The organism is Gilliamella sp. B3367, from assembly GCF_026536825.1.
In the GTDB taxonomy this organism is placed as follows: domain Bacteria; phylum Pseudomonadota; class Gammaproteobacteria; order Enterobacterales; family Orbaceae; genus Gilliamella; species Gilliamella apicola_E.
This window is the reverse complement of sequence record NZ_JAFNNJ010000002.1, coordinates 57,672-115,342: the sequence shown is the minus strand read 5'-3', so window position 1 is coordinate 115,342 and position 57,671 is coordinate 57,672. Positions and strand designations below refer to the sequence as shown.

General features: G+C 34.2%; 49 protein-coding genes, 2 tRNA genes, 1 pseudogene and 1 riboswitch (1 of these 53 only partly in view). Of the genes and pseudogenes, 26 read left to right on the top strand and 26 right to left on the bottom strand.

Features of this window, described 5'->3' with window-relative positions; translation table 11 throughout:
* A protein-coding gene (gene ssb / locus J3U23_RS03400; protein WP_267338451.1) for a single-stranded DNA-binding protein crosses the window boundary here: on the top strand, positions 1-420 show its 3' portion. The gene continues 33 nt to the left of window position 1, outside the view; only the last 420 of its 453 coding nucleotides appear in the window; its start codon lies beyond the left edge, outside the window; its stop codon occupies positions 418-420.
* A gap of 242 nt (positions 421-662) precedes the next feature.
* Positions 663-878 carry a helix-turn-helix transcriptional regulator gene (locus J3U23_RS03395; RefSeq protein WP_267338450.1) on the top strand — a complete coding sequence of 72 codons (216 nt, stop codon included), beginning with the start codon at positions 663-665 and terminating at the stop codon, positions 876-878.
* On the opposite strand, the gene J3U23_RS03390 is transcribed toward J3U23_RS03395, so the two are convergent.
* The 4 genes from J3U23_RS03390 to dusA all read right to left on the bottom strand — a co-directional run bounded on the left by J3U23_RS03390 (position 867) and on the right by dusA (position 5,624).
* Entirely contained in the window at positions 867-2,042 is a 1,176-nt protein-coding gene (locus J3U23_RS03390) for a tyrosine-type recombinase/integrase (RefSeq protein WP_416380094.1), read from the bottom strand. The genes J3U23_RS03395 and J3U23_RS03390 overlap by 12 nt on opposite strands.
* A 162-nt stretch (positions 2,043-2,204) precedes the next feature.
* A tRNA-Arg gene (locus tag J3U23_RS03385) sits at positions 2,205-2,281 on the bottom strand.
* A gap of 268 nt (positions 2,282-2,549) precedes the next feature.
* Positions 2,550-4,565 (bottom strand): DNA helicase Rep, encoded by a 2,016-nt coding sequence (gene rep, locus J3U23_RS03380; RefSeq protein WP_065734450.1) that lies wholly within the window; start codon positions 4,563-4,565, stop codon positions 2,550-2,552.
* 96 nt (positions 4,566-4,661) lie between these two features.
* Positions 4,662-5,624, bottom strand: coding sequence for a tRNA dihydrouridine(20/20a) synthase DusA (gene dusA, locus J3U23_RS03375; protein ID WP_267338447.1), 963 nt, complete (start codon positions 5,622-5,624; stop codon positions 4,662-4,664).
* A gap of 382 nt (positions 5,625-6,006) precedes the next feature.
* On the opposite strand from dusA, the gene J3U23_RS03370 reads away from it, so the two are divergent.
* On the top strand, positions 6,007-6,378 hold the full coding sequence (locus tag J3U23_RS03370) for a DUF5362 family protein (protein WP_065734453.1): 372 nt from the start codon (positions 6,007-6,009) through the stop codon (positions 6,376-6,378).
* An 86-nt stretch (positions 6,379-6,464) separates the two neighbouring features.
* Here the strand turns inward: J3U23_RS03370 and bamE are convergent, their stop codons facing one another.
* Positions 6,465-6,908: an outer membrane protein assembly factor BamE gene (bamE, locus tag J3U23_RS03365; RefSeq protein ID WP_065563231.1), complete on the bottom strand. Its 444-nt coding sequence runs from the start codon at positions 6,906-6,908 to the stop codon at positions 6,465-6,467.
* A gap of 208 nt (positions 6,909-7,116) precedes the next feature.
* Between bamE and J3U23_RS03360 the strand changes: the two genes are divergently transcribed.
* The 6 genes from J3U23_RS03360 (at position 7,117) to J3U23_RS03335 (ending at position 15,629) form a co-directional block, all read left to right on the top strand.
* Positions 7,117-7,728, top strand: a complete 612-nt coding sequence (locus tag J3U23_RS03360) for an FKBP-type peptidyl-prolyl cis-trans isomerase (protein WP_220224823.1) — start codon at positions 7,117-7,119, stop codon at positions 7,726-7,728.
* Between the two features lie 363 nt (positions 7,729-8,091).
* Positions 8,092-8,913 (top strand): 4-hydroxy-tetrahydrodipicolinate reductase, encoded by an 822-nt coding sequence (gene dapB, locus J3U23_RS03355; RefSeq protein WP_065563229.1) that lies wholly within the window; start codon positions 8,092-8,094, stop codon positions 8,911-8,913.
* 8 nt (positions 8,914-8,921) lie between these two features.
* On the top strand, positions 8,922-9,419 hold the full coding sequence (tadA, locus tag J3U23_RS03350; protein WP_065563228.1) for a tRNA adenosine(34) deaminase TadA: 498 nt from the start codon (positions 8,922-8,924) through the stop codon (positions 9,417-9,419).
* A gap of 132 nt (positions 9,420-9,551) precedes the next feature.
* Complete coding sequence (gene hpt, locus J3U23_RS03345; RefSeq protein ID WP_065563227.1) at positions 9,552-10,091, top strand: hypoxanthine phosphoribosyltransferase; 540 nt, start codon at positions 9,552-9,554, stop codon at positions 10,089-10,091.
* A gap of 17 nt (positions 10,092-10,108) precedes the next feature.
* The gene (locus tag J3U23_RS03340; RefSeq protein ID WP_324123763.1) at positions 10,109-11,827 is read left to right on the top strand and encodes an autotransporter assembly complex family protein; all 1,719 of its coding nucleotides are present in this window, start codon (positions 10,109-10,111) and stop codon (positions 11,825-11,827) included.
* Position 11,828: 1 nt separating this feature from the next.
* Complete coding sequence (locus J3U23_RS03335; RefSeq protein ID WP_267338446.1) at positions 11,829-15,629, top strand: translocation/assembly module TamB domain-containing protein; 3,801 nt, start codon at positions 11,829-11,831, stop codon at positions 15,627-15,629.
* Positions 15,630-15,671: 42 nt separating this feature from the next.
* Here J3U23_RS03335 and mnmD read toward each other — a convergent pair whose 3' ends face one another.
* Positions 15,672-16,385, bottom strand: a complete 714-nt coding sequence (gene mnmD, locus J3U23_RS03330; RefSeq protein ID WP_267338445.1) for a tRNA (5-methylaminomethyl-2-thiouridine)(34)-methyltransferase MnmD — start codon at positions 16,383-16,385, stop codon at positions 15,672-15,674.
* An 86-nt stretch (positions 16,386-16,471) separates the two neighbouring features.
* On the opposite strand from mnmD, the gene J3U23_RS03325 reads away from it, so the two are divergent.
* Both J3U23_RS03325 and cmoM read left to right on the top strand, forming a co-directional pair.
* Positions 16,472-17,209: a 1-acylglycerol-3-phosphate O-acyltransferase gene (locus J3U23_RS03325; RefSeq protein ID WP_065734458.1), complete on the top strand. Its 738-nt coding sequence runs from the start codon at positions 16,472-16,474 to the stop codon at positions 17,207-17,209.
* Positions 17,199-17,966, top strand: coding sequence for a tRNA uridine 5-oxyacetic acid(34) methyltransferase CmoM (gene cmoM, locus J3U23_RS03320; RefSeq protein ID WP_267338444.1), 768 nt, complete (start codon positions 17,199-17,201; stop codon positions 17,964-17,966). The genes J3U23_RS03325 and cmoM overlap by 11 nt, the downstream gene beginning before the upstream one ends.
* Before the next feature lie 54 nt (positions 17,967-18,020).
* Here the strand turns inward: cmoM and J3U23_RS03315 are convergent, their stop codons facing one another.
* The 4 genes from J3U23_RS03315 to J3U23_RS03300 form a co-directional block, all read right to left on the bottom strand.
* Positions 18,021-19,361: a GntP family permease gene (locus J3U23_RS03315; protein WP_065563268.1), complete on the bottom strand. Its 1,341-nt coding sequence runs from the start codon at positions 19,359-19,361 to the stop codon at positions 18,021-18,023.
* 199 nt (positions 19,362-19,560) lie between these two features.
* Positions 19,561-20,562 (bottom strand): 4-hydroxythreonine-4-phosphate dehydrogenase PdxA, encoded by a 1,002-nt coding sequence (pdxA, locus tag J3U23_RS03310; protein WP_267338443.1) that lies wholly within the window; start codon positions 20,560-20,562, stop codon positions 19,561-19,563.
* A 74-nt stretch (positions 20,563-20,636) separates the two neighbouring features.
* The gene (locus J3U23_RS03305; protein WP_267330234.1) at positions 20,637-21,935 is read right to left on the bottom strand and encodes a four-carbon acid sugar kinase family protein; all 1,299 of its coding nucleotides are present in this window, start codon (positions 21,933-21,935) and stop codon (positions 20,637-20,639) included.
* 69 nt (positions 21,936-22,004) lie between these two features.
* Positions 22,005-22,769, bottom strand: coding sequence for a DeoR/GlpR family DNA-binding transcription regulator (locus J3U23_RS03300; RefSeq protein ID WP_141673957.1), 765 nt, complete (start codon positions 22,767-22,769; stop codon positions 22,005-22,007).
* A gap of 249 nt (positions 22,770-23,018) precedes the next feature.
* Between J3U23_RS03300 and J3U23_RS03295 the strand changes: the two genes are divergently transcribed.
* The 5 genes from J3U23_RS03295 to J3U23_RS03275 all read left to right on the top strand — a co-directional run bounded on the left by J3U23_RS03295 (position 23,019) and on the right by J3U23_RS03275 (position 27,314).
* Positions 23,019-24,014, top strand: a complete 996-nt coding sequence (locus tag J3U23_RS03295) for a KpsF/GutQ family sugar-phosphate isomerase (RefSeq protein WP_267338442.1) — start codon at positions 23,019-23,021, stop codon at positions 24,012-24,014.
* Between the two features lie 118 nt (positions 24,015-24,132).
* Complete coding sequence (gene rfaD / locus J3U23_RS03290; RefSeq protein WP_267338441.1) at positions 24,133-25,059, top strand: ADP-glyceromanno-heptose 6-epimerase; 927 nt, start codon at positions 24,133-24,135, stop codon at positions 25,057-25,059.
* Between the two features lie 11 nt (positions 25,060-25,070).
* The gene (gene rfaF / locus J3U23_RS03285) at positions 25,071-26,111 is read left to right on the top strand and encodes an ADP-heptose--LPS heptosyltransferase RfaF (RefSeq protein WP_267338440.1); all 1,041 of its coding nucleotides are present in this window, start codon (positions 25,071-25,073) and stop codon (positions 26,109-26,111) included.
* A gap of 2 nt (positions 26,112-26,113) precedes the next feature.
* A complete protein-coding gene (rfaC, locus tag J3U23_RS03280) occupies positions 26,114-27,076 on the top strand; it encodes a lipopolysaccharide heptosyltransferase RfaC (RefSeq protein WP_267338438.1) in 963 nt (320 codons plus the stop codon).
* A 37-nt stretch (positions 27,077-27,113) separates the two neighbouring features.
* Positions 27,114-27,314 carry a YaeP family protein gene (locus J3U23_RS03275; protein ID WP_267338437.1) on the top strand — a complete coding sequence of 67 codons (201 nt, stop codon included), beginning with the start codon at positions 27,114-27,116 and terminating at the stop codon, positions 27,312-27,314.
* Here the strand turns inward: J3U23_RS03275 and J3U23_RS03270 are convergent.
* The 3 genes from J3U23_RS03270 to trmA all read right to left on the bottom strand — a co-directional run bounded on the left by J3U23_RS03270 (position 27,307) and on the right by trmA (position 30,835).
* Positions 27,307-28,719: a heavy metal sensor histidine kinase gene (locus tag J3U23_RS03270; protein WP_081299540.1), complete on the bottom strand. Its 1,413-nt coding sequence runs from the start codon at positions 28,717-28,719 to the stop codon at positions 27,307-27,309. The two genes, J3U23_RS03275 and J3U23_RS03270, sit on opposite strands and share 8 nt — an antisense overlap.
* Complete coding sequence (locus tag J3U23_RS03265; RefSeq protein WP_065563213.1) at positions 28,697-29,383, bottom strand: heavy metal response regulator transcription factor; 687 nt, start codon at positions 29,381-29,383, stop codon at positions 28,697-28,699. Before J3U23_RS03265 ends, J3U23_RS03270 begins: the two co-directional genes overlap by 23 nt.
* Positions 29,384-29,734: 351 nt before the next feature.
* The gene (gene trmA, locus J3U23_RS03260; RefSeq protein ID WP_267336941.1) at positions 29,735-30,835 is read right to left on the bottom strand and encodes a tRNA (uridine(54)-C5)-methyltransferase TrmA; all 1,101 of its coding nucleotides are present in this window, start codon (positions 30,833-30,835) and stop codon (positions 29,735-29,737) included.
* A gap of 243 nt (positions 30,836-31,078) precedes the next feature.
* Between trmA and srmB the strand changes: the two genes are divergently transcribed.
* Both srmB and J3U23_RS03250 read left to right on the top strand, forming a co-directional pair.
* The gene (srmB, locus tag J3U23_RS03255; RefSeq protein ID WP_267338435.1) at positions 31,079-32,389 is read left to right on the top strand and encodes an ATP-dependent RNA helicase SrmB; all 1,311 of its coding nucleotides are present in this window, start codon (positions 31,079-31,081) and stop codon (positions 32,387-32,389) included.
* Between the two features lie 125 nt (positions 32,390-32,514).
* On the top strand, positions 32,515-33,117 hold the full coding sequence (locus J3U23_RS03250) for a peroxiredoxin C (RefSeq protein WP_065563210.1): 603 nt from the start codon (positions 32,515-32,517) through the stop codon (positions 33,115-33,117).
* Between the two features lie 149 nt (positions 33,118-33,266).
* Here the strand turns inward: J3U23_RS03250 and J3U23_RS03245 are convergent, their stop codons facing one another.
* The 4 genes from J3U23_RS03245 to J3U23_RS03230 form a co-directional block, all read right to left on the bottom strand.
* On the bottom strand, positions 33,267-33,599 hold the full coding sequence (locus tag J3U23_RS03245) for a DMT family transporter (protein WP_065563209.1): 333 nt from the start codon (positions 33,597-33,599) through the stop codon (positions 33,267-33,269).
* A 934-nt stretch (positions 33,600-34,533) separates the two neighbouring features.
* Positions 34,534-34,609: transfer RNA gene (locus J3U23_RS03240), tRNA-Lys, on the bottom strand.
* A gap of 97 nt (positions 34,610-34,706) precedes the next feature.
* Positions 34,707-35,021, bottom strand: coding sequence for a DMT family transporter (locus tag J3U23_RS03235; RefSeq protein ID WP_065563283.1), 315 nt, complete (start codon positions 35,019-35,021; stop codon positions 34,707-34,709).
* Between the two features lie 23 nt (positions 35,022-35,044).
* On the bottom strand, positions 35,045-35,368 hold the full coding sequence (locus J3U23_RS03230; protein WP_065734479.1) for a DMT family transporter: 324 nt from the start codon (positions 35,366-35,368) through the stop codon (positions 35,045-35,047).
* Positions 35,369-35,967: 599 nt separating this feature from the next.
* Here J3U23_RS03230 and J3U23_RS03225 point away from each other — a divergent pair.
* Genes J3U23_RS03225 through J3U23_RS03215 form a run of 3 tightly spaced genes read left to right on the top strand, consistent with a single transcriptional unit; the run spans position 35,968 to position 38,205 of the window.
* Entirely contained in the window at positions 35,968-36,624 is a 657-nt protein-coding gene (locus tag J3U23_RS03225; RefSeq protein WP_065734480.1) for a nucleoside recognition domain-containing protein, read from the top strand.
* Positions 36,617-37,090, top strand: a complete 474-nt coding sequence (locus J3U23_RS03220; RefSeq protein ID WP_065563280.1) for a YjiG family protein — start codon at positions 36,617-36,619, stop codon at positions 37,088-37,090. The genes J3U23_RS03225 and J3U23_RS03220 overlap by 8 nt, the downstream gene beginning before the upstream one ends.
* Before the next feature lie 14 nt (positions 37,091-37,104).
* Entirely contained in the window at positions 37,105-38,205 is a 1,101-nt protein-coding gene (locus J3U23_RS03215; protein WP_267338434.1) for a M20 peptidase aminoacylase family protein, read from the top strand.
* A 42-nt stretch (positions 38,206-38,247) separates the two neighbouring features.
* Here the strand turns inward: J3U23_RS03215 and ribB are convergent, their stop codons facing one another.
* The 6 genes and pseudogenes from ribB to eco all read right to left on the bottom strand — a co-directional run bounded on the left by ribB (position 38,248) and on the right by eco (position 44,619).
* Complete coding sequence (gene ribB, locus J3U23_RS03210; protein ID WP_065734483.1) at positions 38,248-38,886, bottom strand: 3,4-dihydroxy-2-butanone-4-phosphate synthase; 639 nt, start codon at positions 38,884-38,886, stop codon at positions 38,248-38,250.
* Positions 38,887-39,032: 146 nt separating this feature from the next.
* A riboswitch (FMN riboswitch) is annotated at positions 39,033-39,171 on the bottom strand.
* 109 nt (positions 39,172-39,280) lie between these two features.
* Entirely contained in the window at positions 39,281-40,039 is a 759-nt protein-coding gene (locus J3U23_RS03205; protein WP_370632617.1) for an ABC transporter permease subunit, read from the bottom strand.
* Between the two features lie 237 nt (positions 40,040-40,276).
* Positions 40,277-41,149 (bottom strand): annotated as a pseudogene (gene potH, locus J3U23_RS03200) (putrescine ABC transporter permease PotH); the annotation flags it as partial.
* 324 nt (positions 41,150-41,473) lie between these two features.
* Positions 41,474-42,610 carry a putrescine ABC transporter ATP-binding subunit PotG gene (gene potG / locus J3U23_RS03195; protein WP_081299544.1) on the bottom strand — a complete coding sequence of 379 codons (1,137 nt, stop codon included), beginning with the start codon at positions 42,608-42,610 and terminating at the stop codon, positions 41,474-41,476.
* Positions 42,611-42,710: 100 nt separating this feature from the next.
* Positions 42,711-43,820: an extracellular solute-binding protein gene (locus J3U23_RS03190; RefSeq protein WP_267337023.1), complete on the bottom strand. Its 1,110-nt coding sequence runs from the start codon at positions 43,818-43,820 to the stop codon at positions 42,711-42,713.
* A gap of 304 nt (positions 43,821-44,124) precedes the next feature.
* Entirely contained in the window at positions 44,125-44,619 is a 495-nt protein-coding gene (eco, locus tag J3U23_RS03185) for a serine protease inhibitor ecotin (RefSeq protein WP_065563276.1), read from the bottom strand.
* Positions 44,620-44,721: 102 nt separating this feature from the next.
* Between eco and ydiK the strand changes: the two genes are divergently transcribed.
* Both ydiK and pssA read left to right on the top strand, forming a co-directional pair.
* A complete protein-coding gene (ydiK, locus tag J3U23_RS03180; RefSeq protein WP_267338433.1) occupies positions 44,722-45,774 on the top strand; it encodes an AI-2E family transporter YdiK in 1,053 nt (350 codons plus the stop codon).
* A gap of 132 nt (positions 45,775-45,906) precedes the next feature.
* On the top strand, positions 45,907-47,262 hold the full coding sequence (pssA, locus tag J3U23_RS03175) for a CDP-diacylglycerol--serine O-phosphatidyltransferase (protein WP_267338432.1): 1,356 nt from the start codon (positions 45,907-45,909) through the stop codon (positions 47,260-47,262).
* A 52-nt stretch (positions 47,263-47,314) separates the two neighbouring features.
* On the opposite strand, the gene J3U23_RS03170 is transcribed toward pssA, so the two are convergent.
* The 3 genes from J3U23_RS03170 to J3U23_RS03160 form a co-directional block, all read right to left on the bottom strand.
* Positions 47,315-48,280 carry a sugar-binding transcriptional regulator gene (locus tag J3U23_RS03170; RefSeq protein WP_065563273.1) on the bottom strand — a complete coding sequence of 322 codons (966 nt, stop codon included), beginning with the start codon at positions 48,278-48,280 and terminating at the stop codon, positions 47,315-47,317.
* Positions 48,281-48,826: 546 nt separating this feature from the next.
* Positions 48,827-50,386 carry a hypothetical protein gene (locus J3U23_RS03165; RefSeq protein ID WP_267330224.1) on the bottom strand — a complete coding sequence of 520 codons (1,560 nt, stop codon included), beginning with the start codon at positions 50,384-50,386 and terminating at the stop codon, positions 48,827-48,829.
* 635 nt (positions 50,387-51,021) lie between these two features.
* Complete coding sequence (locus J3U23_RS03160) at positions 51,022-52,995, bottom strand: TonB-dependent receptor domain-containing protein (RefSeq protein ID WP_267338431.1); 1,974 nt, start codon at positions 52,993-52,995, stop codon at positions 51,022-51,024.
* 194 nt (positions 52,996-53,189) lie between these two features.
* Here J3U23_RS03160 and J3U23_RS03155 point away from each other — a divergent pair, with 194 nt between their 5' ends.
* The 3 genes from J3U23_RS03155 (at position 53,190) to J3U23_RS03145 (ending at position 56,999) form a co-directional block, all read left to right on the top strand.
* Entirely contained in the window at positions 53,190-54,089 is a 900-nt protein-coding gene (locus tag J3U23_RS03155; protein ID WP_267338429.1) for an ABC transporter substrate-binding protein, read from the top strand.
* A 195-nt stretch (positions 54,090-54,284) separates the two neighbouring features.
* Positions 54,285-55,601, top strand: coding sequence for a 30S ribosomal protein S12 methylthiotransferase RimO (gene rimO / locus J3U23_RS03150; protein ID WP_065561714.1), 1,317 nt, complete (start codon positions 54,285-54,287; stop codon positions 55,599-55,601).
* Between the two features lie 9 nt (positions 55,602-55,610).
* On the top strand, positions 55,611-56,999 hold the full coding sequence (locus J3U23_RS03145) for an MATE family efflux transporter (RefSeq protein WP_267330221.1): 1,389 nt from the start codon (positions 55,611-55,613) through the stop codon (positions 56,997-56,999).
* Positions 57,000-57,671: the final 672 nt, after the last annotated feature.

Genomic DNA, 57,671 nt, shown 5'->3' with positions numbered 1-57,671 from the left:
GTAGGTAATTTAGGACAAGACCCGGAAGTACGTATTATGCCTAATGGTAATGCTGTCGCAAATTTTAGTGTTGCAACTTCCGAATCATGGAAAGATAAACAAACAGGTGAGAATCGAGACAAAACAGAATGGCATCGAGTTGTTGTGTTTGGCAAATTAGCTGAGATTGCTGGTGAATATGTTAAAAAAGGAACACAGGTTTATTTGGAGGGGCAATTGCAAACGCGTAAATGGCAAGACCAATCAGGACAAGATCGTTACACTACAGAAGTTGTTATCAACCCTATTGGTGGAACATTGCAGATTTTAGGTCCACGCAGTGATGATGCAAATCAGCAACAATCACAACAACCAATTAATCGCCCCATTCAGCAAAATGAGCCATCAACAGATTTTGATGATCAAGAAATCCCATTTTAAAATCAATTAATTAAGCTAAATAATCAACATGCCCCCCAGGTCTCTTAATTGTATATTTGATTTCTACCCTATCCTATTAATTAAATTCAATTCTCATGCTGATTATTTAGTATTCGATTAACTATTCCCTAAAGGAAATGAACATGACTAAACAATTAAAACCCTTCCCGTTTTGTGATAGCGCAAATTTATTTATTGATGAAAGACGAAAGTATAAATGATATTGAGTTAGGAGATAAACAATGACAAAAGATTACACAATTGAAGACCCTAGATACAGTAAGGCTCAAGTTTGCGCGTATATGGGTGGGTTAGATCAAACTACGTTAGATAAATGGGTGGCAGCGGCAAAATTTCCAAAACCTGATTTATATCTCGGCAGACATCCTCGCTGGAAGCTATCCACTGTCAACGCATATCTATTTCAAAAAGAACAACAATATCAATCATGCAGTTAAACCATCTATATAATCCGCATACCACTGCATCATCTCACGCCTACCCTCCAAATATTGTGCGTGGTTATAAATACCTCGCACACTACCTTCCTCATGATTTAATTGTTTCTCTATCCAATCACGATTAAAGCCATGCTCATTTAAAACACTCGAAAATTGATGCCTAAAACCGTGTCCGCTTGCACGGTTAGCATAACCTAACCGCCGAATAACATGAAGAATTGCTCCGTTCGACATCGGCTTTGATGGGTGATTTCTATTCGGAAAAACAAATTCACCATGTCCAGTTATTGGCTGTAAAAATTTTAATATTTCTATCGCCTGAGTAGCTAAAGGTATCAAATGTACCCTATCTTTTTTAACAACTTCTTCATCAATCGTTGCCAATTTCTGCTTAAAGTTAATATTTGACCATTTTAATGTAAGAAGTTCTATTGTACGCGGGACGGTATATATCAAAAGCATAGTTGCATACCGTGTTAATATATTGCCAGAGTACCCTTTAAGCGACTTTAAAAATTCCGACATTTCGGCATCGGTAGCTAAAAAAGGAAAATTTTTTGACTGAGTTTTAGCCATTGCGCTTGATAGTTCAGCGGTTGGATTAACCTCCGCCCTGCCCGTAATAATTGCATATCGGAATACTTCACCACATCGCATTCGCGCTTTTTTTGCTATTTCTAAAGCACCACGACTTTCTATAGCCTTCAATACTGTTAACATTTCCAATGGTTTAATTTTACTAATTGGTTCATTACCAATATATGGGAAAATATCTCGCTCAAATATACTAATAATTTCATTTGCATATTTTTTTGACCATGTCGATTTTTTAGATGAATGCCATTCACTTGCAATTGATTTAAAAGTATTGTCACTTTCAACATTAGCTAATAAAGCACTTTTTTTGCGTTCAAAGCTTGGGTCTTTACCGTGAGCCAATAGTTGTCTAGCAAGTTCTTTTTCATTGCGAGCCTCGGACAAGCTAATATAAGGATATTTGCCAATCGTTAAGGTTTTCCTTTTACCGTTGAACTGATAATCGTACCGCCATGACTTAGTCCCTGATGGTGTAATATACAAATATAAGCTTTCAAAATCTGGCAACTTATAGGGCTTATCTTTGGGTTTTGCTGAATCAATGGCTTTTATAGTTAGCATAATTACGGTATTTTTTGTTGCGGTATTAAAATATACCGTAAATATACCGTTAATAGATTGTCGTTGTCAATCGTATAGAATCGTATCGGGTCGCATTGAAAACATTAAAACATCAGGCTAAATAAGGCTTTAATCGTATTGAGTCGTTTTGAATCGTTGATGAAATGGCGTCCCCTACAGGATTCGAACCTGTGACCTACGGCTTAGAAGGCCGTTGCTCTATCCAGCTGAGCTAAGGAGACATCGATTGGATTTAGTGATTAAACGCTGAGTATTATATAAAGCTATTTTGATCCGTCAATGCTTTTTAATTGATTATCAATCTATATAGACAAAATATCGTCAATTTTGACGTTATCAGCAATAAATTCAATACTAATAATCAGAAAAATGAAAAAATATACATTTATTCGATCTCAAAAACCCCGTTCCTCAACTTTTTTTCAGTTATGTCGATAAATTTGTTTAGTAATTTGAGCTGTAGTTAATTGTTTTTGATATATAAATAATTTATTTTGCGCTAGCTATTTGCGCTTTTAGCATCGCTAACCGGCTTTGGCCTTGTTGCATTTTCTTTTCTGGTGATAATTCATTACGCTGATCTTGCCAAGCTAAATCGTCTTGTGGAAGTTCGAGTAAAAAGCGACTTGGTTCAACATAAACTGTTTCACCAAATTGTTTTCTCTGTCGGCTGAATGAAAAGGTTAGCTCTTTTTGGGCTCGAGTTATGCCTACATAAGCAAGTCGCCTCTCTTCTTCGATATTGTCTTCATCAATACTTGTTTGATGAGGTAATACCCCTTCAGACATACCAACTAAATAAACATAAGGAAATTCGAGGCCTTTTGAGGCGTGTAATGTCATTAATTGTACTTGATCTAGCTCTTCTTCTGTTTCATTTCTTTCTAACATATCACGTAACGTAAATCTTGCTACTGCTTGTTCTAGCGTTAATGCTTCGTCTATTTCATCACCCTGTAACATTTCATTTAGCCAGCTAACTAATTGTTCAACATTACGCATTCGCATCTGCCCGGCTGTTGGTGAGGTAGACGTTTCATAGATCCAACTTTCGTAGTGAATCCCATGTAATAATTCATGAATCGCGGCCATTGGTTCGGAATGTGATTTTTCTATCAGAGAATCAAACCAATGGATAAAAGCATGTAGGGTTTCCATCCTTTTGCCTGATAATAATTCGGTTAGCCCCATATCATGACTTGCATGATATAAGCTTACACCACGTTGATTTGCCCACTCACCCAGTTTTTGGATAGTTGCTGGCCCTATTTCTCGTTTTGGTGTATTAATAATGCGGATAAAAGCATTATCATCATCAGGGTTGGTTAATAGGCGTAGGTATGCCATTAAGTCTTTAATTTCAATGCGAGCGAAGAAAGATGTCCCACCAGAAATTCGGTAAGGTATTCGATACTGCATTAGCATTTTTTCAATTAAGCGAGACTGGTGATTTCCGCGATATAAAATAGCATATTCACCGTATTGGCTATTATTAGCAAAACGATGACCAATTAAGTCATTAACAACTTTTTCCGCTTCGTGTTCTTCATTGTCGGCGGAGATCACTTTTAAATGTTCACCATAACTGAGTTCTGAAAATAATTTTTTTTCAAAGATATGCGGATTGTTTTCAATTAAGATGTTAGCAACTTTTAGAATTCTTCCTGATGATCGGTAATTTTGTTCTAATTTAATCACTTCTAACTTAGGAAAGTCTTGTTTTAGTAGAATTAAATTTTTAGGACGAGCCCCCCGCCATGAGTAAATCGACTGATCATCATCACCAACAACCGTAAATTTAGCTCGGCTACCTACTAATAATTTGATAAATTCATATTGGCTGGTATTAGTATCTTGATATTCATCAATAAGCAGGTAGCGGATACGATTTTGCCATTTTTCTCTAACTTCTTCATTTGTTTTTAGTAACAATGTAGGTAGTAAGATTAGATCATCGAAATCTAATATACTGCAAGACTTAAGTTGTTTTTCGTAAAGTTGATAGCAGTGAGCGAATAATTTTTCTTTGTTGGTTTGTGCTCTAGCCATTGCTACTGTCGAATCAACGATATCATTCTTCCAATTTGAGATGGTAGAGCGTAATTGGTTGATGAGATCTTTGTCTCCATCGAACCATTGTTGTGTTAGTTCTTTGAGTAGAGCAATTTGGTCGTGGTCGTCAAATAATGAAAAATTAGATTTTATACCAAGGTGTTTATGTTCTCTCCGAACAATATCTAAGCCTAAAGTATGAAAAGTTGAAATTTTCAGACCTCTTGCCTCTTGCTTACTTAGCGATTGAGCAATACGTTCTTTCATTTCTCGTGCAGCTTTATTAGTAAAAGTCACGGCAACGATATGACGAGGTAAATACTCTTTGACTCGAATTAGATAAGCTATTTTATTAATGATTACCCGAGTTTTGCCCGAACCCGCACCAGCCAATACAAGGCATGGCCCCGAAACATATTCCACAGCTTGTTGTTGACTTGGATTTAAACGCACAGAAGAAAAGCCCTAAGTAAAGTTGTTCGTTAGTATATACTGATTTATCAATCATGCGCAATCAGACGCATGACCAATTAAGCTAGACAAAATTCTTTATTGAATGAAAGTTAATGCGTGTTCAACAACTCCAATTCCCGCTCCTGGTTTATGCGCATTTTCGCTAAGGTAACGTCGCCACTGTTTTGCACCTTTTCTACCATTAAATATTCCTAAGGTGTGTCGCATAATATGATTGAGTTGTCCGCCTTGACTAAGTTGTGTTTCAATATATGGATAAAGAGTTTGTATTGCGACAATAGGATCGATAATTGGCTTATCATCTCCAAAAATTTGCTGATCAATCTGAGTTAATAATATTGGATTTTGGTAAGCTTCTCGCCCAACCATGACACCATCAACATAGTTTAGATGATGTTTGATTTCTTCAATGGTTTTAATCCCACCATTTATGGCGATAGTTAACTGCGGATAGTCACGCTTTAGCTGATAAACTCGCTCATAATCAAGTGGTGGTACTTCTCGATTCTCTTTTGGGCTTAGCCCCGAAAGCCATGCTTTGCGAGCATGAACAATAAATGTATCGGTATATGGCATCACTTTTTCAATAAATTCACATAAAAATGAATAACTATCTTGGTTATCAATACCTATGCGTGTTTTTACCGTGACAGGTATATTTACCTCTTTTTGCATGGCATCAATACAATTTGCGACTAAATCAGCTTTTCCCATTAAACAAGCACCAAACATACCATTTTGAACGCGATCTGATGGGCAACCTACATTAAGGTTAATCTCATTATATCCTCGTTCCTCTGCCAACTTAGCGCATTTAGCCAACGCTATGGGATCACTTCCACCTAATTGTAAACTTACTGGCTGTTCCTGTTCATTAAAAGCAAGATAGTCTCCTTTACCATATAAAATTGCGCCAGTGGTTACCATTTCGGTATAAAGTAATGTTTGTTTAGTTAATATTCGATGAAAATATCGACAATGTTTGTCAGTCCAATCGAGCATTGGAGCTATAGAAAATTTATTTAAGGTTGATTTCATTGATATACCGGTGATTAAAACTGTCTTTGTTGGTTATATTAAAATATTATTATACTTGGAACAACTTCATCTACACTCTTTAAACCTTCATTGTAAATACACTTTAGCCTCAATTAGGCATTAAGCAGCTAATTTTAAGATGTTTAAAGTCTTTTTCTAATATCATTCCCAGTGGTACTATTTTTTCATTTAATTGTCTTACTCAAATGCACGTTGGAGCTAGTCGTTTCGTTATTTCAGGGGTTTACCTTAGAATGATGTGATTAATATAAAAGTTAACAATGTACAATTCTTAAACAAATTTACCTCGACATAGGTAAATAACGTGTTATTCTGACTTGCATTTTTTTAAATATAATAATTGGTAGTGATAGGAATGGAAATGTTAACAGATAATACAGATACTATTTTAATTAAATCAACAGAATTGTTAAAAAGCCAATTGAGATTTATTGGGACTATGCAACAAATCTTTGGCGTAGTAAATATTGTTTTAGGTGCAATTAGCTGTTTAGGTATAATTACAGCTATTGTTGGTATTCCAGTAATAATCAACGGAGTTAAACTTTTTCAATCCGGTAGTGCATTTAGTCTAGCAGCAGCCCTCGGTAGAGGAGAAGACTTTACTGAAGCTATCAGAAATTTACATGGGTATTGGAAATATGTATTAATTGGAATTATATGTACAGTTATTCTTTTCTTTATCTACTTTTTAATCATCTTTTCAATCATTGCTTCTGTAGCTAATCACTAATAATTTCCACAGTAGTAATTTATCGAATTAAATAAATAAAAACCTCGCAGAATGACGAGGTTTTTTTGAAAATTATATTCCGATTGTTACTCTTCAGGGGCTTGTGGCGGACGTGAACTATTCGGTTGATCATCATCAGATTTTATATTAATTGGGTCTGAAATACCCTGTTGGTTCATCTCTTCTAAAGATAAAGAACCTTCTAAAGACGAAGTTTTAATATCAGTAACTATACCCATTTCATTAAAGTAAATAGCATAATTAATTTGGCTTAATTTTCCATGTTGAGGTTGTTGACGGAAAACATAGTACCAAACATTACCACCAAAAGCTGAAGTTAACATTGGCGAGCCCATAATAAATACGACCTGATCTTTGGATTGACCAACTTGTAATAATTCAATCGCTTCTGGAGAGATATAATTACCTTGATTGATATCAGGTCTATAAACTAAACGGTCAACAAGTGAACAACCAGTTATCGATATACTAGTCACAATTGCAAGCGGAATAAGTTTGAAAAACGACATCTAAATTAATCCATTCAAATATATAATGTCGCTTATTATCGCTGATATTTTGACTAAGCGCTAGATAAAATAAAAAAAACTTTAGGTAATAGGATATAAAATGTTTGCTTATATTGATGATAATTAACAACTGTTAATATTTTACTTTTTATCTCGAATGTTAATGCTCTATAATAAAAAACTATTCTCAACAAATGACAGGTAAAAAATGAAATTAGATACAATTGAGCAAAAAGCAAGTTATGCAATTGGACTTCAAATTGGCCAACAGCTAAAAGAATCTGGCTTACATAATTTAGAGTTAAATGCATTAAAACTTGCTATGGAAGATGTGCTAAGCGGTAATCAACCGGCTTTACCTTTACAAGAATTACATGATGCCCTTCGTCATGTTCATGAAGAAGCAGCTAAAGAAAAAGCTAAACAAGCAGAAAAAATTGCCCAAGCAGGTAAGGACTTTTTAGCTGAGAATCTAAAAAAAGATGGCATCAAATCGACTGAATCTGGTTTACAATACGAAATTATTAAACAAGGTGATGGTGCATTCCCTAAAGCAACAGACCGTGTTCGAGTCCATTATACTGGACAGTTAATTGATGGTACGGTATTCGATAGCTCAGTTGAAAGAGGACAGCCAGCTGAATTCCCTGTCAATGGTGTGATTCGCGGTTGGGTTGAAGCATTACAATTAATGCCAGAAGGTTCAAAATGGCGTTTATATATTCCTCAAGAGTTAGCCTATGGTTCGCAAGGGGCTGGCGCTTCAATTCCTCCTTATAGTGCATTAATTTTCGATGTAGAATTATTAAAAGTGCTATAAGTTTATATGGGCGCATTCGCGTCCATATTATCAAGTTCAATCGCAAATCAATTGCTTTATTTGATCTCTCAATATTTCGCAATAAAAAATGGATATACCAAGCAAGTATTATCTATAAAATAAGACAACGCTTTTTGACTAAAGTGTAAATTATCAGCAATAGGCAAAAATGCCCCCTTCAAATCAATCCTCTTAAAAATATGGTTAAAAGTGCCGTCTTATGGCATCCGTTATTGCTATTTAGTTTCGACTTAGTCACATAAAGCATGAAATGTATATCATTTTGTTTAAGTATATAACTTGAAAGTTTTCCGCTATAATAATTTGTTATAAATATCTGATAAAAAAGTTAAGGAAAGTTATATGGCTACAAGTATGATTCGTATCGCTATTGCTGGCGCTGGTGGAAAAATGGGGCGACAGCTTATTCAATCTGTGTCACAAATAGAAGGGGTTACATTAGGTGCAGCATTTGAACGAGAAGGATCATCATTGGTCGGTAGCGATGCTGGTGAACTTGCCGGAATTGGGGCCTGTGGAATTAAAGTGACTGATAATCTACAACAGGCAAAAGACCAATTTGATGTATTAATCGATTTTACTCGTCCTGAAGGCACACTGGCTCATTTAGCTTTTTGTACAGACAATAAGAAAATGATGATTATCGGTACAACAGGATTTGATGAAGCAGGCAAAAAAGCTATTGCAACAGCCGCTAAGCAAATTGCTATAGTATTTGCTGCAAATTTTAGCGTTGGCGTGAATTTAGTGCTCAAGTTACTTGAAAAAGCGACTAAAATTATGGGTAGTTATACTGATATCGAAATTATAGAAGCACATCATCGTCATAAAGTTGACGCACCTTCTGGCACCGCACTAGCCATGGGCGAAGCAATTGCTGATACTTTAGGCTGCGATTTAAACGACCGCGCAGTTTATTGCCGAGAAGGACATACCGGTGAAAGACCAAAAGGCGCTATTGGATTTGCAACTATTCGTGCTGGTGATATTGTTGGTGAACATACGGCTATTTTTGCCGATATAGGCGAAAGAGTCGAAATTAGCCATAAAGCCTCAAGCCGAATGACGTTCGCCAATGGTGCAGTCCGTGCTGCATTATGGCTTGCTGAGCAACCTGAAGGACTTTATGATATGCGCGATGTGCTTAATTTAAACAATCTATAATATTGAGTATGTTAGATGAAATTTGGATGCGACGAGCATTAGAATTAGCAAAACACGCAGAATCACTAGGCGAAATTCCTGTTGGAGCGGTTATTGTTGATGAACATAACCAAATCATTGGTGAAGGTTATAACCAATCAATAATTAATCATAATCCAACTGCTCATGCGGAAATTATGGCAATAGAACAAGCCGGTCAGTATAAAAAGAATTACCGATTAGTAAATACAACTTTATATGTCACCCTTGAACCTTGTATCATGTGTGCGGGGGCAATCATTCATAGTCGCATCAAGCGTGTGGTCTATGGAGCAAGTGATTTTAAAACTGGTGCGGCAGGTTCTTACATTGATATTCTTTCCCGAACAGGAATTAATCATTATGCTCAAATCATTGGTGGCGTATTGGCTGATGAGTGTAGTTCAATGTTAAGCGCTTTTTTTCAGAAGCGCCGCCAACAAAAAAAGCAAAATAAACAATCAATCCTCAAAACAATTGAAGATTAATTTAATATTTAAAAGAAAATTCTTTTAATCATTTCTTAATTATTTGATAAAAAATTAGTTTAGTTATTCTTTTTACCTATGAAAATTGTTAAAATCTGTTCTGATTTTTTAAAAGTACACTGAGCATTATTGATGAAAAAGCACACATTAGAAACGATGATATCGGCTGAAGATATCCAAACACGAGTAAGTAAATTAGGACAACAAATTAGCCAAGATTATGCTCAAAGTCAAAACGAGCTTATATTAGTTGGTTTGTTAAGAGGTTCGTTTATTTTTATGGCTGATTTAAGCCGTGCTATTACTGTCGGGCATGAAGTTGATTTTATGACGGCTTCGAGTTATGGCAATGCGGTGGTAAGTAATAGAGATGTTAAAATATTAAAAGATTTAGATGAAGATATTCGCGATAAAGATGTGTTAATTGTCGAAGATATTATTGATACAGGTAATACGCTTAGCAAAGTGATGGCAATACTTAAGTTGCGTCATCCGCGTAGTATTGAAATTTGTACATTACTAGACAAACCATCTCGGCGTGAAGTAGCAGTACCTGTTAAATATATTGGATTTTCCATCCCTGATGAGTTTGTGGTTGGTTATGGTATCGATTATGCACAACATTACCGCCACTTACCTTATATTGGACATGTGAAATTACTTGAATCTTAAACATTATCGAGGTGTATGTGTTACGATTTTCTCGCTCATTATGCTTACTTTTAATGGTTACGACAGCATCAACTTATGCAGATATGAAGTTATCCATTAAAGGATTGTCTGGAGAGCTTGAAGAAAATGTTGACGCACGCCTTTCTTTAATTACGCCCGATAAGATTAATAATACGCCAAATTTCAAACGTTATTTTGAGAGTGAAACGCAAAAAGCACTACGTGCTTTAGGTTATTATTCCCCTACTTTTGAATATGATGAAACCGATCCTAAAGTATTAGCAGTAAAAATAACTCCTGGACAGCCTGTCAGAATAAAACAATTAAATATCAATCTGAATGGTGAAGGGAAACAAGATAAAGATTTTCAAGAATTAATGGCGACACAATTACCTAAAATTGGTGATGTGTTGAACCATGGCACTTATGAGAATTTCAAGAAAGGATTACAAAGCATATCGTTAAAAAAAGGGTACTTTGACGCAGATATGCCTACTCATCAATTGGCGATAGCTCAATTTGATCATCAAGCTTTTTGGAATATAGACTTTAATACAGGTAAGCGTTACAAATTTAGTAAAGTCAATTTTCCTAATGCAAAAATCCGTCAGGATTATCTTCAAAATATTGTACCGTTTAAAGAAGGTGATGAATACTCTGCTGAAGATTTATCTTTATTAAATCGCCGTCTTAGTTCAACTAACTGGTTTAATTCTGTTGTGGTTACACCAGATTTTCCTCATCTTACAGCAGATAAAGCATTACCCATTGAAGTTGCAACAACACCTAGAAAAAGAAATGCAATGGACTTAGGTTTAGGCTTTTCAACCGATAATGGTGTGCATGGTAAAATTGGTTGGAATAAACCTTGGATTAATAGCCGAGGACAGAGTTTTCAAAGTAGCTTATCCCTCTCATCGCCTGAACAGATTATTACGATGAGCTATAAAATCCCATTGAAAAAAAATCCGATTGAACAATATTACACGATTCAAGGTGGTTATAAGAAAATCGATAATAACGATACTTATTCTCGATCTTATACATTTGGCGTGCTTCGTAATTGGGATAACTTTGATGGTTGGCAAACAGCATTAGGCTTAAATATGTTGCGGGACAACTTCACTCAAGGTGATGACAGTTACAAAACCAACTTATATTATCCATCAGTTAGTATTTCGCGTGTTCGTAATGATGGTAAGTTATTGCCTATGTGGGGGGATTCTCAACGTTTTTCAATTGAAGGCGGTGCTGATGCGTTAGGATCTGATATCAATTTAGTGCGTTTTCAAACGCAACAAACTTGGATTCGTTCAATAAATCAATCTCATCGATTCATTGCTAGAGGTAATTTCGGCATTATCCAAGCCAGTAACTTTGAACGGGTCCCGCCCTCTTTCAGATTTTTTGCTGGTGGTGACCGAAGCATTCGCGGGTATAGTTACCAATCCATATCACCTAAAGATAAAAAAGGTAAATTAAAAGGCGCGTCAAAACTGATAACCGGTTCTGCTGAATATCAGTACAATGTTACTGGTTCTTGGTGGGGAGCGGCATTTATTGACACTGGTGAAGCGATAGATAAAGTCGATAAAGCTAAGTTTTATACAGGTACAGGCTTAGGTGTTCGATGGGCTTCACCGGTAGGTCCAATTAAGTTCGATTTAGCAACACCTCTAAACAAAAAAGATAAAGGCTCAATACATCTATATATTGGTTTGGGAAGCGAATTATAAAATGGCAAAAAATCCAAATAGAGTAAAAAAAGCTGAAAAAATAAAGCGAATCCGAAAGTGGAAAAAACGCAGTATTGTCGTGTTATCCATTTTTGTTTTTCTCATCACCTTTATTATTTTGATGATCTATACCAGTTTAGGTGTAAAACTAACAACTTACGTACTTAATAAGTTTTTACCAGAATTAAAAATTGAACAAATAGATGGCACTTTTCATAATTTACACCTTCAAGGGCTGTCATTAGAACTTCCGGGCATTGATGTTAAAGTAAAAGATGCAAAATTCAAATTGAATGGTTCATGTTTGATTCAAACCAAAATTTGTGTCAAACAGTTTGATGCTGATGGTGTAAGCGTTATTATTGATACTGACAAAATCAATCGTTCACCAGATGAACCTATTCCCGAAAAACGAGAAACAATTAGTACACCACTACCAATTGATCTTAAGCTGACCCATATTACTAATGTCAATGTAAAAGTCAATGATATGCAATTTGGCATGTCAGACTTTACAGGTAAAGCTAGATGGGTGAATGAAAAAATTTATGTTTATCCATCAGTTGCTATGGATTTATCAGCTATCTTTGCCGATACTGATGATAATAAATCAATTACTACTTCAAATGATGATTTACCATTAAATCAAAAAATTAACCAAATATTTAATCAACCTCTAATTACGTCACTACCACAAGTTAATATTCCATTAGATTTTGATGTTACTAGTTTAACCGGTAACAATTGGTTGCTACATATTGGTGGTCAAGATTACCATTTCAACCAGGTTAGTATTAAAACGGATATGATTAATAATCATATTATTGTAAAACAAGTTGAAACTGATGCTATAACACCATATGCCAATGGACATGCTTTTGTATCAGGGCAGATTACCTTAGGCGATGATTGGCCTATTTTTGCTTTAGTGAAAGTGGATACTGAAAGTAATCATCTCAATGGACAGTTTTCAGGAAAATTATTAGGTCAATTGTCCACTTACACCAATATTAACGGATTGAATCAAATTACTATTGATGGGCAAATTAACTTTATTGAGAAATATTTACCATTAATGGCTAAAATCAATGGTAAACATATTCAATGGCCAATTGAAGGTAAGCCACAATATCAGTTAGATAATTTTGATATCGCATTAGATGGAAATACCGAAAAATATAATATGCTAGCCAAAGGCGATATTAAAGGTGAAGGTTTACCTGATACCAGTTTCGACGTTATTGGTAATGGAACAAATCAATCAGCTTCCTTTGATCATGCTAATATTAAATTACCTCAAGGTAGCATTAATATTACAGGTTATTTAGATTGGCAAAAAGCTTTAAAATGGGATACTAATATAAAATTAGATAATGTTGATCTTACTAAAGAATTACCTGCCTACCCTATTCGTTTAGCCGGACAATTAAAAACCACAGGGGCATTCGATAAGGATTCATGGCAATTAAATATACCGGATATGCAGTTAAAGGGTAATATAAAACAAGCAAACTTTTCAGCTAATGGTAATTTGTTTGCCGATTCTAACCACTCTATATCAGCCAATAACCTTGAAATGGTTTGGGGTAAAAACCAAATTAACATCAATGGTTCTACAGATAAGGGAAGTTTGACTGCGCAACTTAATTTAAGTGCTTTATCATTACTGGTTAATAATCTTAATGGTGCTGTTGTAGGAAATATTAAAATGACAGGAAATAGTGCTTCTCCTGTTATTAACACGAACTTAAATATTAACGCATTAAGTTATGAAACTATTTCGATAGCCAAGGCAAACCTAACTGGCAAAGTTCAATATACCAATCAATTTAGTGGTCAATTGAATCTAGTTGGTCAAAATATCGATATTGCAAATGAAAGTATCAAAAAAGCTAACATAGAACTTTCAGGTAATGAAGCTCATCACACTTTAACCATCAATCTTGATGGTAGCCCTCTTTCCATGACAACTTCTTTAACAGGTGAACTTGATAAAGAACATACTATATGGACTGGAAATATACCACGTAGTTTAATAACATTAGGTGATAAGAGCCGTTGGCAATTAACCAAGCCGATCAGTCTTTCTTATGATATCACTAAAGAAATTCCAACTATTGGCGCTCATTGTTGGCGTGATAATATTTCAAGTATCTGTTTAGATAAATCATTTTCCATTGCGCCAAATAATGAAACATCAATTACATTAAAAGATATTGATCTGGCTAAGTTACCTATTCCAAATGATGGTGAAACTAAAATTGATGGTTTCATAAATGGAAAGGCAAATATTAAATTTGATGACTCAAGCAAAATTCCAAGTATCAAAGCAAATATAACTAGTAATAAAGTTTATGTTAAACAAATGATCACCAATCAAGCTTTGCCGATTCCATTTGATTTATTCAATATCAATGCAGAATTTAATGAGCAACAAGCTAAGCTAGATTGGCGTTTTAGTTTAAATAAATTAGGAAAGATCACTGGCGATTTATTAATTAAAGATCCTACCGTCAAAAAAGAGTTAAGTGGCCAATTGAATATTGACAATTTGGCATTAGCGATTGTAAACCCGTTATTAAGTAAAGATGAATATGCCAAAGGCGCTATCAATGGTAATATCAAATTCTCTGGCTCATTAATGGACCCAATCTTAAATGGTGGCATCAATTTAAGACATAGTGATATTAAGACTTATCAATTACCAATTGATGTAAAATCCGCTATGGTTGATATTAAATTTAATGGTAAATCATCAACATTAAAAGGTGTATTAGTAACTAAATCTGGAAATATCAATATTAATGGCCAAGCTAGTTGGAATAACTTTGAAAAATGGCAAGCTAATATAACTGTAAATGGTGCCGCTATGGAGGTTACTGTACCGCCAATGATTGTTATGTCTGTCATTCCAGACATTAAGATCGAGGCAACGCAAGATGAACTAACGGTACTTGGTAAAGTTTCAATTCCAAAAGGTAAAATTACGGTTGATTCACTTCCGCCTTCAAGTATTGATGTTTCTCCTGATGAAGTAATGTTGGATAGGAACTATAAACAAATTCAACCACAAAACTTTGGTATGAAAATTAATAGTCATATCGAAATCAATATTGGTGATAACGTCACGGTCGATGCATTTGGATTAAAAGCATCATTAAAAGGGAAATTGATCGCTACACAGACTAATAAAGGGTTAGATTTACATGGTGAAATTCTTATTCCTAATGGTCGATTCCATGCCTATGGACAGGATTTAATTATCCACAAAGGCGTTGTCACTTTTTCAGGACCAACCGATCAAGCTATCTTAGACATAGAAGCAATAAGAAATCCTGACTCAATGGATAATAGCAATATTACAGCAGGGATTCGAGTTAAAGGATCTACAGAAGATCCTAAGATCGAAATATTTTCTGATCCAGCTATGTCACAACAAGAAGCACTTTCTTATTTAATTCGAGGTCAAGGTCTTGATAGCTCCGATCAGAGTGACAACGATATGATGACGGCATTTTTAGTCGGTGTTGGGACAGCAAAAACAGGTAAATTCATCGGTGATATAGGTAATGCTTTTGGAATTAAAAATCTTACTTTAGATACTCAAGGAGCAGGTAATAATTCAAAAGTGGTAGTAAGTGGCTATATTTTACCTAATCTACAATTAAAATATGGTGTAGGTATTTTTGACTCATTAGCAACGTTTACCTTACGATATAGACTTTTACCAAATTTATACGTGGAAGCTGCTTCTGGTCTAGCACAAACTTTAGATCTTATTTATCAATTTGAATTTAATTAATTTCAAACATCTAATTTAGTTTGCCAAAATTGGCAAACTAAATTAAGATTTACTACCAATAAGCATTTCTCGCTTAACCCCAAATCCCTTATGTTTTTTGACATTAAAACCTGCATTGATTAAATTACGTCGAACAAATCCTGCCGCAGTAAAAGTAGCAAAAGAACCTCCTTCATTCGTTAAGTCATAGCACTTTTTAAAAAGCGATTCCGACCACATTTCAGGATTCTTTGCAGGTGAGAAACCATCAAAAAACCAAACATCAATCAAACAATTTTGTTGTTTTAAAAACTTTGGATAGTGAGTGATATCGTCATAGCAAATAACTAAATGAGTATCATCTAAAACAATACTTTGAGACTCGTTTAAAGAATCTCTTAATTGTTTGGCTAGTAAACTCAAAGAATCATTACTGTTGATTATTTTACTATGAACTTTTGACATTTCTTTTTCAGATAAAGGATATTTTTCAACACTAAAAAAATCCAATCTTTTAAGAGGACTATTAGGTTTATTCTCTCTAAATTGTTTGAACATTTGCCAAGCAATTAAAAAACTTAGACCGGTACCAAAACCTGTTTCTGCTATAGTGAAGCTTTCGCGCTGATGTAGCAAAAAACGCTCATATAAACTATTTCTTTCAATGAACACATAACGAGTTTCATCGATTGCGCCGTTGGTATTAAAATAGATATCATCAAAATAACGAGAAATTGGGGTTTGATTTTCATCCCAAATGATTGTTGATTCGTGCATAAACATCCTTCAAAGCGATATTTAACAAACTGTATATTCTTATAGATTACGTATATAATACGCCAAGTTAACTTATGAGGTAAATTATGGTTTTTCTTTTTCGCTTAATCATCGTGTTATTTATTGGTATTTTAACTTGTGTACTAGGCGTTATTTTTTGCTTATTCAATCCTCGCAACCCCAAAAATGTGGCTCGATTTGCCCATCTTTTCAGCTTTTTCTTTAAACCAATATTAGGAGTAAAAGTCGATACTCGTAAATACCCCGAAATTGAAAATTTAGGTAGCTGTGTATTTATTGCTAATCATCAAAATAATTATGATATGGTTGTCGCTGCTGATATTGTACAACCTAAAACAGTTACGGTAGGCAAAAAAAGTCTTGCTTTGATTCCATTCTTTGGTCAACTTTATTACCTTACAGGAAATATTTTGATTGACCGTAACAATAAATCAAAAGCTCGTGATACGATTAATTTGGTCGTTAAAGAAATAAAAAAACGTGGTATATCAATTTGGATGTTTCCTGAAGGAACCCGTAGTAAAGGGCGAGGTTTGTTACCCTTTAAAACAGGCGCATTTAAAGCAGCTATTGCAGCTGGAGTCCCTATTGTGCCAATTTGTGTATCGGATACGAATAACATTAAGCTAAATCGCCTCAATAATGGTCATATGATTGTCGAAATGCTCTCGCCTATTGAGACAAAAAATTTACGTAAAGAAGATGCAAGAACTTTGATGGAACAATGTTATCAACAAATGTCAGAAAAAATTGCTCAGATTAATTTAGAAGTAACTAAATTAAATAATAAATATGACTGTTAACGATCGTAATTTTGATGATATTAGCCATAAATTTGCCAAAAATATTTATGGTACAACTAAAGGCAAAATCCGAGAAGCTATTGTTTGGCAAGAACTTGAAAACATATTAGCCAAATATCCTAAACCTATCAACATCCTTGACGCTGGTGGTGGTCAAGGACAAATAGCGTGTAGACTTGCCAAATTAGGACATAATATAACTGTTTGTGATATTTCCAAACAAATGCTGGATTTAGCTAGCCATCAAGCGCAGCAAGAAAATTTAACCTTAAACTTTATTCATTGTTCAATTCAAAATCTTGATCAGTTTATCGATCAACCTTTTGATCTTGTGATTTGCCATGCTGTATTAGAGTGGGTAGCTGATCCTGTACAGATAATCCAATCTTTAAAAAGACATCTAAAAAAAGAGGGTTATTTATCTTTAATGTTTTATAACTATCATGGGCTATTATTTAAAACGGTGACATTAGGTAATTTTGGATATACTCAATCAGGACTTGCTAAACGCAAAAAGAAAACCTTATCGCCTGATTATCCTCGTGATCCAAATCAAGTGTATCAATGGCTAATTGAACAAAGTTTTGAGATTACGAATAAAACAGGAATCCGAGTCTTTCATGACTATTTAACTAATAAGTCAAAAGCAGAAACTCATTTTGATCAGTTATTAGAAATTGAAAAACAATACTGCCAAAGCGAACCTTATATTAACTTAGCTAGATATATTTTAGTTACTGCAAAATTATTAAATTGAAATTTATAGAAGATATTAAGGATAGCATATTCCTTTACGCTATCCTTCTTTATTTTAAAAGAAAATTGCATTAACAACTAATAATGTAACCGTTCCTGCAGCCCAAAGAACGGTAGTTGTCATACTCCAAACTTTAATTTGTTCTTTAACTTCTGTAACCCCTAATGAACGATTAACCACCCAAAAGTATGCATCATTGAAGTGAGAGAACATAAATGATCCAATAGAGCACCCTAACCCTGCCATAATTGGATTTACACCTAGTGTCCCAATCATTGGGGCAGTAATACTTGCTGCTGTAATCATTGCAACCACACCTGATCCTTGTATTAATCGAATCAAAGTCGAGATTGTCAACGGTAACAAAATACCTGGGACTCCAATTTGAACAATATACTCTGCGATTATTTGCCCTGTCCCTGAATCACGCAACACCATTCCTAATGCGCCACCGCCACCAATGACAAGCAATATAATACCTGCTGATCGAATTGAATTTTCCATTTGATGTACAACATCTTTTCTTGGGAATGAATTGGTTAAGGCCATTATTGCGATTAATAACCCAATTCCAACAGCAACAATTGGGTGCCCGATAGTTTTTAACATAATAGCAATAGAGTTATCCCATTTCATTTCATTAACTAATGTCGCAGTTAATATCAGAATAATTGGAGTAACTATTGGTGCAAAAGATGCTAATGCGCTTGGTAATTGTTGGTCATCTTGTATATTTTGTGATGTAACAGTCAAGCGTTCCCGTGTGAAGTTTTCACCATCTTCAGTTGGAATTTGATAAATGCTACGACCCACATGACGAGTATAAATAAATCCAGCAATAGTAATAGGTATAGCTACAACCATTGCCCATAGCATATATTCACCTAGTCCAATACCAAACTGAGAAACAACACCAAATGGCCCAACTGCTGGCGGGATCATACTATGACTAATAACTAATCCCATTGCTAATGTTGAACCAAGTCCCACAACGGACTTACCTGTACTACGAGAAATTGCTTTTACAAGAGGTAATAGGACAATAAATGCTGAATCACAAAAAACAGCCAAACTAACTAATAATCCTATAATAACTAGGGCTAATTCTTCTCTTCCTTTCCCTAATAAATTAATAAAAACTTGAGCCATTTTTTGTGCAGCACCACTCATCTGCAAAACAGACCCCATCATAACACCAAAACCAATTACAATTCCGATGTTACCAAGTGTGTTACCAAAGCCTTTACTAATTGTTGCTATCATAAACTCACCAGGCATTCCCCCTAATGATCCAGTAATTACAGCAGATATAATTAATGCAGGAAATGCTTGAATTCTTGTTTTTAAAATCATAAAAAGTAATAAAGTTATTGCAACAAGCAAACCAGCTACCATTCGCCAGCTACTTTTTTCAATACTATGTAAACTTCCTAAATAAAAAACAATTAATCCTACAACCACTAGAATAATGCCATTTAATAAGACATAAGGATAAAGTGATTTTTTATTATTTTCTTTTTTAGACATATGCAAACCCTCCTTCGACAATGATAATCATTATCGAAAAATAAATAGTTATAAGTATAAATACTTACTAACGTTTGAAATTTGGTGCGTAAAGCGCAGCTAAACGAATTGCTTCAATCAAACTAACTGGATTGGCTATTCCTTTACCGGCAATGTCATTTGCTGTGCCATGATCAACTGAAGTACGGAGAATAGGCATACCATTGGTAATTGAAATAGTACGATGAAAATCAACCATTTTCGTTGCAATATGACCTTGATCATGGTACGGAGATAACACTGCATCATATCCCCCACCCATGGCAAAATGGAAAACACTATCTGCCGGTTTCGGACCATTAATATCAATCCCTTGTTGTTTAGCCATCTCAATACCAGGTAATAGGACATCATCATCTTCATGACCAAAAAGACCATGCTCACCACAGTGAGGATTTATTCCTGCAACGGTCATTTTAGGTTTATCAATACCTAATTTGATTAATGCTTCATTACAACGGATAGCATAATCACATACTCTTTCTGGTGTTAATGATTCGATGGCTTTGATGAGAGCCAAATGGCGTGTTAGGAAAAAGACTCGTAAATCTCTAACTTGAAACATGGTTAAAGGATCTTTACTGCCAGTAAGGTCTGCTAATATCTCGGTATGACCGATATAATTAACATTTCCTGCTTTTAACGACTCTTTATTGATTGGTGTAGTTGCTATAGCATCAAGTTTCTTTTGCATTGCAAGCTCGGTTATAACCTTAATATAATTAAATGCAGCTTGCCCACATTGGCCTTCAATTTGACCAATTTTGAAAGTGTCATAATTTAATTGGCCACATTGAATAAGATTCAAAACATTAGGTTCATCTTGTATTTGTGAAAGATCAGTTATTTGATTGATATGTAAATTTACTTTGGAGAATTTACAGGCATCTTCTAATACTTTTTTATCACCAGTTACCACTACACATCCATATTTATACGTTTCTGGTGCAGCGATACTTTTAACAACAATTTCAGGACCGATTCCTGCTGGATCGCCCATAGGCACGCCAATTAAGCTACGATGGTTCATGTCTTACTCCTTTAACTTTTTTCAGAATTTATTAAACTCTATTTTTATTTATTAACTAAATTAACTCAGGGTTATTAATGCTTTAAACTTTCATGTGATGAAATTTTTGTACTCAGATAATCGATACAATGAACTAAAGTATTATCATTACCAACAAAACCACCTTTAGTTACAATCGAATAACCATCGCATTGTCCTCCAACCAAATGCCCGTATACCGTTAATGGCTCTACTTCATCTTTTAGCAAGAACCCACTACTGCCTAAGCGATTAACAACATTTACGGTTACATCACCTCCACTGGTATAAATGCCACGTATGATAGATTCAGGATGGAGTAATACCTGTGCAGTAATTTCAGCAATGGCTTGATTTAACGTGTTGCTGATTTCGCTCTTATTCATATTATGTTTAGTAGCGAGTTTATTTAAGTCACAGACATGCTCAGGCATTTCAACTGTATCAATACCAATAACATCAAATTGTTCGACTTTTTCTAACAATTTATCGACGATAGGTTTAGCTTTCTTAGTGTCTTTTGCAATCTCAATTAATTCATCGACTAAAACTGTTTCTAACCAAACTTTCCGGTCATATCTCAACTTTTTAATTTGTCTTTGAGTAAGATCCGAAACACTTCCTATTGCAACAAAGACTTTGTTTGCCATTTTTTTTTCAGACGAATAACGAAGATCTGCAAATTGCGCAGTAAATGGTCCAGGATCTACACAAAAAACAGGCAAATTAATATTATTAGCTGCTTGAGCGATAACGCTTATATCCGTATCTGTTGTTGCGTCAAATATGACAATTCGTCCTCCCTGTTGATATATTTGTTTTAACCGTTGCTCAATTCTATCTTTGCCTTCTAAAACATCCTTTAGTGCAATATGAGAAACTGGATAACGGGATTGACATCGAAATAATTCAATAATTGAAGACTCAGTCATCGGATTTTTAGGATCGTTACGCATCGCTGTATTTTGTAATGGAACGCCATTAACTAATAAAGAACCACCTACACAGATACGATCACTCGATGGGTAAACTGGAACAACTAAAGCCATTAAATTAGGATCATTATCAATAACGGCATCAACTTCTGCTCCTAGATTTCCTCGTAATGTTGAATCAATTCGTTTACTAATTAAAGGTTGATATTTACTAAATTGATTTATGCAATCAACAACACGCGAATATGCCTCTTTATAAGGTATTGAACGAGAATCTGTTGCAAACGAAATAACATCAAATTTGCTAAGATCTTCATTAAATTTTTCCAAACAAGTGATCGCGTTAAACCCTTTTTTGCTTAATAAAGCACATGTGGCATTAGCACCTGTTAAATCATCAGCTACAACGGCTACTTTCATATTTTTGCTTCCTCTCAAAAATTAAGTTCAGTTAATGAACTTTTTATACATCTACCATTAGGTAGTTTGTTACACGACTTCAAACATATATTTAATATCCTGTTTTAATAATTGCTTTTCAAAATTACTCGGAAATTGCTTTTCAGTTATAAGGTAATTAAAGCGACTCAAATCACAGATTTTAAATCGACATCTAAGTCCTAATTTACTGCTGTCAACAAGCAAAACAGATTGAATAGATCGGGTTAAGGCCATCCATTTACAGTCAGCTTTAATTTGAGATGTCGTTAATGCGCCATCTTCAAGATTAAAACCATCAGCGCCAATAAATGCCAAATCGATAACCTGTTCAGATAGATACTTCATTGATTGTGAGTTATAAATGGCTGCACTAGACGCTTGTATTTCACCAGGGCAAATGATGGTATTCACTTCTGGATGAGAAGATAATTCAAGAGCAACGTGTAAATCTGGAGTAATAACTGTAATAGGAACATTGATGTTCAATGCAAATTCTCGCATTGTTGTGCCTGCATCAATAAAGATCACCATTCCTGGTTGCAATAATCCTGTTGCAATCTTACCTACCTTCTTTTTCCCTTCTGAAAATCGATTTTGCTTGATGTTATATAGAGGGGTACCATTTAAAAAACTCCTCTTTATTTCACCACCATAAGATACTTTTATTAGGCCTTTTTCTTGCAAAAGCTTTAAATCACGCCTAATACTCATATGCGAAACTGAAAATAGCTTAGATAATGAATTGATATTGGCAACATCATATTCATCTAAGTACTCTAAAATTCTTTTGTATCTCGGTAATTCTTGTTTCATAGTTAATTTCTCGATTAATTTGAGGGCATTGTAGTAATAAAATAATTCACAAAATGTTAATCTTTTAACACTTTCACAACCAAGTTTAACAATTGTGATCCCAATCAAACTTTCACTTTTTCATCGTAAGTATTTTGTGAATCATCAAAATTATTTTTCATTTTATTAGTACAATTTATAAACATGTTTAATTCGTTGTTGACAGAATTAATTCAATTAAATCAATTTATAAATAAGGATAATTGAGATATGACCACAAAATCTGCAAACCTTTTGACGCTTAAAAGTGAAACTTTAAAAATGGCGAAACAAGTTTTAAAACAAGAAGCAGCTGCAATAGAGGATATTGTTGATACCATCAACGAAAGTTTCTTTAATGCTGTTGAGTTAATTTTGAATACGTCAGGAAGAGTTATCATAACTGGAATGGGAAAGCCAGGATATATTGCTCGTAAGCTTTCAGCTACATTTATGAGTACTGGAACACCATCATTTTATTTACATCCAGCTGAAGCAATCCATGGTGACTTAGGTAGCCTTACTAAATTTGACACCATTATTGCGATATCAAATAGCGGAGAAACCGCCGAGATTCTTAATATTTTATCCACCATACAAAAAATCAACATTCCACTAATTTCAATTTGTGGTAATCCTTCATCGACGTTAGCCCGATTTGCAACATATAATTTAGATGCACATATAACTAATGAAGCATGCCCATTAAATTTAGCGCCAACTACAAGTACTACTGTCCAATTAGCATTAAGTGATGCTTTAGCAATTTCAGTTATGAACGCTAAAAAATTTACCAAAAATGATTTTGCTTTTTATCACCCAGGCGGAAGTTTAGGGCAAATTCGTTTAATGACTGTTAAGCAATTGGTTGAAAAACACAATAGACAGGTATCGATTACTGCAGAAAAATCTATTTCTGATGCCATTTTTGTGATGACTAATTCTGGAATAGGTGCAGTTGCAATAGTAAATAAGGAAAATGCATTACTTGGTATAATCACTGATGGCGATATTCGAAGACAGCTAAAGACTTATCCAGATTTATTAAATATCAATGTTACTCAGTTGATGATATCAACTCCTGTAACAGTTGAACAAAACCAAACAGTTTCAGATGCTTTAAATATAATGGAACAACACAAGCCAAGACCAATAACAGTTTTACCGGTACTTGATGTTAATGAAAAATTCATAGGTATGATTCACATAACTGATATATACCATTAAATCGTGTCATTTTTTATCATAAATTCATTAGCAACAAAACTAAGATGTAGAAATGAATACTCGAAAATTTGCCAATAAATCGTTATTATATTATTTTTACTAGTTAAAGGTTGTGATTATGATTGTTGTTACTGGCGGTGCTGGGTTTATTGGAAGTAATATCGTTAAAGGATTAAATGATCTAGGGCACAAAGATATTTTGGTGGTAGATGATTTAACTGATGGTACTAAATTTTCGAATTTAGCTGATTTAGATATTGCTGATTATAAGGATAAAGATGAATTTATAGCAGAAATAATATCTGGCGAAAATCTTGATATTGATGTTATTTTCCATCAAGGTGCTTGTTCATCCACAACAGAATGGGATGGCAAATTTATGATGGAAAATAATTATAATTATTCTAAGGATTTGCTCCATTATTGTTTAGATTTTGATATTCCTTTTTTATATGCATCCTCAGCTGCCACTTATGGTGGTCGGAGCGATAATTTTATTGAAGAGCGTTCCTATGAAAAACCATTAAATGTTTATGGTTATTCAAAATTCTTATTCGACCAATATGTCCGTGAAATATTACCACAAGCAAATTCACAAATTTGTGGATTTCGTTATTTTAATGTTTATGGTCCACGGGAAAACCATAAAGGTAGCATGGCTAGCGTCGCATTCCATTTAAATGAACAAATCAATAAAGGGGAAAAACCTAAATTATTTACTGGAAGTGATAATTTTAGACGTGATTTTATTTATGTTGGAGATGTCGTTGAGGTAAACTTATGGTTCTGGAAAAATAATGTTTCAGGCATCTTTAATTGTGGAACTGGACGAGCTGAATCTTTCCAATCAGTAGCTGATGCCGTTTTAAATTATCATCAAAAAGGTGAAATTGATTATATCCCTTTCCCAGATCACCTGAAAGGACGTTACCAAAGCTTTACTCAAGCTGATTTGACTAAATTTAGAAAAACAGGATGTCCAATTGAGTTTAAAACAGTTGCACAAGGTACAACTGAATATATGAAATGGTTAAACGAGCAATAAGAGGAACAACAATGAAAACCCTGATTATTGGTCCATCTTGGGTTGGTGACATGATGATGTCCCAAAGTTTATATCGCACTTTAAAGCATCTAGAGCCAACTATTGAAATTGATGTAATGGCACCTGCTTGGTGCCGTGCTTTATTGAATAAAATGCCTGAAGTCAATCAATCAATTGCTATGCCAATTAATCATGGGGAGTTTGCATTAACTAAACGTTACCAGCTAGGAAAAGAATTACGTCAATACGACCAAGCAATCATTTTACCTAACTCATTTAAATCAGCACTGATTCCTTTCTTTGCTAAAATTCCTAAACGCACTGGCTGGAAGGGTGAGATGCGTTATGGTTTATTAAATGATATGCGCATACTTGATAAAAAAGCTTTTCCATTAATGGTCGAACGTTATGTCGCCCTTGCCTACCCTAAACAAGATATCCATTCAGCAAAAGATATTCCTCAACCAATTTTATGGCCAAAACTGAGTGTTGAAAAGGATGAGGTTGAGCAAGCATTATTAAACTTTAATATTCCTACAGATGTTCCTTTAATTGGATTTTGTCCTGGCGCTGAATTTGGCCCTGCTAAACGTTGGCCTGATTATCACTATGCTGCATTGGCTGATTTGATAGTAAAACAACATGCTAAAATTATTATCTTTGGTTCAGAAAAAGATAAAGCTGTTGGTGAACAGATTATTGCCAAAATGGCGCATGGTGATCAGTGTATTAATCTTGCTGGCCAAACAGAATTAGAACAAGCGATCAACTTGATTGCGGCATGTAAAGCAATTGTCACTAATGATTCAGGCTTAATGCATGTTGCAGCTGCACTTGATAAGCCTTTAGTTGCACTTTATGGACCAAGTAGCCCTGATTTTACTCCCCCATTATCAAATAAAGCAGAAGTCATTAGACTCATTACTGGCTACCACCGAGTTCGTAAAGGTGATAGTGAGCAAGGTTATCATCAAAGTCTAATTGATATAAAACCCGATCATGTTTTTGAAACATTGATGAAACTTATCGTTCGCTGTGAAAAGAGTAATTAATTATGCGTGTATTGGTTATTAAAACTTCATCAATGGGTGATGTGTTGCATACTTTACCGGCTTTAACAGATGCCGCCAACAATCTACCAAATATTACTTTTGATTGGGTAGTTGAAGAAAACTTTTCACAGATTCCAAGTTGGCATTTTGCTGTAGATGAAGTTATCCCAGTTGCAATAAGGCGTTGGCGAAAAAACTGGTTTGCTAAAACGGTTCGTCAAGAACGCCACCAATTTATAGAACATTTAAGACGACAACAGTATGATTGCATCATTGATGCTCAAGGTTTAATAAAAAGCGCATTTTTAATTACTCGTAAAGCGCGAGGTATTAAGCATGGCTTAGATCGACAAAGCATCAAAGAACCCATCGCTAGTTGGTTTTATGATGTTAAACATCATGTCCCTAAACAGATGCATGCCATAGAGCGTGTTCGGATGCTGTTTGCTAAAAGTCTTAATTATTTGCAACCTGATTCAATCGGTGATTATGCTATTGCTCGTCATTTCTTATCTGCGTTACCTGATGATAACCAAAACTATTTAGTCTTCCTTCATGCTACTACTCGTGAAGAAAAGCATTGGACAGAAGAAGCATGGCGAGAATTAATTAAATTAATTCAACCAACAGGACTAAGGATTAAACTACCATGGGGAGCTCCTCATGAGCAAGAACGGGCTTTACGCTTAGCACAAGGATTTAATCACGTTGAAGTATTACCAAAGCTTTCTCTTAACGAAATCGCAACGATTATTGCGGGTTCAAAAGCTGTAGTGTCAGTAGATACAGGATTAAGCCATTTAACAGCGGCACTAGATCGTCCTAATATAACTTTATTTGGAAAAACCGATCCAAACCTAATTGGAGGATATGGCAAAAACCAACACAGCATCATTTCAAAAGATAAAACGATGCAATCAATCACATCCAATGAAGTTTATCAAATGTTAACTGCGTTTATTTAAATTGTATTTGAGTTTCAATAAATAGGAAGATAATAATATGAACAAATATCATGAGCTAATTCGTGAAAGATATGCTCAAATTGGCAGTAATGATTTAGGTTATATTGAAGATGCGTTAGGTGCGGTAATGATGGTACTTAATGAAGTAGTCGATAATCAAATAGTACCGCAAGATCTAAGAGAAAAAGCCGCATACGCTGCAGCTAATCTCTTAATAAGTGATTATGATGTTAAATAACGGTCGGAAGATTGATTATAAAACGTGTAGACAGATCATCTGATTCAACATAAATATGACCCTTATGTGTATCGATAATCGATTTTACAATAGCCAAACCAATTCCGGTACCTGAGCTATCTTTGTTATTTCGATGACGCGATTCATCAACTCGATAAAAGCGGTCAAAAAGATGAGGTAAATGACGACTTTCAATCTTTTTACCAGGGTTAGAGATGATAATTTGAATTCGTTTTTGCGTGAGTTGACCCAATTTAATCTTAATTGTTTGATTTTCAGGGGTATAACGAATCGCATTGGAGATGATATTACTTATCGCCCGCCCTAACATCATTTTATCGCCTTGAATATGAGAACAATTACCTTCAAGTTCAAAAGTAATATTTTTCTCATCAGTCAAAGGTTCAAAATATTCACACATTAAACTAATCATCGAATGTAAATCTATATCGATAAGATTAGGTACTAGCTGATGATTATCGGCTTGTGCTAAAAAAAGCATATCCGATATCATCTGAGACATTTTTTCATACTCTTCTAAATTAGAATATAAAATTTCTCGGTACTCTTCTGTAGAGCGCGCATTATTTAAAACAATTTGCGTTTGTGTCGTTAGATTTGTGATTGGTGTTCGCATTTCATGGGCAATATCTGCGGTAAAATTGCGTTGTCGTTCAAAGACATCTTCCATTCGATGAAGCATATTATTAAACGCCTTAACCAAACTCACATATTTTACAGGAACCGAAGCTGTTGAAATACGATAATTTAAGCTTTTCATATTAATTCGTTCAATTTTTTTAATTAAACGATTAATTGGTTTTTGTGTGTAATAAATGGAAATTAACGATCCAATCAATGCTAACACACAAGAAATAGCAATTAGTAAACCTAATCCATTTCTCAATCGATTTATAAATTCAAGCTGTAAATTGCGCGCTACTGCAACTATTGTCGTATATTGACGCCCTTCATCCAGTAGAACTCTGGAAGCACCGATACGATAAGATGATTTATCGATATTCCAAATCGCCGTACTATTTTCGGTAATCAATCGTTCAAAATCTTCTTGTGATAAAGCAATAGATAAATTAGGACCACGAGTGCGATACACAATTTTTCCTGAATCATCAATGATATAAACAAATAGATGATGATGACCGGTCAAGATGAGTAGTAGATTTTGAAAGAATTCATCTCGATTTTCATCGGGTGAATAATAGGTAAGTTCACGTTCAATTGAGGTAATAACTGAATTCAATTCCGAAACATTTTGCTGAATTGAAATTTTTTCAAACGTATGTTCAATAAGATAACTGAAACAATAAAGTAGCCCGCAGGTTAGCAGGCATACGATAAGTGGTATACGAAACGATATGAAGTTACTCTGCTTCATCCAAGACATCTAATTTATATCCCATTCCACGGACTGTATGAATTAATTTAGGTTCAAAATCGGCATCGATTTTGTTCCTCAATCGCCTAATTGCTACATCAATTACATTGGTATCGCTGTCAAAATTCATATCCCATACTTGTGAAGCAATAAGGGATCTTGGTAAAACTTCTCCGGGATAACGTAAAAAATATTCTAGTAATAAAAATTCTTTATTCGTTAAATCAATTCTTTTATCACCTCGGGTTACTGTTCGTTTAGGTAAGTCCATAATTAAATCAGCAATGCTTAATTGATAATTATTGACTTGTGGAACGTTTCGTCTTAATAAGGATTTAATTCTTGCTAACAATTCAGCGAAAGAAAAAGGTTTAACTAAATAGTCGTCTGCGCCTAAATTGAGTCCTTTCACTTTATCTTCAACACTTCCCATTGCAGTAAGTAAAATAATTTGAGTATCTTTCCCTGCTTCACGCAAAGACTGTACAATTTTCCAACCCACAATATCAGGCAGCATTACATCAAGAATAATCAGATCATAATCTTCAGTCATTGCTCGATGATAACCATCGAGTCCGTTATCAGTAAGATCTACAATAAATCCTGATTCAACTAAACCTTGACGAAGATATTCACCGGTTTTTTGTTCATCTTCAACAACTAACAATTTCATATTGAATATTCCTTAATGTTTTATCAGGTTATCGAAATTGCATAATGCAGTTATAGGATATATTAGGAAGTCAAATGACATCATGACATTTCAGTGACTATTTTGTAATTTTGCAGTCATTAAAACGTCTGTTTAGGTTTGCTATAGTAGCACCACAATGATTCATGAGGCTAGACAGTATTGTTTCATTGTTTTATTTCCTTTCATCCATTCCTTGCAATTTAATGCAGCCCTAGTTTATCTAGGGTTTTTTTTTGCTTTTTAAACCACTTAATATGAAATAATTGGAATAAAACAGTTAATTTGGCATAAAATTTATCTTATTTAAACCAGATTAACCGTTTTTGAACATTATTGATATTCCTTTTTACGTAATACAATACCTGTTTCAATATGATCAGTATAAGGAAATTGGTCAAACATAGCAAAATGTTCTATATAATGCGTTTGAGTAAGTTGTTGCAAATTATCTTTTAAAGTATAAGGATTACATGAAATATAGACAATTCGATCATAACTTTGAATGATATTAATCGTTTTATCGTCTAATCCCGCTCGAGGAGGATCTACCAACACAGTTTGACAATGATAATCATCTAAATTAATACCATTTAATCGATTAAAATCCCTCTCTTTCCTAATGGCAGAAGTAAACTCCTCAGCAGATAATCTCACAATAATTAAATTATCAATATTATTGATTTTGATATTATGTTGTGCTGAATAGACGGAAGCTTTTGCAATCTCAGTTGCTAAGACTTTATTAAAATTTTGAGCCAATGCAATAGAGAAATTACCGTTACCACAATAAAACTCTAGAAGATCACCTTTAGACTCTTTAGTTACCGAAACAGCCCATTCCAACATTTTTATATTGATAGCCGCATTAGGTTGAGTAAAACTGTTTTCAACTTGTCGATATTTAAAAGTCTTATCAAATATTGGTAAAACCTCATCAACATAATCGGCATCAATGGCAATTTTTTGATTACTTGCTCGACCAACCAGATTAGCATTAATCCCTAGTTCAGCTAATTGTTGTTTTAAACGCTCAGCAGCAATTATCCATTCGTCACCTAATTTTTTATGATACAAAAGTGTTATTAATAACTGCCCACTAAGTGTAGAGAAATAATCAATTTGAAAAAGCTTATGACGCAAATTATCGTTATATTGAATTAAAGGTAAAATCGACTGCATTGCCTTGTTAATCAGTTTTGAAGCAATAGGAAAACTATCTATTCTGACTCTTTTCTTCTTATCATACATTATATGATAAAGCTCATCACCATTATGCCAAATTCTAAATTCAGCACGCATTCGATAATGACTAATAGGTGAAGAATAAGTCACTAACTCGGGTAATTGAAAATCAGATAATATCGTTTTTAAATTGATTATTTTATTTTGTAACTGCTGGTTATATTTATCGTTCGAAAAAGATTCTGTCATATTTATAATTCGACCATCAATTTTGATAAAGAGTGAATAGTATTTTATAATTTCTAAAAATCATAATTCTATCATAATCCCCAGCTTATGATAAGCTCATACGCCAGTAGTTGCCTATCAAATAAAGCGTCTGCAATTAAAACAATTTTTACTTTCATATAATATGATTGGTTGCTGATAAAGATTGTAGTTATAGCGATTGCCGTTATAATGTGGGGCAAAATGATAGATTAGAAGAGCACTATGACAACGCAAACTTTCTCTGATTTACAGTTAGATGATATTTTAATTGAAAATCTGCAAGCGCAAAACATTAACGAACCCACAGCAATACAAGCACAAACTGTCCCTGTAGCCCTAGACGGTAAAGATGTTCTAGGATCAGCCCCGACAGGAACCGGTAAAACATTGGCATTTTTAATTCCAGCGGTACAACATCTGCTTGATTTTCCACGTCGAAAACCTGGACCTCCAAGAATATTAATCTTAACCCCCACTCGAGAATTAGCTATGCAAATAGCTGAACAGGCAAAACTACTAACCAAGTCAACACACTTGAGTATAGCCACGATTACAGGTGGAGTTGCTTATATGAATCATGCCGAAGTTTTCAGCAAAAATCAGGATATAGTCATTGCAACAACCGGACGTCTATTACAATACATTAAAGAAGAAAACTTTGATTGTCGTGCAGTTGAAATGCTAATTTTGGATGAAGCCGATCGCATGTTAGATATGGGGTTTGCTCAAGACGTTGAAACCATTTCAGCTGAAACGCGCTGGCGTAAACAAACATTATTATTTTCAGCAACGTTAGAAGGTGAAGGTTTACATAGTTTTGCTAATCGAATTCTTAACGAACCAGTTGAAATCAATGCTGATCCTTCCCGAAAAGAACGAAAGAAGATTTTACAATTTTATTATCGTGCTGATGATTTAACACATAAAGTCGCATTGTTAACTCACTTATTAAAGCAGAAAGAAGTTAAAAAAACTATCGTCTTTGTTCGTAAACGTGAACGTGTACATGAATTGGTTTCACTGCTGCATCAAGCTGGAATTCATAGTTGTTATTTAGAAGGAGAAATGGTTCAAGCCAAACGTAACGAAGCCATCAAACGGATGAATAACAACACGGTCAACGTACTGGTAGCAACTGATGTTGCTGCTAGAGGGATAGATATTAACGATATTACCCATGTTATAAATTTTGATGCACCTAAAACGGCTGATGTTTATCTACATCGAATTGGTCGAACCGCTAGAGCAGGGAAAAAAGGTACAGCAATTATGTTGATTGAGGCACACGATAATGAGTTATTACAAAAAATTGAACGTTATATTCGTGAGCCTATCAAATTAAGAACAATTGATGAACTACGCCCAAAAACCAAAGCACCTAAACCAGTAACAAAAAAGAAACCTTCGCAAAAAGCTAAACAGAAAAATGCGGCTAAAAAGCAAGAAGAGACTAAAAAGAAAAAGCTAAAACAACGTCACCGAGACATTAAAAATAAGGGAAAACCCAATAAAACGATAATTAAAACCGAATAATAATTTATTTACCATAGGTTAAACTTATGAAATCAATTGCTGATAACAACTTGGCGTATTGGCTAAGATTGATATAATAAAACGCATATTCAGTATATACATTTGCTACACAAGGAAAAAATTTTATGACATTAGTCACTCGTAAAGCACCAGATTTTACTTCAGCAGCAGTACTAGGTACTGGCGAAATTGTAAATAATTTTAATTTAGCTGAGCATATTAAAGGTAAATATGCCGTAGTATTTTTCTGGCCTATGGACTTCACTTTTGTATGCCCATCAGAAATTATTGCATTTGATCACCGTTTAGAAGAGTTCAAAAAACGTGGTGTCGAAGTAATTGGTGTCTCAATGGACTCAGAATATGTTCATAATGCATGGCGTAACACACCACAAGATAAAGGTGGTATTGGAGAAGTGAAATTCCCTATCGTTGCTGATATAAAGCATAGCATTATGCAATCTTATGGTGTTGAACATCCTGAAGCTGGTGTTGCTCTTCGTGCATCATTTTTTATTGATAAATCAGGCGTTGTTCGTCATGAAACAATTAATGATTTACCAATCGGTCGTAACATTGATGAAATGCTACGTATTGTTGATGCTTTCCAATTCCATGAAGAACATGGCGAAGTTTGCCCTGCACAATGGACAAAAGGAAAGCAAGGTATGCAAGCAAATCCAAATGGCGTTGCTAGCTACTTAAAACAACACGCTAATGAAATCTAAGTTGAGAAACAAGCTATTATAATTAGCTTAGAAATATTTTGAAAAACACAAACCGGAGTACAACTCCGGTTTTTTTATGTTCAAACGCGAACTACAGTCAGATAACGTTCATATAGTATTTAAGTTATTATCAACGCAATATGTTTATATTAATGCCCGCTAACATTTGAAAATAAGTTAATAATAACCACACCAAATATAATAAAACCCATACCAATTAATGCTGCTAGATCTAAAGATTGCTTCATAAAAATCCAAGCTATCAAACTGATAATAATAATCCCGATCCCCGACCAAATCGCATAAGCAATACCGACAGGAATAGTTTTTAAGGCCAATGAAAGAACATAAAATGACGCGCTATAACCAATAATAGTAATTATTGAATACATTAAATGCGTAAAACCGTTAGAAAGTTTTAATGAAGAAGTTGCAATCACTTCACAAATAATCGCAATAAAAAGTAATAGATATGAATTCATATTATGACTCATAAGTTAGTTGAAATAAAAATGAAGACTCGCCATAAATCTTAGTGTAAAAATGATCTATACAAACTCAATAAACACACAATTCAGGAAAAAATAGAATAAATGCTGGGGTATGAGGGATCAGAAAAGAGCTATTAAAAAAACACCCATTAAACATATAACGTTTATCATCCACTCAATACCTTGATGTAATATATCACTCCTCAATAATAAAGTAAAAAGTTAAAAGAAAACGGATTACTTTTTAGTATATTACTTTTTGAGTGATGAGTCCCTTAAAGTAATTATCAATTTTCATTGATTTATACACTTGATTCAGAACTTTTTATAATCAAACTAAAGTATTTAATAGGTTACTCAGCACGACAATTGCTCATTATTTTTTATGAAATACAAATACTTAACCAAAAGATTTTAGTAGTCTATTCAATCTCATACATTGAAAAAATTGTTCAAGTTCAATTAAATACCTGCACTTCAATTAGCATTCAATACTCTTATCTTATCAGCATCATCTCAAAAAAGATTCAGCTATTAAGTAAACACAAAATGCTTAATAATGAAATAATTAAGCTAACAATAATAAATCCAATTAAAAATTTACCAACTTTGTAATAAAATCTGTTTTTTTGATTTTCCCGCTTCTTTCTATTGAAACAAAGCAAAAAAATACCTATGAGAAGAATCGGTAAATAGATATACCAAAAATAAAACGGTGCAACTATTAACAGAATTAGAATTGCTTGGCCTGTAGTTAGTGAAAACATTTGAAATTTATATACTTAAATAATTATAACGTGTTATTAAGAATCATAACAAATTTATGATTCAACTTCATAAAAGAGAAATAGTATATGTAACGCCTTAATAAATCAATAATTATTTTCGAAGAAGAGTTATCATCTTATTGGATAAATCTGGTGAATGGTGGGTTGTGAGGGGATCGAACCCGCGACCAATTGATTAAGAGTCAACTGCTCTACCGACTGAGCTAACAACCCATTTAGTTAGTGGGGATATTCTATATAACTTTATATTCTAATGCAAATCCTCTATTCTCAAATTAATATAATTGTGAGAATGAAAACTCATTTACAACTAAACGGTAACATGTAAACCAACGATACCGATAATAATCACACTCAGACCAAATATTCGAGTGAAATTCTTCGGTTCATTGAAGATAAGCATATTAGCCAAAACCGCACCCGAAGTACCTAGCCCTACCCACACTGGATAAACTATACTTAAATCCAGATACTTGAGTGAAAAATAAAATAGTATAAATGAAACAAAAAAACCGCCCCAATAAAACATTAATCGCAACAAGCTTTTTTGTTGCGAGTATAGCTTAAGACCTATAGCGCCAATAACTTCGAAAATTGCAGCAGTTAAAATAAATAACCATCCCATATCTCAATCCAAATTTTAGTTAATTAGCTATCAGCTCGTTTTAATTGCACAACACCAATGATAATTAATGCTACAAAAAATATTTCAATCAGTTTAATTTGTTTGCCAAATACAACCATATCAATCAGTAATGAGCCAATCGCGCCAACACCAGAAAATATTGCATAGACAGTGCCTGTAGGAATAGTCTTACATGCATTAGTTAAAAACGTAAAATCAACAATAATGACTAATACAACAATCACCCAATGCCACCACTGGCTCGCAGTAGTAAAACCAAATACCCAACACAATTCAAAAAAGCAGGTGAGAACAACAAATACCCACTCTTTATTCCTGCTGTACATAATGACCTCATTATTTTTTTATTTTTTGTTTATATTGCTTAATTTTATTATTTCACTAATGTGCTTAATGAAAACAAAAGACGGTTCGCAAACTAAAACATTTGCCACCTAAAGATTATGATGTTTATGCAGAGAAACAGTTCAACCTTATATATAATATCGATAGTTTCTGAAACACTTTAATGCTATTTCTTACTATTTATTAACAATTCTATAATGACGGATGAAAAATGGCAAGCCTAGAATTATTGATAATTGTATGCTTTTAAATAACTTTCTCAAAAATTGAGAGAAAATCCGAAATAAAATTAATCCATTTAACTTAAATCAATTACCAAAAATGATAACTTAATATAGCTTAGATCCTATCCTTAAACCCAGCAAATGATCAATCTTACTCAACGCGTAATTGACGAATAAAATCTATCTAATTTTAAAAAAAAGTTGAGGAAAGGGGTTTTTTTTCAATTAAATCAATATAGAATACGTCGCTTAGTATTTTAATTCATTTTAAATCAAAATAATTCAAGTACTTTAAGTGTAACTTATTTAATATTTATATTAGAAAATAAGTCAGATAAATCAAAAAGGAATAGACAATGTCAAATAAATCGGACAATGAGTTTAAAGTCGGAATAAAGGCCTATGTGTCACTAGTTGTTGCCATACTGTTTTTTTCCGGGCTATTTTATAACGTGGATGGAAAAGCTTGGTTAGGTGCATTTGATTTTACCAGCTTAAGTGGTAAGTTTGGTACGATGCTTCACCCTGAAAAAAATACTTTTGTTGGTGAAGGTGGAAATAGCGCCAGAGCCGGCTTTATTTTTGCCTTATCACTAATACCGACAGTTATGCTTGCGTTAGGAGTTTTAGAAATTTTTACCCATTACGGTACAATTCGTGCAGCTCACAAACTATTAACTCCCCTTCTTAAACCTATTTTAGGGGTTCCTGGTAAAACGGGTCTTGCGTTAATTACTGATTTACAAAGTACTGACGCTGGAGCCGTATTAACTAAAGAGTTGTATGATGAAAAACAGATCAGTAAAAAAGATCTTATCATTATCAGCGCCTGGCAATATTCAGGAGCAGGCTTAATTAATAACTATTTTTCTATTGGTTCTGCGCTTTTCGCTTCAATGACTGTCGCAATATTTACACCATTGGTCATTATGATTGTATTGAAATTCGTTGGTGCGATTTTAGTACGCATGATTTTAAATTCAGTTTATAAAAAGGATTTTATCAATGAATAACTCAACCAATCAAAAACAGACTAACAATCCATTAGATATTTTCGTTATTGGTGCTCGCAAAGGCTTCAATATTGCAATAAACAATTTAATGCCTAACATTATTATGGCATTTGTTATCACGGAAATATTAAAAAGATTAGGTTTGATGCAATTAATCGGTGAAGTATTTGCTCCCGTTATGGGGCTATTTGGTTTGCCGGGTGAAGCTATAACTGTATTGTTGACCGCTTGGCTATCAGCTTCAGCAGGTACGGGTGTTGCTGTAAATTTAATTTCTGGCGGTATTTTAAGTGGTGTTGATATCACGATCTTAGCACCAGCTATCTTCTTAATGGGCTCACAATTACAATATATGGGACGTTTATTGGGTGTTGCTGATGTACCTAAAAAATATTGGCCACTATTAATGCTTAACAGTATAGTTAATGCTTTAATTGCGATGATCATCATGCGATTTATAGTGTGATAAAGGAGATATCTATGTCTAATGTACTTGAACATTACCACTATTTACATCAAATTCCTGAGTTGGGTTTTGAAGAATTTAAAACCTCAGCCTATATCGCGGATAAACTTGAAGCTGCTGGCTATAAAGTAACACGAAACATTAACAATACCACAGGCATTGTTGCTGAGTATGACAGTGGAAAACCCGGTCCAGTGTTAGCATTACGAGCTGATATGGATGCTCTAGGTCATATCATTGATGGTGAACACTGTGCGAGACACACTTGTGGACATGACGGTCACTCATCAATGTTATTAACTGCAGCCCAAGAACTCATTAAAGAAGGTAATCTAAAAAAAGGAAAATTAAAACTAATTTTTCAACCTGCTGAAGAGTTAGGTTCAGGTGCTTTAGCCATGATAGAAGGCGGTGCTATTGACGATGTTGATATGATCATTGGCTTACATGTACGTCCTAAAGATGAATGCCCAAAAGGTTTTGCATCAGCTGCCATGTTTTATTCAGCCTCAACGACAGTTGAAGTAAATATTCATGGTATTCCTGCTCATGGTGCAAGACCACATTTAGGCGTAAATGCATTAGATGCTGCAACTATGGCAATTCAAGCTGTGAATACTATTCATCTAGCGCCTAGCTTAACTTATAGCGTGAAAGCAACGCGTTGTATATGTGATGCAGGTGTAACGAATGCTATTCCATCAGAGGCCTATGTTTGTTGGGATTTAAGAGCCCCAACTAATCCTGCCATGGATGATTTAAAAGCAAAAACACTTAAAGCAATCGAACTCAGCGTTGCATCAATTGGTGCTAAAGCTGATATCAAAGTATCAAAAGAAATACCAGCAGCTGAAATTGATGATGAAGTCACAAAAATTATTGCTGAATCTATTATAGATGTGCTTGGCAAAGATGGATTAAAAGATCCTATTTTTACCCCAGGTGGAGAAGATTTCTTCAATTATCCTCGTGAAAGAGATGTAAAATCAGGTTTTTGGGGATTGGGTGTTGACTTAACACCAGGCCTACATCATCCAGATATGACTTTTGATACATCAGCATTAGAAAATGGTGTAAAAATCACTAAAACTTGTGCTTTAAAAGTTTTGGGTTAAGTAAATTATTCCGCCGAATATTTCGGCGGTTTCTTGAAAGGCTTATAATGATTTACGATAGGCCACAATATCATCAATTGTAACTACTGGTAACTGATGCTTTTTAGCAAATTCGACAACTTGTGGTGCTCTAGCCATTGTTCCATCATCATTCGTTAATTCACAAATTACAGCGGCTGGTTTAAAGCCTGCTAATGAAACTAAATCTACAGAAGCTTCTGTATGACCTCGACGACTCAAGACGCCATTCTCTTTTGCGACTAATGGAAAGACATGGCCTGGGTGATTTAAATCACTTGGTTTTGCATTATCTGCAACCGCAGCTTTTACCGTAGTGACTCTGTCCGCAGCCGATACGCCAGTTGTTACGCCTTTCGCAGCTTCAATAGTAATAGTAAAAGCGGTCTGGTTTTTACTGGTGTTGTTAGCAACCATCATTGGCAACTCTAATTTATCGCAATAGGATTGTGGCATACATAGGCAAACTATACCACTTCCATATCGAATCGTTAGCGCCATTTGTTGGGTTGTAATTGTTTGTGCTGCCCAAATAATATCGCCTTCGTTTTCGCGATCTTCATCATCTAGCACTAATACGCCAGATCCAGCTTTGATTGAAGCGATTGCTTTTTTGACACGCTCGATGGGTGTTCCGAATTCATTTAAGTTAAACTGATTCATGGTAAATACCTATCCTGTTTTATTAAACTAATTATATTTATTCTTAATTAATTTGAATTCATTAAGTTATAAATACATTAAATACCAGAATCAGGGCAAGTGCTTGACCATAGTGATTTTGCTATAGCGCAAATATAGAAAAGATAAGCTACTCTCTTTCATCCAGACTTTAACTGTCGGCTTTGGAATCTCACCAAATCTGCTTGTCCTTAATAAAATCTATTTTATTAAGCGCTCGTGGGCTATACCACCGGTGGGGAATTACGCCCCGCCCTGAGAATTTTTTGTCAGTGAACTGACATCAAACACTATAATATAATTCAATAAAAAAAACACGTATATTTTATGAGGATAAATAAATTGCCGCATAAAGCGGCAATTTTTGATGAGGCAATTAATGCATTCGAATTTCACGCAAATGCCGTTTTTCAGCTCGACGCATCCAAAGCCATGAAATGAAGCCAATAATACCAACAATTAATAAAATAATTGTCGCTAAGGCATTAACTTGAGGGTCAACCCCTAATCGGACTTTAGAAAATACCAGTTTTGGTAACGTCATCGCACCTGGCCCTGTCACGAAATTAGCGATAACCACATCATCAAGTGATAAAGTAAATGCCAATAACCAACCAGATACAAGAGCTGGAGCAATCATAGGTAACGTTATAATGAAAAATACCTTTAATGGATTTGCACCCAAATCTAATGCCGCCTCTTCAATTGACCTATCTAACTCTCGTAATCTTGCGCTAATAACGACTGTCACATAAGCGGTACAAAATGTTGCATGAGCGAGCCAAATAGTAATTGCACCTCTTTGTGTTGGCCAACCAAGTACTTGTCCCATTCCAACAAATAACAATAGTAATGCCAAACCGGTTATTACATCTGGCATAACTAATGGTGCCGTTGTCATAAACGAAAACAAATTAGATCCTCGGAACCGTCTATATCGTATTATGGCATAAGCAGCTAAGGTACCAAGTACAATTGCTAATGATGCAGCACCAGCAGCAATAGAAAGGCTCAATCCTACCGCTTTAAGTAAGGCTTCATTGTGGATCAATTCAAAATACCATTTAGTTGAAAATTCAGACCAAACAGTTACAAGTCTTGAACTATTGAAAGAATAAACAATCAAAATGATCATCGGTATATATAAAAAGGAAAACACTAATAATAGAATTAATCCTTTTAAAAATTTACCTAGCAATGATATCGTTACAATAATTGTCAAAATAAGACTGAAGACAAAACATCCCACATATAAGCTACTACTACTTAATAAAGCAAATCCTGAAATCAAAACCGATAGCACCAATGAACCTAAAAATGCGGAGATAAAAACAATCAATGCTGATCGCACGATTAATGGTAAATTATTCATTTATTTACCCCCCATTTGTCGGTTTTGGAATTTGTTAAAGTAATAGATAGGGACAATTAATATCAATAACATCACTGTTGCGACAGCTGATGCGGCTGGCCAATCGTGATTATTAAAGAATTCAGCCCATAGCTGAGTACCAATCATTAGACTATCTGAAGGCCCTAACAGTTCAGGGATTACATATTCCCCAACCGCTGGAATGAATACCAACATGGCTCCAGCAATAACACCATTTTTAGTTAATGGTACGATAATCCTAAAAAAGGTTTTGATTGGCTTACAACCTAAATCTAGAGCTGCTTCAATTAGGGTTGAATCGACTTTACTTAATGATGTGTAAATTGGTAACACCACAAACGGTAAGTAAGAATATACAATACCGATATAAACAGCTAGATAAGTTTTCATAATGATTAGCGGTTGATCAATAACACCTAACCACATTAAGAAATGATTTAACAAACCATTAGGATTCAATATTCCAATCCACGCATAAACACGAATTAAAAATGATGTCCATGATGGTAATATAATCAACAATAATAAAATATTTCGAGTAGATGGTTTGCATTGCGATATAGCCCATGCTAATGGATAACCAATCAAAATACATAATAATGTCGAAATTGCAGCCACTTTCAATGACTGTAAATAGGAGTCTAGATAAATAGTATCAGCTAATAAATTTAGATAATTACCAAAATTTAAAACAATATTTACCAGCCCATCTTCATAACTAAAAAGTTCAGTATAAGGAGGAACGGCTATCGCCACTTCCGAAAAGCTGATTCTAAATACGATTAAAAATGGTAATAAAAAGAGTAACAGCATCCAAAAGTAAGGAATCGCGATAACTAACAAACGACCATATAATGTCATTAAGTCGGAATCATCACGTTGTTGTCGCATCTTTTTATAAGCATAATAGATAGCAACCAAACCGACTAATTCAGGTATATATAAAATACTACCAGCTATTATCAACCGATAAGCAAATTTAGATGGTTTATAATGCGCTAAATATGCACCTAAACATGATAATAAAAAGCTTAATACCATTGATGTAAATAACGCATCTAAAAAAAGATTGTCAAATGCATTTGTTGTTACAAAACGTAAATAAATACCGAGTAACACCAAGGCATTTAATAACAAACCCCATATAATGGATCGCATCAATATATCCTCTTGTGTTTATTCAGTAAGCACAACACAACTATCGATTTCCCAACTAAGGTTGACAATATCACCCCAAGTAGGCATACCTTTACGATAGCGATGTTCGTTTTGTAGCTGTGCAATAATTATCTGACCACTTTGCAATTTTACGTGATAAATTGAAAGATCGCCCAAATAAGCAATTTCAACAACTTCACCTGTTGCAACGTTATAGGCATCCTCAGCAATTTCATCACAAAGTTTGATTTTTTCAGGTCTTAAGGCAACTTGAATAGGAACCCCTTCGACAGCGGGTGAATCATAATCAACTTTTAAAGAGTGCTTAATCATAGGACAACTAATAATTAATCCATCTTCTAATGTTTCTTGTAAAATGCCATCAAACACATTTACTGAACCGATGAACTCAGCGCTATAACGACTATTTGGATGCTCGTAAATCTCTTCAGGCTCACCAATTTGCACAAATTGACCTTTGTTCATAATCGCGATGCGCCCTGCCATTGTCATCGCTTCTTCCTGATCATGGGTTACCATTACACAGGTCGCACCAACTTGTTCTAAAATGCTAACCACTTCAAGTTGCATACGATCACGAAGTTGTTTATCCAAAGCGCCCATCGGTTCATCTAATAATAGAAGTTTTGGTCTTTTTGCTAGACTTCTTGCTAAAGCAACTCGTTGTCTTTGACCACCAGATAATTGATGAGGTTTACGTTTACCAAATTGCTCCATGTGTACAAGCGCTAACATCTCTTCTACACGCTGTTTAATGTCGCTTTTAGCTAATCTATCTTGTTTAAGACCAAAAGCAATATTTTGCTCAACCGTCATGTGAGGAAAAAGAGCATACGATTGAAACATCATATTAATTGGGCGATTGTAAGGAGGAACTTGCGATAAATCCTTACCATCTAAAATAATTTGTCCGGATGTTGGTTGTTCAAACCCTGCAAGCATACGCAATAAGGTCGATTTACCACTACCCGATGCACCTAATAAGGCAAAAATTTCCCCATCATAAATGGTTAAATTTACATCATCGACGGCATAATAGTCGTCATTAAAAACTTTAGTTAAATTTTTGATCTCCAATAATGGAGTTATCATCTTTTTTTTAGGCTGTACCTGATTTGTTGTTTTATCGTTCACACTTTTTTCCTCATAACAACAAGCCAAAAAAAACGAGACGGAAAGGTTATTAAACCTCTCCGCCTAGAATATATAAGTCAATAATTTGACGTTCAAACGGCTATTTACCCGTTTTAAGTTTTGTCCATGTGCGAGTAATCACACGTTCAAGCTTAGGATCTTTTACTGTAAGGGTAAATAATTTTTCCATAACCTCTGGTTTTGGATAAACCGCAGGATCATTTTTCACTTCTGGTTTTACAAACTGATCGTTAGCAACTTTATTTGCACTAGCAAAGTTAACATCATTAGTTACCTGTGCAGCAATTTCTGGCTTCATAACGAAGTTTAAAAACTCGTGAGCTTCATCAGGATTAGCTGAATCTTTAGGAATAGCAAATGTATCAAAGAATACTAATGCACCTTCTTTAGGAATATGGTAGCCAATATGCACACCATTATTTGCTTCGTTAGCTCTATCACGAGATTGTAATATATCGCCTGACCAACCTAAAATTACACAAATATCACCGTTAGCTAAATCAGTTATATATTGTGATGAATGGAAATAACGAATATTTGGTCTTACTTTTTCTAACAACTCGTAAGCGGCACCGGTATAATCTTTCGCATCAGTACTGTTCGGATCTTTACCTAAATATTTAAGTGCACTCGCAAAGATTTCAGTTGGCGCATCTAAGTAAGCAACACCACAATCTTTAAGTTTTTCCATATTTTCAGGTTTAAAGACTAGATCCCAACTATCAACTGGAGCATTATCACCAAGACGTTCTTTAACTTTATCAATGTTATAACCAATACCTGTCGTCATCCATACATAAGGAATTGCATATTTATTATCAGGATCATGGTTTGCCATTAATTTCATCAAATTAGGATCAAGATTTTTCCAATTTGGTAATTTACTTTTATCTAATGGCAGATAGATATCAGCTTTGATCTGTCTTGCTAAAAAACTATCAGAAGGTGAAACGACATCAAAGCCAGAATGACCGGCCATTAATTTACCTTCAAGTGCTTCATTAGAGTCATACACATCATAAACTAATTTGATACCTGTCGATTTTTCAAAATCAGTGATAGTATCGTTACCAATTTGACCTGCCCAATTATAAAAATGCACAACGCGATCTTTAGCTATAGCAGATTGAGATAATGCTAGTGAAACACCAGCTATGATTGAAAGAATTGTTTTACGTTGAGTAAACATGCTCACCACTTCTCCTCTAGTTAGGGATATTACATGTTAGACACAAGCCCATTGTGAAACACAACGGACCCCCAAATTTTACCATTATCTAATTAACGGCGAAACCGAGGTAATCAGGCAATTACAAGTCATTAATTGAATTAATGAGCAAGTAGAGCTAACCTTGCATTACGAGGGATAAAATACCTTTTTTTTTACAGATGTCTACATAAAAAATCAAATAAACTTAGATTAAGGACCGAATGACTATATTTTAATCAATCAGCCCTTTGTTAGCGAGCTATTAACAATTAATTAACGTTTTTTATTCGGCAGTGGCTTGCAAAACTTTTGAATCTGGTTGCCAAATTCTATATTTAACTGTTACATCGTTTGGTACATAAAATACCAATGGTAACTGACTGTTATAATTTAATAAACCTAAATTATGTCTGATTGTAACGAACTGGTTTTTGTTAGCACTTTCAGGGCAAGCCATCATGGTTGAAAGCGTTCCTTTAACTTCTTCAACTTCGTAATAAGAATATCCCCATCCTTTAAGCTCTTTTTCTTTAATTACCCCACCTAAATTATGTGCATTACAATCTACATTCATATCTTTACCAACTAATATTTCTACTTTTGCGTTAGCTTCATCTTTTAAGCTAGGAAGATGAATCACATAACGCGTAGCACCGACTTTAGCGTTAGGATATGGCGCGATTTCATTCAATTTTTGCGCAACTTGAGGGACTTTTTGTGTATTTGCACACGCTGATAATGTTACACCCATCAAAACTAACAACATTAATTTTTTCATTTTATATCTCCAAGAAAATTGTCTAATTGATACGACATCGTATGCTTTTCAAAACATAATGCGTATAATAACATTATCTAGATTAAAGAATATGAGGTAAAAATGCCAGCAGAAAAAAAAACCGATGATTTACTAAAGCTAATTTTAAATCTATTACTGATAGGTTTACTTATAACAGTAACTTATCGAGTGATAGAAGTATTTTTGTTTGGCTTTTTTTGGGCTGTTATGGTGGTTATTGCTACTTGGCCATTAATGATAAAAATCCAACAAAAGCTGTTTAATAAACGTTGGTTATCACTGTTAGTTATGGCATTAATATTGGCATTTGTTTGTGTCATTCCTTTTCTTCTCATCATTAGTAGTGTCGCTCAAAATGGGCATTACCTTATCGAATGGGTTAGAAACCTATCTCATAGAGAATTACCTACTTTTGACTGGTTAATAAACGTTCCTATGTTTGGTGAGGAGCTACACCAAAAATGGCTCGAAATTATTAAAACCGATGGGTCGGAATTAGTATCTGATATTCAACCCTATATTGGTACAATGATTGGCTGGCTATTAGAACAAGTCACCAACATTGGCGTTTTCATATTCCATGCTGGTGTGATGATTATATTTAGTTTATTACTATTTCTTAAAGGTGAAAGCATTACTAAATATGTTTATGTTTTAGCTAATCGTTTATCTAAACAATATGGAACAACTACCGTTACATTAGCCGGTCAATCTATACGAGCGGTTGCATTAGGCGTGGTTGTCACCGCCATTACATTAGCTTTAATTGGTGGCTTAAGCTTTATTATTACCAAAATGCCATTTCCAGGCATATTAACCCTTATTTTATTCATCTGCTGTGTTGCTCAAATTGGACCAGTTGTCGTAATGATTGGCTGTATTATTTGGCAATTTTGGGATGGTCATATCGTATCAGGTATTGTATTAATTGTAGTTGCCATCATATTAACTACCCTAGATAGCGTAATGCGAGCATATTTGATAAAAAAAGGAGCCGATCTACCTTTCTTACTCATACTTTTTGGTGTAATTGGAGGTATTCTGGCTTTTGGTATTATGGGACTATTTATTGGTCCAGTCGTTCTGGCATTAAGCTATAAAATTATTCAAACTTGGGTTAATGAACAATCTTAAATATTGAGTTAATAGACTGAATAAAAACAGATTAATTTAAACATAGGATAACCTATGAAAAATAGGAGTGTTATTATCTGACATAAATTGTGATATTCTACACTTTGTGTCAGTTTTAATGATATTTAAATCATGCGAATACCATTTATTAAATACAACCATCAAAAGCATTTAAATGAATTAGCAAAACTTCAGCAAAATGCTGAGCAATATCATATTGTATACGATCCAAAATCTTATCGAATTACATTGCTTGAGCATATCATGAAAGCTAAGCACCGTATCTACATTGTTGCACTTTATTTAGAAAAAGATGAAGCCGGCCGTGAGGTACTTGATGCACTTTATCAAGCAAAAACAGCGCGCCCAGATTTAGATATCAAGATTTTTGTTGATTGGCATCGTGCTCAACGTGGGCGAATAGGTGAAGATAAAGCCCAAACGAATGCACGGTATTACTATGATCTAAAACAGCAACATCCAAATATTGATATTCCTATTTATGGTGTCCCCGTTAATCGCCGTGAAGTACTTGGTGTACTGCACTTAAAAGGTTTGATCATCGATGACACCGTCATTTATAGTGGTGCGAGTATCAACAATGTATATTTACATAAACTGGATAAATACCGCTATGACAGATATCACTTTATAACCAATAAAGCGCTATCTGACACCATGGTCAATTACGTCAATGACAATTTCCTCTCTGCTGAAGGTGTGCAACGTTTAGATGTTAGTGAACATAAAACTCGCAAACAAATTAAACCAGAAATTAAAGCGTTACGTCAAAATCTTACCGACGCAAATTATCAATATGTGGCAGATACGGATAATGATACATTATCGGTCTCTCCAATAGTTGGTCTTGGGCGAAATAATCAGCTCAATAAGGTCATTCACCATTTAATAAATGTCACTGAACAAAAAATTATATTTTGTACTCCGTATTTCAATTTACCCAATATATTAGTGCGCGATATTATTCGCCTCCTAAGAAAAGGAAAACAAGTTGAGATCATTATTGGTGATAAAGTTGCTAACGACTTTTATATTCCAGAAGATCAGCCATTTAATATTTCGGGTGGACTACCCTATTTATATGAAATCAACTTAAGACGCTTTGTTGAACGCCTTCAAAATTTCATAGACAAAGAACAGTTAATCATTAGGTTATGGAAAGATGGCGATCAAACCTATCATCTAAAAGGTATTTGGGTCGATGATAGTTGGATGATGATCACAGGTAATAATCTTAATCCTAGAGCATGGCGTTTAGATCTGGAAAATGCAATATTAATCCACGATCCAAAACACGAATTACAAAAACAAATCAAACAAGAACTCGTCGCAATTCGAGAAAAAACGACTTTAGTTACACATTTTCAACAAATTCAAGCTAGCCTGTTCTATCCCAAAAATGTACATAAATTAATTAAACGATTAAGCCGAATTCGGGTTGATAGAATTATTAAACGCTTATTATAATTAACAAAGTGATAATAAATAGCTACATTGTTACAAATAGCTTATATACAACTTAAATTTTATTTAGGTTCAACACCATTCTAGCATTTGAAGCACTAGTAGCAATAATATCAATGACACCAGAGCGAAGCGCACCTAAAATTGCTGTCGCTTTAGTGTTTTCTGATGCAATGGCAATAACACAAGGAATGTTACGTAGCTCATCAATACTTAAACCAATTACCCGATCATTCATGGTTGTATCAACAGGATTGCCATTTATATCAAAAAAACCATAACCTGCAATATCACCAACTACGCCTTGATTCAAAGTAGCATATGTGACTTCTTGCGGGGTAAACCAGCCTAACTGTACCATGTAACAGTTTTCATTCATATCACCAATACCAACTAAAGCAATATCAGCTTTACTAGCGCGTTCGATCGTATCTTTAATAACCCGATTTTGCATAAACGCACGTTTCAGTTCACGATTCTCAACATAAGCTGGTGCATACAAAGTTTCGCTACTTGCGCTAAATTTTCTCGCAAGGCTACGGCTGATATGATCGGCATCAATAATCTCTCCAACTCGCTGAGTACCACCAATACCACAGATAAATTTACATTGTTTTTCAGGAAAAACGCCTACATGACTAGCAATTGCAGCCACATTACGCCCCTGCCCAACCGCTACCGTCATACCATTTTTCAAAGTACTGGATAAATAATTTGAAACAAGTGCCGCCACTTGTCGTCGTTGCTCATCCTCATCTTGATGATCTAAAGCAATTAACGCTCTTTTAATACCGAAATTATTAACGAATTGCTGCTCAATACGCGAGCTAAAAATCGGGTGATATTTGACATTAATCTCAACAATCCCCTCCGCTCTCGCTTTTTTTAGCAAACGCCCTACTTTAATACGTGAAAGACCAAATCTCTTGGCAATCTCTTCTTGCGTTTGTTCATACTCATAGTAAGCAACGGCAATTTCAGTAAGTAGTTCTGACTCTTGTTTATCTTCAAATATATCCATTAGGCTTGCCTTTCATTATTAGCTTAGCTGATTGTTAATATATTACAAAATCCTCTAGCTTGCCATTCTCCATGTCTAATAAATGATTTCGCAATGTTTAGTTTATCGATTAATAATCTTTAATTTTCGAGATTTGCACTATCTTTGTATAGTTAAATTATTAAAATTATTATCAATTTAATCAATGCAGAACATAATTTAACATATATATTTTTCTTCATTAGGATGAGAAATAGATCTTGTTTGGTAATGGCAAATTGGTTGATGAGCTATTATGACTTAGCTAACTTGTATTTTATAGAAATAGAATAAAGCTACCTTCATTTATATAACAGTGGATTGAGCTTAGACATCATTTTTCTTTAGCACTCTCACCATTATATACAAATGGAGTAAAATTAGATTTTAATAAAAAATATTCACTTTTTTAAGTTCAAAAACCCCGTTCCTCAACTTTTTTTCATAGTTAAAGGGTTGTCATGCAGATTAATCAAACCCATGCGATGATTATCACATGGGCCTATATCTAATTGAAATTATGCGTTCTTACCAAGTTTCTTTACAAACTTCAAACGTTACTGAGAAAGGTGCACTAGGCCAAGGATTGTTATAAGCTTTAAAAATTCCACCATTTAACATAAATACAACACGATGTACTTTTCCTTGCGGCTCCATAGTGAAATCAGAAACCCATGCATGCCGTTGGAAAGTACCATTAATTGCACCGGATGTAGGAAACCCAGATTCAGCATATCTATCAACTGTTAACTGTCCCCATTCACCACTTAGACCACCATTCATTTTTCTGGTCATCGCATTTCCGGTTTCTCTAAAACTTGCGTTAGTATTTGGGTTGGTTGCTTGAGGCGTATTAATCCAGTCAGTAAGTGTTAATTGATTTTGAATTCCACCACAAAGATCATCTGAATATGTTAATTTCTCTTCTCCGGGTATTGCCCAGAAATTTAAATCACTCCAAAATACAATCCTATCAGATTCTCCGTTTGCATCTTTAGGCCATGCAAAAATTTGGATGGTTCTTTTTTTAGGTTTGCCCTTAAAAGTTAAAATACCAAGTTTATCAATTGAGAGATTCTCATCATCTGTTGAAAACAAATAATCTTGCTGATGATTACTCATCCAAAGTTGGAATGATGCCCCTTTAAACGCAGTATGAGGAAAACGATTATTATGCCCAGCACTGGTATTGAGTAAAAATCCTAATTCTGGATGCCACTCATCTTTATTATAACCACCACCATGTTTTGGATTAGGTGTAGGATCTATTGATGCTCCCCAACCATAACCACTAGGCTCATCATTATTATATTGAATCCAAGACCATTTAGTTTTATCCAACATTGGATAAGGCCGGGCATAACACACTTGATTAATTTTGGATTTAAAATAATATGTTTTAAAAAGATCGTTATAAATATGTTCTGACTCATTTGGCAGACCATATTCTGTTTCTACTTTTATATTTTTAACTGAAAGCTCTAATTTATAAGGTGCTTTGCAAGGATCTATTGTTTTAGTTAACTCATTTTCAGGTACTTTTTTATAGTCCTCTAGCCCTTTTTTATTACCATTATAACCACCAGGAACACTATAATACCAAGTCGCCGTTAATACGCCATCAGGAATACCTGTATCACCATCTTGATCAAAAATACTGATATTGAGATTATTGGCGATATCCATCAAATTGACATCTTGACCATTGGCCTCAATAACTTTTTTTACTTCATTTGAACCCTCTTTTCCTTGAATTACCCAACTTATTTGGCTAAGAGTGGTATCCGGTTCCAATTTAAAATCGTTAATATCACTTTCTGAAGTGCGTAACCGACCATCAGGCATACTAACAACACTCAATTTTTCCTTAAAGCCAGTTGAATCAACCATTTCATCATTGACCGCTATCATTGGTGAATTACCATGAACCAATTGAGTCGCTGAGACAGGAAGTAATGCGTTAATATTATTAACAAATGACAATAGCAAGATGACCAATAAATAATTTTGTTTATTTTTGAATACTCCATTGCCTGATATAGAAACTGAATTAAAGTTTCCATTTTTTAATATTGCTAACCAGTTCAAGCTAAATCTCCTTTTTATTAACATGCTGTTGCAAATAAATCTAATGACACTCCTTTATATGTCCTCTTTTAATACACGACATCAAACAGCTAAACTGGATATGATTTATACAGCTTGTTATATGAAATTGTTTCTTTAAAGATCAGACATTAAAGCTTTTAAATTTGAAAACGATCAAATTATTGATCGAAACTTCCGATCAATCAATAACCATTTGATCGTGACTGGCTATCAAATGTACAAATTAAGCTTTAGAAGTTTAAAATAAGATAGGAGTTGATTTAGCCTACAATTTTATAAAAATTATATTTATATGATTAATAATAATTAATATAGAATTTTTATAATAAGATCATAAGTTAATAAAAAGAATTAAAAAATTTTTAAGAAAGGTTAAGAAAGGATAATTTTAACTATTTGATCAATAAAATAAATAAAACATAATTTTTAGTTAATCAAAGATCATTTTGCAAATATCAATAAAAAATAATTTCAAAAGAGAGTTAATTAATTAAAAACGATTAATAAAATAAAGAAAGAAGAGTTATTAAAATTTCAAATCGGTTTTATTATGGATTAAATAAACAGTTTTACCAAGTAGCTATGAAGTATAGCTACTTGGTGAGAATTAAATATTAAAAATTAATTTCTGTTCCAATAAAGTAACGACGCCCTTCTAATGTCTTACCAAAGTCATCGTTTGAAACATCTTTATCAAACAAGTTATAAACGCCACCATATACTTTAGCATTTTTGTTTATTTGGAAAGACGCACCGACATCCCAGAAGGTATAGCCTGGATATTCAATTTTCTTACCACTGCGATCTGTGGTAGTTTCTACCCCGTAATAAGCAACCTTAGTCCATAAATCCAACTCTTGAGTGAGATTCCAATCAAGTTGAGTATTGAATTTTTGTTTTGGTGTACGGTTTAATGGTTTACCTTTATTTTTACCCGTTTTTTGCTCTGTCTCAGTCCATGAATAGTTAGAGCTTAACAAGAAATCAGTAAATAATGGCGTTTTAAATGTAAGCTCAATACCTTTAAGGTCTGCTTTATCTACATTTTCTCGCCCTTGAATAAAATCAAATTCTTTATTGAAGTTTTTATATTTACATGTTCTATTTGGAATCTTTCTAGTATCACATATATAGTAGGACTGAATTTTATCTTTATACTTTGTATAAAAGGCTGTTGCTGAAGCATCAATACCATAATCATTGGTATAAGCCAAACCAATTTCAAAATTATCTGATTTTTCTGGTTTTAAATCTGGGTTACCAACAACTACACCATTGGAAAATCCACCACCTGTTACTTGTCCCCAATCAGAAACAACTTGACGTAGTTGTGGTGTTGCAAAACCGGTAGAATACCCACCCTTCATAGTAAAGTTATCATCAATATTCCAGACACTATAAATTCTTGGATTCCAATTACTACCATAATTTTCATCTTTGTTATAACGTAAACCAGCCGTTATATTCCAATTATCGAAAATGCTTATCTCATCCTCTGCATATAGCGCATAATTCCAACGGTCAATTTTAGTAATATTACTATTAAGTTCATTACCTTTATCATGTAATTCTTGATAATTATATTTACCACCCACCGTTAACATGTTAATCGAAAAAGGTATTGTTGCATGTGTATCAACATCAGTATTCTTGATTTTCATTTGCCTTGCAGGATTATTATTCTCTTCATAGGCAATAAACGAAGTTGTTGAAACATCGCCAAACATACCATTATGAGTCAATGCAAAAGTATTTCTCGCATTATCTCGCTTATAGTCATCCTTTCTGCTTTTATCTCTAGTTTTACCTCTAGTTGAAGTACTATTTTGTAAAGAACGACCAAAATCAAAATCAAATTTTTGGGTATCAGTAGCATTAAGCGATATTTTACCGTTTAAGCTTCTTAATTTTTGGCCTGAATGACCATTCAAGAATCTATCTTCGTGTCGATTTGTATATTGACCATATAATTGAATCCCTAAAATATCATCAATAATTGGTCCCATAGTTGAAAAACTACCTACATAGGTATTTTTTTCATCTGAACGATAAGGCATGATTGATTCAACTCGAATACCGCTATGCCATTTATTTGAAACTTTCTTAGTAATGATATTGACGACCCCACCCATAGCATCTGAACCATATAGCGATGACATTGGTCCTCGGACAACTTCAATACGATCTATAGCAGTTAAAGGCGGTAACCAGCCTTGTTCAAAACCAGAATTATCACTATTAGGTCTGGTTTCACGAGTGCTAACTTTTTTACCATCAATTAATAATAAAGTATATTTGGCATCCATACCACGAATACTAATATCAGTTGAATCACCGCCACCAGTTATCGTGATCCCAGGAATATCCTTAAGCGCATCAGTCACATCACGATAAGGTTTTTTGCTGATTTCCTCTGGCGTGATTACCGAAATTGTTGCTGGAGCTTCTTTAATTTGTTGAGAAAATCCTGATGCTGTCACCACCATAGTATCAGTATTTTTATCAGTGTCTGCTATCGCTAAACCAGATAATGATAATAAAATACTTGTATTTATGACATGTGTTGCCAGTTTAATTTTAGTATTCATGTTTTATAACCTTATTATTTATATTGATATTTTGCAAAGCAAGCCGTGCGTTACAATAACCTACGTGAGAATAATTATCAATAACTTTTCGATAATAATTATCAATATCTTTACGAAAAATTATTTATATCTAGACATTTCACATCATTTAAATAATAATGGTTATCATTTTCATCAAAGCAAAAGGTATCAATATGAATAAAAAAATATTATTAAGCACTCTAATAGCTTTTACTTTAGGGTTATCAGGTTGCCAATCATCAATCACTATGAATCCAGATAATAAACAAACCGTTGTTGTTCCTAAATCACCAAGTAAAGTGGTAGTAATGAACTATGGTGCTTTAGATACCTTAGATGCATTAGGTAAAGGTTCTATTGTTGTAGGAACACCTCTTTCCGTTCTTCCTTCTTATCTTGAACAATATAAAAGTGTCTCTGATACAGGTAGTATGAAAGAACCAAGCATCGATGCAATTAAACAAGTTAAACCACAACTCATCGTTATTGATGGTCGTCAAGCTAGTCGAACTGAAGAATTATCGAAAATTGCACCAGTAATTAATTTAAGTGTTGACGCGAAGAATTATCTTGAATCAACTAAAAATCATATCAATGTTCTAGCAGATATAACTGGAACTGAAAAGAAAGCTGAAGATTTGATTCAATTGCTTGATACAAAAGTGACCAACGCACAAGCTGTTGCACAAGCGAGTCACAAAAAAGCAATAGTTGCTATTCATAATGATGGAAAAATGATTCTTATTAATGGCAGTTCAAGCGCAGCATTAATTCATGATGTGTTGAAAGTAAAACGGGCTGTACCATTAACACCACAGCCTAGTGGCAAACCAAAACCGATCTTTATTGATAACAGCTATATTAGTAAAGTAAAACCTGATATTGTTTATGTCGTTGATCGAAGTAAAGCTATTGGTCAATCAGCAATGAAAAACGACTTTTTAAATCCAAAAGTATTAGCGAAAAGTAAAACTGAGGTTATCTATTTAACACCCGATCTTTGGTACTTATCGGGTGGTGGTGTCGAAAGTTTAGATCGTCAAATTGATGAAGTCATTAATGCATTGAAATAATTTTTTATCATAATGTAGGCCCTTATTTCAGTAAGGGCTTGTTTCTCGTTTCTCTCCATATTCATCACTGCAAATTAAAAATTTTTATTTCGACTAATTTAATTATGTTAGAATGCTCACCTATTATTTTAATCTAAATTAATAAACTTTTAGATTCTCGATAAATACCTCAATAAATTTTAAATTACTATGAATATGTCATCCCCTACTATTGGATTTGTGAGCCTTGGTTGTCCTAAAAATTTAGTTGACTCTGAGCGAATTTTAACTGAACTACGTACTCAAGGTTATCAAGTAGTGCCAAGTTACGACAATGCTGATTTGGTTATTGTTAATACTTGTGGCTTTATTGATAGTGCTGTACAAGAATCATTAGAGGCCATCGGTGAAGCCCTTAATGAAAATGGCAAAGTTATTGTGACAGGTTGTCTTGGCGCGAAAGAAGATCAGATACGTAATGTTCATCCTAAAGTTCTAGAAATATCAGGACCTCATAGTTACGAAGCTGTTCTTGAACATGTTAATAAATATGCACCAAAACCTAGCTACAATCCATTTACAAGCCTTGTACCAGAGCAAGGAGTAAAATTAACACCTAAACATTATGCTTATTTAAAAATTTCTGAAGGTTGTAACCATAGCTGTACATTTTGTATTATCCCATCATTACGTGGTGAGATGGTTAGTCGTCCTATCGGTAATGTTCTTGATGAGGCAAAACGTTTAGTCGATAGTGGCGTAAAAGAGCTTTTAGTTATCGCACAAGATACGTCTGCTTACGGTATCGATGTCAAAAATCGTACAAACTTTTGGAACGGTATGCCATTAAAAACTGATATACATACCCTTTGCGAGCAATTATCTACCCTTGGTATTTGGGTGCGTCTACATTATATGTACCCTTATCCAAGTGTCGACAATTTGATTCCATTAATGGCTGAAGGAAAAATATTACCTTATCTAGATGTCCCTTTACAACATGCTAGCCCTACCGTTTTAAAATCAATGAAACGCCCAGGCACAATTGAAAGAACCTTAGAGCGAATTCATCATTGGCGTGAGATTTGCCCTGAAATTACCTTACGTTCAACGTTTATTGTTGGCTACCCTGGTGAAACTGAGAAAGATTTCGAACTATTACTTGACTTTTTATCTCAAGCGCAATTAGACCGCGTTGGTTGTTTCCCTTATAGCCCAGTGGAAGGTGCTGCTGCAAATCAACTAGCTGATCAAATACCAGAAGAAATAAAGCAAGAACGCTTCCACCGTTTTATGCAATTACAACAATCGATTTCAACACAGAAACTTCAAAATAAAATAGGTAAAACATTATCTGTATTGATTGATGAAGTTGATGAAGAAGGTGCTATTGGGCGAAGCATGGCCGATGCGCCAGAAATAGATGGTGTTGTCTATCTAAATGAAGAAAAAGATGTTAAAGTCGGCGATATTGTTCAAGTAAATATTGAACATTCAGATGAATATGATTTATGGGGTACTGTAAAACAGTAAATAAATCCAATGAAGCAACATTATCGACACGAAATAAAAAACTTAGTTACATTAGCAATCCCGGTCATGATTGCACAGATATCTCAAACCGCGATTACGTTTGTTGATACCATTATGGCAGGTAACTACAGCAAAACAGCGCTATCGGGTGTAGCCATAGCTGTATCAATTTGGTTGCCTACTATTTTATTTGGACAAGGCTTATTAACGGTATTAACACCAATAATTTCCAATTTAAATGGTGCGGCTAAACGTGAACAAGTTGCTGATCAGACTCGTCAAGGTGTTGTGATTGCTTTGATCTTATCCATAATCATGATGCTAGTTTTGTACAATTCGGACAAAATAATTAGTTTTAGAAGCTCAGCTGACCATCCAATCGATCCAGAAATGGTTGATGTAGCGGTATCATTTTTACGCTCAATCATGTGGGGCGTACCTGCTTTCTTGCTATTTTTAGTTTATCGTAATCAATGTGAAGGTTTATCTAACACAAAGCCTGCTATGGTGATTATATTTATTGCATTACTTGCTAATATCCCCATTAATTATGTTTTAATTTACGGTAAATTAGGATTGCCAGCATTTGGTGGTGTAGGTTGTGGTATTACCGCAGCAATAATCTTTTGGTTAATGTTTGCTTTAATTCGTATCTATACCTTAACGACAACTACTCAACGGGATATTCGTAAAACACCACTAACAAAACTGATTGATTTTGCTATCATCAAAAAAATAGTTGTATTAGGTACTCCCCTTGCTTTAGCCTATTTTTTTGAAATGAGTTTGTTCGCGGTAGTTGCATTACTTATTGCACCACTTGGTCAAATAACTGTTGCTGCACATCAAATTATCTTCACGATTAGCAGTTTAACGTTTGCAATACCTTTATCTTTAGGGGTAGCAACTAGTATTAGAGTTGGTTACCTATTAGGTAAAAACAAACCCATATTGGCCAAACAAACAGCTTATGTAAGTTTAGCCATATCATTCATGATAGCCGTAGTGGTAGCATTAATTCTGGTGGTATTCAGGTCACCAATTATTACCATATTCACCCATGAGATTGATGTTATCACTATTTGCCTACAACTTATTATTCTACTCGCTATCTATCAAGTATCTGATTACTTACAAGTTGTTGCAAGCAATGTATTACGTGGTTATAAAGATACTAAAAGCATATTTTTTATTACCCTTATCTCTTATTGGGTAGTAGGGTTACCAGTTGGATATATCTTAGGATTAACCGATCTTGTCATACAGCCAATTGGTGCAGCCGGTTTTTGGATAGGAATTATTTTAGGACTAGCTGTAGCAGCGTTCTTACTTATCGGTAGAATGATCTACATTCAAAAACAACCGCAAGATATCATACTGAAAAGAGCTTCACGATAATAAAAATTTCTCGCCAAACTTATCAATAAACAGAGTGAGTTTGGCAATATTTTATTTAAAATTGTTAATATCTATACTTAATCTAACTTAATAAATATAAAAGTCATAAAAGAAATTAAATTGTAAATAAATTTATATTGCTTAAAATTTAATTACTTATATAATTTTTGACCTCTTCAATGGATTGTTATTAATATAAATTTGTAATGTTAAAAAAAGAATTACTATCGCATGTTATTTGTATTTGTCTTTCAATAGTATTGGTTTACATATTAGGTTACCCGCTAAGATTTGATAGGATATTTCTTACTTATTTTTCTCTAATTTTTTTAGCTAGATTCACTTTTTTCCGTTTCTTATTCGGATTAACATTCGTTATAGCTGCACTTTATTTTCCAATAGGATTTTACTATGGATATCCCAATGTTGCTGTAGTCAGTGCCATATCAGAAACAGATATCGATGAAATGCAAGAATTCTGTTCGCAATTACCTCTCTATTTTTATTTAATACCATTCCTATTAGTAATTTTCTTTATTCTTTTTTTTAAAAAGTTTAGGTTTCCTAAAATAAAAAATTATTATGTTATTGCACTTGCATTAATGATTTGTTTTTATAAACCGGTTAAAAGTGCCATCAAATATCAGCCAACTACTTTATCTTCGATAACAA

Bases quoted from the DNA above. Each gene is read 5' to 3' on its own strand.
- J3U23_RS03335 (WP_267338446.1), top strand. From the start codon at position 11,829: ATGGCAAAAAATCCAAATAGAGTAAAAAAAGCTGAAAAAATAAAGCGA.
- J3U23_RS03300 (WP_141673957.1), bottom strand. From the start codon at position 22,769: ATGAAACAAGAATTACCGAGATACAAAAGAATTTTAGAGTACTTAGAT.
- J3U23_RS03360 (WP_220224823.1), top strand. From the start codon at position 7,117: ATGAAATTAGATACAATTGAGCAAAAAGCAAGTTATGCAATTGGACTT.
- rfaD (WP_267338441.1), top strand. From the start codon at position 24,133: ATGATTGTTGTTACTGGCGGTGCTGGGTTTATTGGAAGTAATATCGTT.
- J3U23_RS03275 (WP_267338437.1), top strand. From the start codon at position 27,114: ATGAACAAATATCATGAGCTAATTCGTGAAAGATATGCTCAAATTGGC.
- J3U23_RS03235 (WP_065563283.1), bottom strand. From the start codon at position 35,021: ATGGGATGGTTATTTATTTTAACTGCTGCAATTTTCGAAGTTATTGGC.
- J3U23_RS03215 (WP_267338434.1), top strand. From the start codon at position 37,105: ATGTCTAATGTACTTGAACATTACCACTATTTACATCAAATTCCTGAG.
- J3U23_RS03170 (WP_065563273.1), bottom strand. From the start codon at position 48,280: ATGGATATATTTGAAGATAAACAAGAGTCAGAACTACTTACTGAAATT.
- J3U23_RS03145 (WP_267330221.1), top strand. From the start codon at position 55,611: ATGAAGCAACATTATCGACACGAAATAAAAAACTTAGTTACATTAGCA.
- rfaF (WP_267338440.1), top strand. From the start codon at position 25,071: ATGAAAACCCTGATTATTGGTCCATCTTGGGTTGGTGACATGATGATG.
- dusA (WP_267338447.1), bottom strand. From the start codon at position 5,624: ATGAAATCAACCTTAAATAAATTTTCTATAGCTCCAATGCTCGATTGG.
- J3U23_RS03370 (WP_065734453.1), top strand. From the start codon at position 6,007: ATGTTAACAGATAATACAGATACTATTTTAATTAAATCAACAGAATTG.
- J3U23_RS03245 (WP_065563209.1), bottom strand. From the start codon at position 33,599: ATGAATTCATATCTATTACTTTTTATTGCGATTATTTGTGAAGTGATT.
- J3U23_RS03160 (WP_267338431.1), bottom strand. From the start codon at position 52,995: ATGAATACTAAAATTAAACTGGCAACACATGTCATAAATACAAGTATT.
- J3U23_RS03230 (WP_065734479.1), bottom strand. From the start codon at position 35,368: ATGTACAGCAGGAATAAAGAGTGGGTATTTGTTGTTCTCACCTGCTTT.
- pdxA (WP_267338443.1), bottom strand. From the start codon at position 20,562: ATGAACCATCGTAGCTTAATTGGCGTGCCTATGGGCGATCCAGCAGGA.
- J3U23_RS03250 (WP_065563210.1), top strand. From the start codon at position 32,515: ATGACATTAGTCACTCGTAAAGCACCAGATTTTACTTCAGCAGCAGTA.
- dapB (WP_065563229.1), top strand. From the start codon at position 8,092: ATGGCTACAAGTATGATTCGTATCGCTATTGCTGGCGCTGGTGGAAAA.
- bamE (WP_065563231.1), bottom strand. From the start codon at position 6,908: ATGTCGTTTTTCAAACTTATTCCGCTTGCAATTGTGACTAGTATATCG.
- J3U23_RS03325 (WP_065734458.1), top strand. From the start codon at position 16,472: ATGGTTTTTCTTTTTCGCTTAATCATCGTGTTATTTATTGGTATTTTA.
- trmA (WP_267336941.1), bottom strand. From the start codon at position 30,835: ATGACAGAATCTTTTTCGAACGATAAATATAACCAGCAGTTACAAAAT.
- eco (WP_065563276.1), bottom strand. From the start codon at position 44,619: ATGAAAAAATTAATGTTGTTAGTTTTGATGGGTGTAACATTATCAGCG.
- pssA (WP_267338432.1), top strand. From the start codon at position 45,907: ATGCGAATACCATTTATTAAATACAACCATCAAAAGCATTTAAATGAA.
- J3U23_RS03225 (WP_065734480.1), top strand. From the start codon at position 35,968: ATGTCAAATAAATCGGACAATGAGTTTAAAGTCGGAATAAAGGCCTAT.
- cmoM (WP_267338444.1), top strand. From the start codon at position 17,199: ATGACTGTTAACGATCGTAATTTTGATGATATTAGCCATAAATTTGCC.
- mnmD (WP_267338445.1), bottom strand. From the start codon at position 16,385: ATGCACGAATCAACAATCATTTGGGATGAAAATCAAACCCCAATTTCT.
- ribB (WP_065734483.1), bottom strand. From the start codon at position 38,886: ATGAATCAGTTTAACTTAAATGAATTCGGAACACCCATCGAGCGTGTC.
- ydiK (WP_267338433.1), top strand. From the start codon at position 44,722: ATGCCAGCAGAAAAAAAAACCGATGATTTACTAAAGCTAATTTTAAAT.
- J3U23_RS03220 (WP_065563280.1), top strand. From the start codon at position 36,617: ATGAATAACTCAACCAATCAAAAACAGACTAACAATCCATTAGATATT.
- J3U23_RS03190 (WP_267337023.1), bottom strand. From the start codon at position 43,820: ATGTTTACTCAACGTAAAACAATTCTTTCAATCATAGCTGGTGTTTCA.
- J3U23_RS03295 (WP_267338442.1), top strand. From the start codon at position 23,019: ATGACCACAAAATCTGCAAACCTTTTGACGCTTAAAAGTGAAACTTTA.
- J3U23_RS03270 (WP_081299540.1), bottom strand. From the start codon at position 28,719: ATGTCTTGGATGAAGCAGAGTAACTTCATATCGTTTCGTATACCACTT.
- J3U23_RS03155 (WP_267338429.1), top strand. From the start codon at position 53,190: ATGAATAAAAAAATATTATTAAGCACTCTAATAGCTTTTACTTTAGGG.
- J3U23_RS03205 (WP_370632617.1), bottom strand. From the start codon at position 40,039: ATGATCATTTTGATTGTTTATTCTTTCAATAGTTCAAGACTTGTAACT.
- tadA (WP_065563228.1), top strand. From the start codon at position 8,922: ATGTTAGATGAAATTTGGATGCGACGAGCATTAGAATTAGCAAAACAC.
- J3U23_RS03315 (WP_065563268.1), bottom strand. From the start codon at position 19,361: ATGGTAGCTGGTTTGCTTGTTGCAATAACTTTATTACTTTTTATGATT.
- J3U23_RS03395 (WP_267338450.1), top strand. From the start codon at position 663: ATGACAAAAGATTACACAATTGAAGACCCTAGATACAGTAAGGCTCAA.
- hpt (WP_065563227.1), top strand. From the start codon at position 9,552: ATGAAAAAGCACACATTAGAAACGATGATATCGGCTGAAGATATCCAA.
- J3U23_RS03265 (WP_065563213.1), bottom strand. From the start codon at position 29,383: ATGAAATTGTTAGTTGTTGAAGATGAACAAAAAACCGGTGAATATCTT.
- rimO (WP_065561714.1), top strand. From the start codon at position 54,285: ATGTCATCCCCTACTATTGGATTTGTGAGCCTTGGTTGTCCTAAAAAT.
- rfaC (WP_267338438.1), top strand. From the start codon at position 26,114: ATGCGTGTATTGGTTATTAAAACTTCATCAATGGGTGATGTGTTGCAT.
- srmB (WP_267338435.1), top strand. From the start codon at position 31,079: ATGACAACGCAAACTTTCTCTGATTTACAGTTAGATGATATTTTAATT.
- J3U23_RS03305 (WP_267330234.1), bottom strand. From the start codon at position 21,935: ATGAAAGTAGCCGTTGTAGCTGATGATTTAACAGGTGCTAATGCCACA.